This is a genomic window from Microcoleus sp. SVA1B4, assembly GCF_036700545.1.
Classification (GTDB): Bacteria; Cyanobacteriota; Cyanobacteriia; order Cyanobacteriales; family Microcoleaceae; genus Microcoleus.
Genome location: NZ_JAUBPB010000014.1, coordinates 1 through 57,671, shown reverse-complemented (window position 1 = coordinate 57,671; position 57,671 = coordinate 1). Strand labels below are relative to the sequence as shown.

The 57,671-nt window shown below is 46.4% G+C and carries 32 protein-coding genes and 1 CRISPR repeat array (1 of these 33 running past the window's edge); of the genes, 13 read left to right on the top strand and 19 right to left on the bottom strand.

Annotated elements, in window-relative coordinates:
- The 3 genes from QT987_RS09450 to QT987_RS09440 all read right to left on the bottom strand — a co-directional run.
- On the bottom strand, positions 1–711 hold the 5' portion of the coding sequence (locus tag QT987_RS09450) for a response regulator (protein ID WP_333239252.1). 681 nt of this gene lie to the left of the window's left edge; the window shows 711 of its 1,392 coding nt (coding positions 1–711); it begins with the start codon at positions 709–711; the stop codon falls past the left edge of the window.
- The gene (locus tag QT987_RS09445; protein ID WP_333239250.1) at positions 708–3,533 is read right to left on the bottom strand and encodes an ATP-binding protein; all 2,826 of its coding nucleotides are present in this window, start codon (positions 3,531–3,533) and stop codon (positions 708–710) included. The genes QT987_RS09450 and QT987_RS09445 overlap by 4 nt, the downstream gene beginning before the upstream one ends.
- Before the next feature lie 927 nt (positions 3,534–4,460).
- Entirely contained in the window at positions 4,461–5,912 is a 1,452-nt protein-coding gene (locus QT987_RS09440; protein WP_333239248.1) for a hypothetical protein, read from the bottom strand.
- Between the two features lie 613 nt (positions 5,913–6,525).
- On the opposite strand from QT987_RS09440, the gene QT987_RS09435 reads away from it, so the two are divergent.
- Together QT987_RS09435 and QT987_RS09430 are read left to right on the top strand one after the other, a co-directional pair.
- Entirely contained in the window at positions 6,526–8,025 is a 1,500-nt protein-coding gene (locus QT987_RS09435) for a GUN4 domain-containing protein (RefSeq protein WP_333239246.1), read from the top strand.
- A 321-nt stretch (positions 8,026–8,346) separates the two neighbouring features.
- The gene (locus QT987_RS09430; RefSeq protein ID WP_333239244.1) at positions 8,347–8,610 is read left to right on the top strand and encodes a hypothetical protein; all 264 of its coding nucleotides are present in this window, start codon (positions 8,347–8,349) and stop codon (positions 8,608–8,610) included.
- Positions 8,611–8,738: 128 nt separating this feature from the next.
- Here the strand turns inward: QT987_RS09430 and QT987_RS09425 are convergent, their stop codons facing one another.
- A complete protein-coding gene (locus QT987_RS09425) occupies positions 8,739–9,266 on the bottom strand; it encodes a P-loop NTPase family protein (RefSeq protein ID WP_333239242.1) in 528 nt (175 codons plus the stop codon).
- Between the two features lie 496 nt (positions 9,267–9,762).
- On the opposite strand from QT987_RS09425, the gene QT987_RS09420 reads away from it, so the two are divergent.
- The gene (locus QT987_RS09420) at positions 9,763–10,329 is read left to right on the top strand and encodes a nucleoside monophosphate kinase (RefSeq protein ID WP_333239240.1); all 567 of its coding nucleotides are present in this window, start codon (positions 9,763–9,765) and stop codon (positions 10,327–10,329) included.
- Positions 10,330–10,459: 130 nt separating this feature from the next.
- Complete coding sequence (gene rph, locus QT987_RS09415; RefSeq protein ID WP_333239238.1) at positions 10,460–11,179, top strand: ribonuclease PH; 720 nt, start codon at positions 10,460–10,462, stop codon at positions 11,177–11,179.
- A gap of 269 nt (positions 11,180–11,448) precedes the next feature.
- Here the strand turns inward: rph and QT987_RS09410 are convergent, their stop codons facing one another.
- Positions 11,449–13,854, bottom strand: a complete 2,406-nt coding sequence (locus tag QT987_RS09410; RefSeq protein ID WP_333239236.1) for a tetratricopeptide repeat protein — start codon at positions 13,852–13,854, stop codon at positions 11,449–11,451.
- Positions 13,855–14,096: 242 nt separating this feature from the next.
- Here QT987_RS09410 and QT987_RS09405 point away from each other — a divergent pair, with 242 nt between their 5' ends.
- The 6 genes from QT987_RS09405 to QT987_RS09380 all read left to right on the top strand — a co-directional run bounded on the left by QT987_RS09405 (position 14,097) and on the right by QT987_RS09380 (position 17,326).
- Positions 14,097–14,549 carry a hypothetical protein gene (locus QT987_RS09405; RefSeq protein WP_333239234.1) on the top strand — a complete coding sequence of 151 codons (453 nt, stop codon included), beginning with the start codon at positions 14,097–14,099 and terminating at the stop codon, positions 14,547–14,549.
- A 244-nt stretch (positions 14,550–14,793) separates the two neighbouring features.
- The gene (locus tag QT987_RS09400) at positions 14,794–15,882 is read left to right on the top strand and encodes a peptidoglycan DD-metalloendopeptidase family protein (protein WP_333239232.1); all 1,089 of its coding nucleotides are present in this window, start codon (positions 14,794–14,796) and stop codon (positions 15,880–15,882) included.
- A gap of 170 nt (positions 15,883–16,052) precedes the next feature.
- Positions 16,053–16,277 (top strand): CopG family transcriptional regulator, encoded by a 225-nt coding sequence (locus QT987_RS09395; protein ID WP_333239230.1) that lies wholly within the window; start codon positions 16,053–16,055, stop codon positions 16,275–16,277.
- Positions 16,264–16,602, top strand: coding sequence for a type II toxin-antitoxin system PemK/MazF family toxin (locus QT987_RS09390; RefSeq protein ID WP_333239228.1), 339 nt, complete (start codon positions 16,264–16,266; stop codon positions 16,600–16,602). The genes QT987_RS09395 and QT987_RS09390 overlap by 14 nt, the downstream gene beginning before the upstream one ends.
- A gap of 134 nt (positions 16,603–16,736) precedes the next feature.
- The gene (locus QT987_RS09385; RefSeq protein ID WP_333239226.1) at positions 16,737–16,982 is read left to right on the top strand and encodes a hypothetical protein; all 246 of its coding nucleotides are present in this window, start codon (positions 16,737–16,739) and stop codon (positions 16,980–16,982) included.
- Positions 16,979–17,326 (top strand): type II toxin-antitoxin system PemK/MazF family toxin, encoded by a 348-nt coding sequence (locus QT987_RS09380; RefSeq protein ID WP_333179692.1) that lies wholly within the window; start codon positions 16,979–16,981, stop codon positions 17,324–17,326. The genes QT987_RS09385 and QT987_RS09380 overlap by 4 nt, the downstream gene beginning before the upstream one ends.
- A 348-nt stretch (positions 17,327–17,674) precedes the next feature.
- Here the strand turns inward: QT987_RS09380 and QT987_RS09375 are convergent, their stop codons facing one another.
- Complete coding sequence (locus QT987_RS09375) at positions 17,675–22,633, bottom strand: CHAT domain-containing protein (RefSeq protein ID WP_333239224.1); 4,959 nt, start codon at positions 22,631–22,633, stop codon at positions 17,675–17,677.
- Between the two features lie 81 nt (positions 22,634–22,714).
- Here QT987_RS09375 and rnhA point away from each other — a divergent pair, with 81 nt between their 5' ends.
- Positions 22,715–23,620, top strand: coding sequence for a ribonuclease HI (gene rnhA, locus QT987_RS09370; protein ID WP_333057851.1), 906 nt, complete (start codon positions 22,715–22,717; stop codon positions 23,618–23,620).
- Positions 23,621–23,853: 233 nt separating this feature from the next.
- Here the strand turns inward: rnhA and QT987_RS09365 are convergent, their stop codons facing one another.
- A complete protein-coding gene (locus QT987_RS09365; RefSeq protein ID WP_333212627.1) occupies positions 23,854–24,387 on the bottom strand; it encodes a dual specificity protein phosphatase family protein in 534 nt (177 codons plus the stop codon).
- Between the two features lie 57 nt (positions 24,388–24,444).
- On the opposite strand from QT987_RS09365, the gene QT987_RS09360 reads away from it, so the two are divergent.
- Positions 24,445–25,083 carry a pentapeptide repeat-containing protein gene (locus QT987_RS09360; RefSeq protein WP_333239222.1) on the top strand — a complete coding sequence of 213 codons (639 nt, stop codon included), beginning with the start codon at positions 24,445–24,447 and terminating at the stop codon, positions 25,081–25,083.
- Positions 25,084–25,180: 97 nt separating this feature from the next.
- On the opposite strand, the gene QT987_RS09355 is transcribed toward QT987_RS09360, so the two are convergent.
- Complete coding sequence (locus QT987_RS09355; RefSeq protein ID WP_333239220.1) at positions 25,181–26,245, bottom strand: TIGR03032 family protein; 1,065 nt, start codon at positions 26,243–26,245, stop codon at positions 25,181–25,183.
- 284 nt (positions 26,246–26,529) lie between these two features.
- Here QT987_RS09355 and QT987_RS09350 point away from each other — a divergent pair, with 284 nt between their 5' ends.
- Positions 26,530–30,813 carry an FG-GAP-like repeat-containing protein gene (locus QT987_RS09350; protein WP_333239217.1) on the top strand — a complete coding sequence of 1,428 codons (4,284 nt, stop codon included), beginning with the start codon at positions 26,530–26,532 and terminating at the stop codon, positions 30,811–30,813.
- Between the two features lie 88 nt (positions 30,814–30,901).
- Here QT987_RS09350 and cruG read toward each other — a convergent pair whose 3' ends face one another.
- The 11 genes from cruG to QT987_RS09295 form a co-directional block, all read right to left on the bottom strand.
- A complete protein-coding gene (gene cruG / locus QT987_RS09345; RefSeq protein WP_333239216.1) occupies positions 30,902–32,104 on the bottom strand; it encodes a 2'-O-glycosyltransferase CruG in 1,203 nt (400 codons plus the stop codon).
- A 232-nt stretch (positions 32,105–32,336) separates the two neighbouring features.
- The gene (gene cruF / locus QT987_RS09340) at positions 32,337–33,278 is read right to left on the bottom strand and encodes a gamma-carotene 1'-hydroxylase CruF (RefSeq protein WP_333239214.1); all 942 of its coding nucleotides are present in this window, start codon (positions 33,276–33,278) and stop codon (positions 32,337–32,339) included.
- A 238-nt stretch (positions 33,279–33,516) separates the two neighbouring features.
- Positions 33,517–36,132, bottom strand: a complete 2,616-nt coding sequence (locus QT987_RS09335) for a CHAT domain-containing protein (protein WP_333239212.1) — start codon at positions 36,130–36,132, stop codon at positions 33,517–33,519.
- A 119-nt stretch (positions 36,133–36,251) separates the two neighbouring features.
- The gene (locus QT987_RS09330) at positions 36,252–39,149 is read right to left on the bottom strand and encodes a two-partner secretion domain-containing protein (protein ID WP_333239210.1); all 2,898 of its coding nucleotides are present in this window, start codon (positions 39,147–39,149) and stop codon (positions 36,252–36,254) included.
- Positions 39,150–39,214: 65 nt separating this feature from the next.
- Positions 39,215–42,106, bottom strand: coding sequence for a two-partner secretion domain-containing protein (locus QT987_RS09325; RefSeq protein WP_333239208.1), 2,892 nt, complete (start codon positions 42,104–42,106; stop codon positions 39,215–39,217).
- Between the two features lie 65 nt (positions 42,107–42,171).
- Positions 42,172–45,123: an S-layer family protein gene (locus QT987_RS09320; RefSeq protein WP_333239206.1), complete on the bottom strand. Its 2,952-nt coding sequence runs from the start codon at positions 45,121–45,123 to the stop codon at positions 42,172–42,174.
- A gap of 106 nt (positions 45,124–45,229) precedes the next feature.
- The gene (locus tag QT987_RS09315) at positions 45,230–45,847 is read right to left on the bottom strand and encodes a Uma2 family endonuclease (RefSeq protein WP_333239204.1); all 618 of its coding nucleotides are present in this window, start codon (positions 45,845–45,847) and stop codon (positions 45,230–45,232) included.
- Positions 45,848–46,091: 244 nt separating this feature from the next.
- Positions 46,092–48,257 carry a ShlB/FhaC/HecB family hemolysin secretion/activation protein gene (locus QT987_RS09310; RefSeq protein ID WP_333239202.1) on the bottom strand — a complete coding sequence of 722 codons (2,166 nt, stop codon included), beginning with the start codon at positions 48,255–48,257 and terminating at the stop codon, positions 46,092–46,094.
- Between the two features lie 603 nt (positions 48,258–48,860).
- Complete coding sequence (locus tag QT987_RS09305; protein ID WP_333239199.1) at positions 48,861–49,868, bottom strand: protochlorophyllide reductase; 1,008 nt, start codon at positions 49,866–49,868, stop codon at positions 48,861–48,863.
- Between the two features lie 259 nt (positions 49,869–50,127).
- Positions 50,128–51,246 (bottom strand): alkene reductase, encoded by a 1,119-nt coding sequence (locus tag QT987_RS09300; protein WP_333239197.1) that lies wholly within the window; start codon positions 51,244–51,246, stop codon positions 50,128–50,130.
- Positions 51,247–51,361: 115 nt separating this feature from the next.
- Positions 51,362–51,523 carry a transposase gene (locus QT987_RS09295; protein WP_333239195.1) on the bottom strand — a complete coding sequence of 54 codons (162 nt, stop codon included), beginning with the start codon at positions 51,521–51,523 and terminating at the stop codon, positions 51,362–51,364.
- A 124-nt stretch (positions 51,524–51,647) separates the two neighbouring features.
- Positions 51,648–57,549: a CRISPR direct-repeat array (repeat unit 37 nt; unit sequence GTTTCAATCCCTGGTAGGGGTTTAGGTTGATTGCAAT).
- Between the last annotated feature and the right edge of the window lie 122 nt (positions 57,550–57,671).

The following is a 57,671-nucleotide window of genomic DNA, read 5'->3' as shown; positions in this document are numbered from 1 at the left end:
CTGGCAAAGCCGAGTCATCTCGATCAAATCGGCAATATATTCCTTGGCAATAGGGATATTATTGGAGATAAAACTAACTGGATTGTTAATTTCGTGAGCTACCCCAGCTACAAGTTGACCAAGACAAGCCATCTTTTCACTTTGAACGATTTGCACCTGAGCTTTTTTAAGATTATCCAAAGCTTGAGAAAGTTCAGCCGTTCGTTCTTCCACCCGTTTTTCTAACTCCTGTGCGAGCTGATGTAACGCTGCTTCTGCTGCGAGCCTGTCTTCAATTTCCCGTTTGAGAAGCAGATTTTGGTCGGCGAGAGTTTTAGTCAAAGAACGCAGTTTTAAATGGAGGTTGACGCGAGCTAACACCTCCTTTTGTTCAAAGGGCTTAGTAATGTAATCCACCGCCCCTAGATTAAAGCCTTTGATCTTATCTCCTATGTCAGAAAGAGCCGTCATAAAAATTACCGAAATTTCGTTCGTCAACGGACTTTCCTTCAGGCGATGGCAGGTTTCAAACCCGTCAATTCCTGGCATCATTACATCTAACAGAATCAAATCCGGCTGAGTATATTCAGCCTGTTCGATGGCAGTTTCGCCATCAGTTGCTACCAATATCTCCCATCCAAAACCCGCTAAAGCTTCAGAAAGCACGTCCAGATTGCTAGGATTATCATCGACGATTAAGATGCTACTTGTTTCAATATTTGCTGCCTTCATTCTGTTTCTATCCTGTGGGATGTAATAAACTCTTTTATTTTTTTCACCTGATAGCCTTGGGCTAACTGGCGCAGCTCAACAGCAAAGGACACAAATTTCTGATCTAACTTCTCTAGGTGCTCACTGCGCTTCACAATTCCTTTCACGTTGCCTCTCATCGCCAGTTCAAATAAAAGTTCAATTTCTTCGGGCGGGGGAGCGACTACAGAGGGCGATTCAGAAAGTGATTGACCATCTGATGAAAAAGGAATAGTGCTGATTTTTTCATTCTTTAGTTCCTCATATATCCATTCAAGTTTTAAATACTTTTGCAACATCTCAAATAGCTCTTCTGCCTGCACAGGCTTACCGAGAAAATCGTTGGCTCCCCCCTCCAAGCTTTTATGTTGGTCGGTAGCAAATACACTGGCAGATGAAGCAATGATTGCCACATCTTTATAGTGTGACAAATTTCGGATACGGCGCATCATCTCAAAGCCATCTAACACTGGCATCACCAAGTCAGTGATAATCAGATCAAACTTAAACTCTTCTACTTTTTCTAAACCTTCTTGACCGTTTTTAGCTTCGGTTACTTCAAAGCCGAGGGGTTCCAGCAGGTTGACAATCACCGAGAGGTTTTCCCATTTGTCATCCACAACCAAAACTTTCTGTTTTCTACCTTGGTAGCCAACCAGCTTTCTTTGCTTGGCAATCGTGACTGTATTTGCCCAGTCGGCCGCTTCCCGTAAATCCAAATCTAGCCAAAAAACACTGCCGACTCCTGACTGGCTTTTTACTTGGATTGTACTACCCATCATTTCGACAATTTTCTGGCTAATTGTTAAACCGAGTCCGGTTCCTTCTGCCTGACGCTTGCTGTCTCCTACCTGTTCAAAAGGCAAAAATATTTTTTCTAATTGTTCTGGTGTCATACCAACGCCAGTATCTTCTATTTGAAACCGAATTTTGTGAATTGGTGAGGCTGGCTTTTGGTCATGGCTTTGTACCTTTTCACCTGTCCCCTTTTCCAGATGTTCTATCTTAAAAGTCACTCGTCCCGAGTCGGTAAACTTAATTGCATTGCTCAGCAAGTTAATTAGTACCTGTCGCAAGCGTTTCTCGTCAGCGTAGATGCCAGCAGGAATTTCCGAACTGGGTTGATAAACAAAAGCAATTCCTTTTTGTTCGGCTCGGATGCGGCAGATTTCCGCGACTCCCTGCAAAAAGGAAGGAAAATGGAAATCTTTCGCGTACAGTTCCAATTTCTGGGCTTCAATTTTAGCGAGGTCTAAGATGTCATTGATCAGGGTTAACAGGTGGGAACCACACTGGTGAATAATACTGATGCCTTGGATATCTTTCGGAGCCATCGTTTTTGAGCGTTCTAGGATTTGAGCGTATCCTAAAATTCCATTGAGTGGCGTTCTCAATTCGTGACTCATATTCGCTAAAAATTCACTTTTAGCTTGGTTGGCAGTATCAGCGATTTGTTTGGCTTCCGTGAGTTCGGCGGTGCGTTCTTCTACTCGGATTTCTAGCTCGGAATTGGTTTTGGCTAGCGCCTCAAAGGATTCGCGCAACTGTTGTGCCATAAGGTTGAAAGACTGACCCAGGACTTCTAGTTCTTCTATGCCTTTTACCTGCACATTTTTCTCTAAGTCGCCACTGGCGATCGCCCTAGAAGCTTCGCTCAAACGGAGAATCGGGCTGGTAATCCAGCGTGCGGTTAAGATTCCCAGAACGGTAGCCAGCGCCAAGGCTCCCAAACACAACAAAATGGTAGTCTGGGTATTGGCGTTAATTTGATCCATGAAATCGCTTTCAGGAACGACGACGACGATCAGCCAGTCCAATCCTCGGCTATCCTGAAAGGGCATAACTTGGAGGAATTCCCGCTGGCCGGCGATCGTAAAATCCAATTGCTGAGAGCTATTAATTTTAGTTAGGTCGCCAAAGTGTTCTTTTAAATGCGCTGTTGTCAGCCGAATTAAATCATCTGTGCTGTCTAAAGCATTCAGGCGATCGAGTTTGCCATTGTTGGTGATAAAGGCTTCTTTGAGAGTTGAACTGCCTACTAGGAGTCCCGAACGTTCCATAATGAATGTCTGTCCCGATCGACCCATTTTTAAGCTTTGCAGAAAGTCGCTGAGGAAAGAGATCAATAAATTAGCAACGAATACTCCACGCAGTTCGCCACTTTCGTCATACACTGGATGTCCGGCAGGGAGGGAGAGCGTTTTCTGACCTGTAAGCGGAAAAATTTCGCTCCATGTGGGCCGGCTATAGCGTACACTGTCTTTATACCAAGAACGGTTGAGTATATTGTTGCTAGGAGAAATGTTTAAGAGCTTTGTTTGATTGCCGTTGCTATCCGATTCGTAAATATGAAATTCAGTACGACTATCCTTATGTACTCTTTTAAAAAAAATTTTGCCATTCTCTTGGCGTTCAATGGCAATGAACTCTCCCGTTTTAGTAGCAAAACCCATCTGCGGCAGAGAAGGAAAGGCTTGAATTTGCTCCCACAAATAGCGCTCCATACTCTCCAATTCGTCTGGATTTAAGTATCCTAGGCGAAGGGCATTGGCATTCAGTTGATTGACGCGAGGAGCTGTGTCTAGGTAAGTGTTGAGCTGCTGCTGGATACGGGCCGTAATTTCACTCCGCAACTGACTAGCAACTTCGTTGACTGCTTTTTGCCCGTTGCGTAAGGATAGCCAGCCTGTGAGCCCGACGGCAGCAAATATTTGCAGAACGAATGGGAATACTAAAATCAGGCGCAGGGACACCTTTTTTTTATAACGGTTTGACAGGAAAGTGGTTGCAGAGGTCTGTGACATTTATTGGTGTTACTCCTGGGGTAACGAGTTGGCTGAAAAATCTCAGTGGATTGAGTGAAATGAGGCTGAGGAAATATATCTTGAAAAGCCATCTATAATAGTTAGTGAAAAGTTTGAGACAGTAACTTGCTTAAACAAGAAGGGCTACTTACGTATTTTTTATGCCAGGGGTATAATAATATCTGACTAAAGATACTGATGCGCCTTATTTTTCTAGCATTGGTAAATTATTTGAGCCTTTAGGAAACCAGTTAGCAATCATATCTAATAGATTACTTGGTTTAGAGCTATGTGTAGCAGTTTTTAACTTTACTTTACAGAGAGCCTCTAAAAAGTAGAATCTCATCAAACTTACATATAAATTGATATAATGTACGTCTAAAAAAACTGACCACAAATTTCTTGATGGTACCCGCCACGTGATTTATCCGTGGAATCAATCCAAAATCGCAAATCGAAAATCCTCAAGCCCCCGCATTTATCTCGCGCAAGTCAATCTAAAATCTAAAATCTAAAATCTAAAATCGATTGACAATCAAGCATCCAGGATACAAGCCCCCCGATTCATCCGTCCAGAAATAAAAAACCTGTATCCGATGAAACTTGCCCCCGAATTTATCCGTGGGGTCAATGCTTCAATCGAAAATCGAAAATCGAAAATCGAAAATCGAAAATCGAAAATCGAAAATCGATTGACCTTTCTCGCTAAAAACATGAAACGCCAGGCCGCTGAGAACCCTAACGGCGGTTTAACTCACTACCGCGCTGAAGATTTGATGCACAACCCTGTGAATGACTCTCGTAGACAAGGGCATCGCACATGAAACTTTAAAATTCCAGCAAGTTTCATTGGCAGGAGTTAAAGCAGGGTAATTGCTAATTGCTAATTGGGGAAGAAAAAAATAAGTAAAGCGGTGGAGACTTGCCCTAACGCGGGGCTATCCGTTGCAGTTCTTTGGCTTGTTCTAAAATTTTCTCGAAGTCTTCTTCGCTCAACCGCTGAATGTAGTTGATTTTGAACTCTTCTAGAAAGTCGCACAGCAGCAGTTGTATTTCTTGCCAGGTTTGCTGCTGTTGCAGTTCGGTTCCTAAAGCTTGCCCGAAATGTTGGACTAGCTGGCTTGAGAGTTTCATGCCTATGGGGTCTTCGGTGGCGATTTTGAAGGCTTCGTAGGCATCTTGGGGGCCGAGGGTGGCTAATTTTGAGAGTTCTGCAACTAATTGCTGTGCTAGCTGTTCGGGCAGGTTTCCCAGGCCGGGTACTTGCTTCCATCCTTGATAGAGGGGGGATTGTTTGAGGAAGCTTTCAATATTGTACCGGAGGAGGGCTTCTAGGTCGGGCTGGAGTTGGGGGAGGACTTTGTAGACGGTTATTTGGACGAGATGGGTGGCGATCGCTTCTATTTCATTGATATTGTTGATGTCGAGATAGCGCTGTTTTGGGGATTTAAAGAGTTGACGAGCGAGTTCGCCTGTGGTGATTGATTGTTGCATCTGGTTGATGAGTTGAATTACTACAACTTCGGTCAATTCTTGAGCGAAGTTGGCGACGAAACCTCGGCTGATTTGGGTGCGTATGGGTTGGAGATCCGGCATTTTGGCTTGGTGGATGCGAATTGTGACGGGTAATACTCGCAACAGGCGCCAGAATGGGAGCAGCAGGAAGATGTCGTACCATCGCCAGAGCATGGCCGATCGCCAAGTGACGCTGCGGTGGCGGCGGCTGATCGAGTAGGTACGGGCTAGAAATTCGATCGCGAATATGGCAATGAATGGCAGGTCAATTAGCCAGAAGTTATCGGTGAATTCGCCGTTGTCTCCGATCGCGCGGTAATAGTTGGTGGCGATTAATGGCTTGATTTTGGAGTCAAACCACTGGATTTCTTTTTGCCAGTCTTGTTTGTTTAAATAGTCAGGGCTCCAAAATCTTTGGAATGATTGTTTAGCGGAGTCTTCTGGATTCGGGACGCGATCGCGCATCCGGTCTTTTATTTTTTCTAGGGTGCCACTTTTTGATGCTACTCGAAAGGGATCTTCATCGATCATTTTCGCGCTCAGATTGTTTATTTCCTGCAATTTTGCTGCTACTTGGGGAGAGGGCAATCCTGTTTGCACTACTTGAATTTTTAATTCTTCTAAGGTTTCCAGATATTGCTGGGTGTCTCGGTGCGGTTTAATTCCTTTAAATGGGTCGTATACTTGAGTTAGAACTGGGAGTTGCCGGAAGTAGAAATCTCGTCCGGGGACGTAAGTTATGTCAAATAATACTAGGCTTAAATTTCCTAGGGCGACCAGTGCCATGAACCGCTCGAACCAAGGTACTTTTGGTGATTTTTTGCGGGAGTTTGGAGTTGGAGAGGGCAGTAGTTTTGGTGTCACTAGCGGTTCCTAATTAAGTAGACCGATCGAAATAGATGTAACTGGTAATAGCTGAAAAAAGGAAACAGGGAAAACTGGCTAAGTGTCCGATCGAGCTCGGATGGCGATCGCGGAAGCTAGTCTTTATTTTAACGTGCGTTTGTTGGGGATTTTTGGATTGTTAATTATGCCTGGTTAAGTTAAATATTTTACGGGTAAAATATTAAGGTCGATCGAACTTGACGGAAGCTGTGGCTCCCGTTAGTGTGCTTCTCTCTGGCAATAAAATTATATCTCAGGCGGAATCCTTAGTTTTTTTGGCGTTGCAGTGCTCACGGGGCTGGCAATAAATGACTATTTCTGTTTGATATACGGGCTATTTGACCGCTAAATCAAATGTATTGCACGCAGCGGAGTCTAAGGTTAGATGTGGACTTCGAGTTTGAGGTCAAACCCTCAAGAGAGTTATACTTGCTCAGGGGCGGCAGTCTGGTGAGAGCGCCCCCTCTGATGGCGAGGGTGGCTGCCGCCTCCGTAAGGTTCGAGGTTTCGCCTCTACAAAAACCAGCTCGCGATCGGACTCTTGAATAATATAAAACCCTTCCTACTAATTTTGTTCGCATTTTTTTAATATATGACATACTGCCTTAATCTCGATTGCCCAAGAGACAAGCGTCAGAACCCACCAGGCACAAAGTATTGTCTTAATTGTGGTTCAAAGCTGCTGCTAAAAGACCTTTATGCAGCAACTGAACCGCTACGCGATGGGGGATTTGGCAGGACTTTCCGAGCTGTTAATCATGGAAAATTTGAGGAATTGTGCGTGATTAAACAGTTGTCACCCCCTCAAGAGTTTCAGCGGAAGCCCGGTCATTTTAAAAAATATGTTCGACTGTTTGAACAAGAGGCAAGGCGGTTATACGAACTGAAGCACCCGCAAATTCCTCAGTTAATTTCTTATTTTGAGGAAGATGGGCGCTTGTATTTAGTGCAAGAGTTTATTGATGGCAATAATTTAAAGGATGAGTTAGATAAGTACGGTGCTTATAGCGAAATTAAAACTTGCGAACTGCTGTTAGATTTGTTACCTTTATTGAAGTTTCTTCACGACCGCAATGTGATTCACCGCGATATTAAGCCGGAGAATGTGATCCGCCGATCTCGCGATCGTAAGTTAGTGCTGATAGATTTTGGGGTTTCCAAACAGGTAGTAGCTGCTGCTCCCACCAAAACAGGAACGAAGTTGGGAACTCCCGGCTACGCGGCTCTAGAACAGCGTCACGGTAGGGCTGTTCCTGCTAGCGACCTTTATAGTTTGGGGGTGACTTGCATTCGCTTGCTGACTTCTGTTATGCCTTATCTGGATATCTACGGGGACATTCACGATGACCTTTACGATCCCCTTGAAGGCCGGTGGCTTTGGAGAGAGGCTTTGCCAAAAGGAACACAAATTAGCGAGGATTTAGGTCAGGTTTTGGATAAGTTAATTCAGGAATATGTTAAAGATCGCTACAAATCTGCTGTGGAAGTTTTGGATGCTTTAAAACCTCCTGTTGTTGTTGTCCCCGTGCTGGAAAAGTCGCAGCAGGCAACTGTTGTTAGTCCTTCGGTTCCTACTCAACCTGTGACTGATACTCAGCTAGTTTCTGTGAATTTAGAGTCGGAAAAAGGTATTGATTATTCTCACTTGGCAAGGCTGCTGGCTGCTAAAAATTGGCGTGGTGCTGATGAGGAAACTTCTGCGAAAATGCTGGAGGTGATGCAGCAAAATTCACGGGGTTATTTGAGTGAGGAAGATATTAGGAAGTTTCCAGCTAAGGATTTGCAGACTATCGATCAACTTTGGGTGCGGCACAGTCACCGCAGATTTGGTTTTTCTGTGCAAAAGGGTTTGTGGCTCAAGTTGGGGGGAAAGCCTGGTGTTTATGATGCTACAGTTTGGGAGAAGTTTGGCGATCGCGTGGGCTGGCGGGTTAACAGTCAGTGGGTATACTATTCGGAGCTGAATTTTACTTCTAAAGCAAAGCCTGGACATTTGCCGGGGGGGACTGTTTTTGGGTGGGAAGGCGGGGTTTTGTGCGGTGTTTTGGGTTTGGGTGGGATCTGGTTTCTGCTGTCGCGGCGGGATTTGTAAAGGGAAGGTAGAAGGTAGAAGGCAGAATTTATTAGTCAGGCTGCACCCCAAGCGTAGTCCAAGTGTTATAGCAATCCTTGCAGGAGTCGTAATTTTTTTACCCCACCCCAACCCTCCCCGATGCCTTGGGGAGGGAGTAAGAAATTCACAAATGATGCGAGGATTGCTATAGTCATGAAATAGTTTTGAGTTGCGAATTAAAGAGTTAACAAGTTTTGAGTTTAATTATCTGTTATGTAGAAAATAGCCCTAAAAAAAGCGAAAAATAAGATATAATCACAAACCCTTTTTTTTGTGCTATGTTCTTAGAGAAGGGCAAGTTTGCAAAGTCAAAAGCCAGTCCTCGGCCCTGCAAAAGCAGGGGGACTGGCTTTGGCTCCAATTTACCAAGGAGATTTATTTAGTATGTTGCAAGAAAAACGTCTCAAGCCGTGGACTATAGTTCGCTCGCTTCCAAATGTGGAAAAGGTTGTTGTGGGTGAGTTTCGCAGTTGGTCTGATGCAGACGGTCACTTGAAAATTCTCAAACGGATGGTTCCGGCGGATCGATTGAGTGTTGTGTTCGATCCGGTAGTTCAAGCGTAACGTCGCTGGTAAATTGATCAGCGTGCGATCGCTCTTTGATCTAAGCGATCGCCTCTTTTTTTAGATACTATTTTTTGACATAAAAAATGCGATCGCTAAACAGGCGATCGCAAATTGAATCATTGTCCTTAACTGCGGCGAATTTCCGTAATTTGGTCGGCAACATCCAAAATTCTTTGGGGCATCGATGGCCCGGTAAAAATCATATCCAAATGATGGGGCTTGTTGTCAATCAATGCCACCACTTCGGCTTCGGGAATCAAGCCCAAATTAACCGCTAAACTCAATTCATCGAGAATAACTAAGGAATAACGACCTTCACGCACCGCATTTTGAACATACTGCCACAATTGTTCGATCGATCGCGTCTCCAGCTCATCTAAATCGGCCTTCTCAATGCAGCGTGACAAATCGCAGCGCACCCAATCTAAATTTTGCCCCAGCCGCACCGGATGCTGGTGCCCTTGATTAATTCCCCCTTTGAGGAACTGCACCGCTAGCACGGGAGCTCCCTGTCCTGCAATTCTGAGGGCCTGAGCCATGACACTGGTAAAAAAGCAGCGGTGCGGGCCTGTAAAGACTTGCACCAGCCCTTGAACTGTGTAGGGCAAGCTGTGGGTTAAATTGAGTTTAGGGGTTTGTAACTGAGCAACCATAGGGCAATATTTAATCAGCAACTAAGTCTTGAGTGCAGCTCCGACCTTGGCGTGGCTGAAGCCTGCTTGACAATATATAGTGTACTGGGCCGAGTGCACATCGGATCGAACACTAGATATATAAGTTCTCAAAAGCTAGCGGCAGTGGCATTCGCAGTCATTTGTTCGATTTTTGAACTAAATTAGCACTTAGGCAGAAACGGGGTTTTTTACCAAAATACGGCGTGGAGCTTGACATTTATACAGTTATAGGGTGAAAAACCACGGTGATGAGAGCATTTTTTGTAGGTTGGGTTGAGGAACGAAACCCAACAATCAAGCGTGGCGTTGGGTTTCGTTCCTCAACCCAACCTACGGAAGTTATTTAATCCACGATCCTTAGATAGTTAGAGGGTGAAAAACCAAGGTTATGAGAGTCTGGCTTCGTCCAGGGCTTTTAAGAAAAGGTACACACATCGCGTAAAATTTGAATGTCGCGGCACTAGGAGCAGGGACTGTGAGAGTGGTGATTCTGGGAGGGCCAGGAGCGGGAAAGGGAACTCAGGCTGAACTACTGTGCAGCAATTTGAGCCTTCCTTTGCTGGCTGTGGGGGACATTCTACGGGAGGCGATCGCAGAAGACACAGATTTAGGCAAGCTGGCGGTGTCTTATGTCGAAAAAGGGGAATTAGTTCCCGACGCAACTATGATTGAATTCTTTCGCCGCCGACTGCTGCTGTGGGATGTCTTTAATGGCTGGGTGTTGGAGGGCTATCCGCGAACGGCTTTTCAAGCTGAGGAGTTGGATTTTTTATTAGAGGATTTGGCTCAGCAGCTAGATTGGGCCGTTTGGCTGAAAGTGCCGATCGAGGTTTTGCTGAGCAGGTCGATCGAGCGCGATCGATCGGATGACCATCCTGAAATTTTGCAGCGCCGGCTCGATTTATACCACGAGCAAACTATCCCGATTTTAGATTATTACGAGCATCGCAACAAGCTGTTAACTGTCGATGGCGACCAATCCCCAGAACAAGTCCAGCAGGAGCTTCTCAAATTGATCGAGGCTAAGGGCCAATCGGCATAAGATTTTAGATTTTAGATTTTAGATTTTAGATTGCATAACTGCATATTTATCGAATCAAAAAAACCGGAAGATTAATACCCAATTTTAAATTTTTAATGCCCAATTACCCATTACCAATCACCTAAATATTATGTCTTTCCAACGTCCAGATGGCAGACAACCAAATCAAATTCGTCCGATTAGTTTCGATCGACAGTTTACCAAATTTGCTAGCGGTTCCGTACTGGCGAAAAGTGGCGATACTCAGGTACTTTGCAGCGTTACAATCAAGCCGGGAGTGCCTAGATTTCTGGAGAATACCGGACAAGGTTGGCTAACAGCGGAATACCGAATGTTGCCGGGATCTACACCGCAGCGGCAAGAGCGGGAATTTATGAAATTATCGGGACGGACTCAAGAGATTCAGCGGTTGATTGGGCGCAGTTTGCGATCGTGCTTGGATATGCAACTGTTGGGAGAACGCACCATACTTGTCGATGCGGATGTTTTGCAAGCGGACGCTGGGACTCGCACGACTTCAATTACTGGCGGGTTTGTGGCTGTGGCTGATGCTTTGAATAAGTTGGTGCAAAAAGGTGATTTAGTGCGATCGCCCATTATTCGTCAAGTGGCGGCGGTGTCTGTGGGGCTTTTGGAAGGGGAGCCGTTTTTAGATTTGAATTATCTTGAAGATGTGGCGGCTGAAATTGATTGTAATGTGGTAATGAATGGAGATTTGAATATCATCGAAATTCAGGGAACTGCGGAAGATGGAAGTTTTAGTCGGAGTCAGTTAAATCAAATTTTGGATGTGGCAGAAACTGGGATTCAAGAATTGTTGGAGGCTCAGCGGCAGGCTTTGGTGGAGTAGTCCGGCAGTCCGGCAGGGGTTGAAACCCCTGCCTCAAAGCTAAAGTCCTCTTAAGAGGACTGAGAAGAAGAATTTTTCAACTCATTAGTCCTCTTCAGAGGACTTTAGCTATTAGCCAGGGAATTCATTCCCTGGCGGACTGGCGGGCGGGCGGGAGGACTGGCGGACTGACGATTTAAGTTGACACAAATGGACACGGTGCGGTGTCCCTACGGGGATCGATATGGGGTGTACTTCATAAACCTGCAATTTGCTGTATATATCCAAAACTAAACTTCGTCGCTCTTACCTATTGCCTTTCGCACTTTCTCAACTTGGTTAGGTGCTTCCATTTCATTGAAGAGTCGAATCGCTTCTTGAAACGCAGTCTGACTCTTCTCGGCATCACCCATCTTTTGGTAAGTTAAGGCAAGTTGATAATTAGCCTCAGCTAGATCGCATTTTGCGCCGATTTTGTCTAGCAATTCGATCGATTCTGAATGATGCGAAAGCGCTGTTGTAAAATCGGATTGTTCTCGATAAAGCTCTGCCATACCACTTAAAGCTTTAGCCTTAACCTGAGTGTAGTGACTTTTTTCTGCAAATGCGATCGCTTGGCGGAACATTTCAAAAGATTTTTCAGTTTTTCCTAAATTTTTATAGGTTAGACCCAGAAACAATAAACTGTAACCCGTAGACCAAGCACTTAAAAGCTTTAATTTAAATAGTTCACTATCTTCAACTTTTTTAGCAAATTCAAATGCTTTATTTTGAACTCTTAATGATGAATAACAAAACGCTAAACAAAACCATGATTCTACCGCAAATCTATGATATAATTTATTTTTAGCAAGTAAATTTGCCAATTCAAAATTGCTGATTGCATTTTCTATTTCTCCGATGTCCAGTTTACAGAGTCCTATATTAACATAACTAACTATATTAAAATTTTTTAAATTAAAATCAATGGCGATATTGTTGGATATTTTGTGGTATTGAATGGCTTTATCAATAGAGCCAGTTAGCCAGTAGAGATCGCCTAATATATTATAGAGGCTGCTCAATGAATAGCTGGGTTGAATATAGTTTATTATTTTAAGAGTTGCAGAAATCATTTGTTTTAACAATCCCAAACGATAAAATGAAACACCTAATGCTTCACCTTTTTCCCATTGATTATCTCTTGGTTTGATCAGAATCTCAGCAGCTAATTCAAAATTTTCAATTCCTATATAGTGATAATAAGCTTCAACAGCTCTTAATGCCTGTTGTACTGTCTCTACTATTTCAACGCTTTCAGTCCAAAACTCTGCTGCTTTGCGATTCGCCTCTTCCCAATCTTCACTTGCTCTCAGTCGGGCGATCGCCTCAGCCCGAATCATCGGATGCAGCCAATATTCTCCCTTATTAAACTCTACCAAAGAGCGATTTTCGCAGCGATTCAACACCCGTCGCTTCTGTCCTTCTGGCACATCCCAAAGTAAGCATAATAGTCCCTCAGTGCGGACAGTCGGCACATCCTGATAGCGATAGCATCCCAAACGGCAGAGGAGTTTATAGGCTGCGGGGTCGAGTTCTTGGAGACGGTTAAACTGACTGGTAACTAAATTGTTTAAATCTGTCTTAACCAACGGATCGGCGCTATTTTCCCGCCAATAAGCCACCATATTTCCATCAAAGTCTTCTCGAATTGCACCGCGCAAAATACCCATTGCTTTTGCATTACCTCCATAGGTGTTGTGCATTGCATTGAGAGTCGGAATATCAATATCAATATCAATATTGCGACTGCCGAAAAACTGTTGCCATGCCGGTTCATCCAATCCGAGTAATTCGTAATGATCGACAGTCACTTCAGGATCGCACAGGCGATCGCGACTGGTAATTAGCGTCACTGACAGTAACGTCGAGTCAGCCAAAATTCGCAGCAATTCTATATAGCGGCGATGGGGTTGAATAAATCTACCTAGTCCATCTAGCGCTGGTTCCAGGTTATCAATCAACACTCCTACTTTGCGCGTTTGAAGTTGCCGTTTGAGCCGGCCAAGCATCACCCCAAATTCCCGCCCCGGTTCTTCATCAAAGTCTCGCTTCAGGCATTCTTCAATCACGTTTTCGACGGGAGTAATATTCTCCGTCTCCTTCGCCATCGGGATTTCTAGCACTAAATCAAACCCTTGGGAATTGAGATATTGCCGCGCCAAGGTTGTTTTACCTATACCGCCGGATGCTTTGATGACGATGATTTTTGCGCCTTGGTTGATATAGGTGTTGAGGGAGGCGATCGCCCCTTCGCGTCCCACAAAATTCTGGTTTGGTATTGAGGGATGTGCGATCGATCCCTCAACCTCTAGAAAATCCGAGTTGGGATTTGACGTATGAATTTTGACCAAAGTATTGTCATATTGCTTCTGAGCAAATTGGTTGCCCCATTCAGCATAGGAACAGCCCAGCAGCAAGCGACACAAGCCATCGACCAGCCAAAGTTCAGAGGTATTTCGTTTTCCTTTCAGTAAATTTAATACAGCTTGGTCTGAGGGGCAGCGGTCAGGATCTATTCGGTTTTGCCAGTGGACGATAAGTTCACCTGTGCGGGCGCGGCTATTTCCGGGTTTTTTATATCTTTTCTCAAACTCGGTCAGTAAGCTTCCTTGCAGGTCTGGACATACATTCACCGAGACATTGGCTAGGCTCATGGAGGAATGGCGCTAATGCGGACTGTACTTTTAGGTGTTTCAGTGATTTTAGCAGCGAAGTTGGCTTAAAGTTGGCTTTTTTATAATTTGGCTTAAAGTTGGCTTTAAAAGTATCTTTTAGTGTCCCTATTAAACTTAACTTCTGAATACACTCTAGTCATGGGTTAGCTCACCCCATGAAATCAAATTTGATACCGAGTTCAAAGAATACAACTTCAAAAACTAATCGAGGTAATTTTTCAATGCCTGAACAATATAAAGGATACGATCGCACAGAACAAATAGAACAGCGAAACGGAGAAGTCGTCGATTCTGACTTTAATCTTGATTCTGTTGTTACCTACGTGCTCAAAAATCATCCAGAGTTGAACGAAGGAATTGATGAGTTAGTGAAGCAGTATCGCTGCTTCATCTACCTCTGTGGTGTATTTAGTAGTACCTTAAATGTGCCATCCCAGGAAATCGACAAGATATGGCACGGTCACATACTGCATACCAAGGACTACGCAGAGTTCTGCAATGCAGTAGCTGGTCAGTTCATCCACCACAATCCTTTTCCCGAGGAAGAGAAGAACGATCCTCAAAGGATTGAGCGTGCTCGACAAAAATTAATTGAGGCTCAGCAAAAGCACTTTGGACGGCTGGTATTTCAGAATGTCTCTGCTATTTGCAGCAGTGGAGGCTGTGGCGACTAGCTAAGTTTTAGTGATAGCTAATCTTCTCCCACAGTAGGAGGGTAGGCAATGCTAGCTCTCCTGCTTAGACAATAAGTGCGATCGCGCTTACCAGATTTTGATTATTTAGAGTTCAGTTATGAATTTATCTAACCCTTGAAGCACACATTAATTGAGTGCGAACCGGGTTATGTGAAACACATAACTTTTAATTCGATTGCCCAATGCAAATACACAACCAAACATTACAACTGGAGTAACTACAATGTCCTTACCAACAACTGATAATGACTGGGACTTGAAAAGTGGCAGTAGGGATTATTTTGACAACAACCCTGCAACACCTACCTGGTCACCAAATCAGGATGCGTCACCTCAATTGAAGGATGTTGCCCGTAACCTCAGCCAAAAGCTGGGGGTTCCTATAAACGGTTTCTTAGGACTTTCAGGAGGCTATATCTATGAACAGTCTCGTGCATACAAAGGCCCCCATGCAGGAATAGATTTCTCCGCAGGTGCGGGAACTTCCATTAAAGCCGTTGTTTCAGGCACCATTGAAAACGTCTCGAACCAAGGAGCTGGTGGTTTCTTCATTGCTGTTCGTGGTAACGACGGCAAGCGTTGGATTTATGGTCATATAACTAACTCACGCGGATTAGCTAATGGGCAAACCATTCAGGCCGATCAAGAGGTTGGCAAAGTTTTCAATCTAAGCGGCCCACACCTTCACCTGGAAGTTCACACCGATTTCAATGCCCCAAAAACCGGCTTCTTCCAAAACAGCGGGAATCCTGCTAGTATTGCTCTCTTGAAGCAGCAAACAATGAGTCCGCTCCAAGCTTTTTCGCAGTTGAATAACGGAGGCGGTAGCAATCCGAAGCCACCAACGCAAGGAGATGACATCATTACTGGTAATTCTGCTAGCAACAACTTAACTGGTCTTGGAGGTAATGACAAGATATACGGACAAGATGGCAACGACACCCTCTACGGTGAAGCAGGTAACGACTACCTGAACGGTGGTGCAGGTAATGACTACCTCGATGGCTATGCCAGCTTCAACAGAGCCGATTTCGACACCTTAGAAGGAGGGACTGGGGCTGATACCTTCGTTCTGGGAAATACCCGTCAGGGGATGTTCTACCAAGGAAACGGCCAAGCTACGATTAGTGACTACAACTTCCGCGATGACTACATCCAGTTGCGCGGTAATGCCAGTCAGTATCGCCTCATCAATCAGGGCAATGACAAGCTCATACAAACTACGGCCGGAGACACGCTGGCTATTGTCAAAAACGTGCCTGACCTGAGCTTTAATGTCACGTCTTCCCGTCGGGATTTTAAGTTTGTTTAACTTGCTTGTGCATCTACAAAAAATAGTATCTTTAGCAAGACTGGAAACTTGTGACAGGGTGTAGCGCTAAATGCTTACACCCTTTTTTCTGATTACTGGATTTGAGACGAAAATTTACTACTTGTGCTATAATTGAATAAAAATCTTTGTAATTACCAATTGCTAAGATAATGCAATCTGAAAAAATATCAATTTCCCTATCACAATCGCTACTACAGTTTATTGAAAGCTACAAAATTGCTAAAGGATGCAACTCGCCCTCCCAAGTAATAGAAGTAGCTTTGGAATTGCTGCGGAATCAAGAACTAGAATCTGCTTACCGACAAGCATCCAGTGAAGTAGACTCCGCCTGGGATCTAACACTTGCCGATGGATTGACAGATGAAACGTGGTGAAATTTACTACGCTAATCTCAGTCCTACGGTTGGTTCTGAGATAGATAAACGCCATCCCGTATTGGTGGTGAGCAATGACGCTAATAACCGTGCAGCCAATACAGTTACAATTCTACCAATTACCTCTAATGTAACCCGTGTCTACCCTTTCGAGGTCTTACTAAATCCAGAGGATAGCGGTTTGCCCAAACCTTCTAAAGTACAAGCACAGCAAGTACGGACAATTTCTAAACAGCGAATCACCAGCGATGTAGTGGGAAGTTTGAGTGAGGAAATCATGCAGTTAGTAAATGCGGCTCTCAAACTGCATTTAGATGTCGATTAACTGTGATATATAGGCGTTTTTTTTCGTGGCACGGGCGTCCCGCCTGTGCGCTCAATCGCGGGCGTCCCGCCTGTGCCAGGCCAAGCTTTTAAGCTATAATAGCTGCGTAACGTCGAGGTAAGTAAAAAAGTAACATGGATCAAACTTCTACAGTTACAATTAGCAATACATCTTATCAAACCCTCGCAGAAATCTCTGCACTCTCAGGAAAACCAATCGAAACAGTTCTCGAACAAGCGATCGAACAATACCGAAGACAACAGTTTTTAGCAGCAGCCAACCAAGCTTATCTTGCCTTACGCGATCGCCCAGAAGCTTGGCAAGAAGAACTTGAAGAACGGGAAGCTTGGGATATCACTTTAGAGGATGGTTTAGAATGACATCCGCCAAACCATCGCGGGGTGATATATGGCTGATTGACTTGAACCCAACACGAGGAAGAGAGCAAGCTGGCAAGCGTCCCTGTCTAGTGACATCTGTAGATTTATTCAATCAGGGTGCTTCGGGATTAGTTGTGGTACTACCAGTCACATCGAAAGATAAAGGAATTCCCTGGCACGTCGAAGTTAACCCCCCAGAAGGAGGACTTAGACAGCGAAGTTTCATTAAATGTGAAGATGTGCGATCGATCAGTATAGAAAGATTTTTTGAACTGTGGGGTACAGTTTCTCCCACAACATTAATGATGGTAGAAGAAAGACTGCGTATTCTTTTGAATTTATAGCTAAAAAAAAATTAGCTTTCATACAGATAAATATCCCTTTCATTCCCCTGACTGAATTTGACTCCTCACCCACTGCCTAAACCCTCGAATCATCGATGTTTCACCCACATCTTTTTGCGTTCCCAAAAATCCCATAATCCCAGATGGCGACAAAAAAGGAAAGTGAGGAGAAACCTCGCGTTCTACATATTCCAATACGGTTCAGATAAGACACTCAGGGAGACAAAACCCTGTGAAAAACAGATACTGCGATTTCTTCGCTATGCGCTCGTAATGACAAAAAAAAATTAACTGAACCGTATTGATTGATATCCAACCAATAACAAATTACTAATCACTAATCACCAATCACCAAGGACTCCCAATCATCACAAAAGCCGACCAATAATAAGGATGCGACAACTTTAAATCCGCAAACCCTTGCAGCGAAGTCGGCAACTCCACCCCCTCACCCCGACTCAAACCCCGCAATCGGCCACCCTCCAAACGCACATCTCCCCGCAACATCGCAATTTGCGCTTGTCGCAGCGCCGCCCCCTTAATTCGCGCCGTCTTCAACTGCTGGTAAAACTCACTCATCAATCCCAAAGTACCTTCATCACTCACGTACCACAAACTTCCCAAAGCCGTTTGCACCCCCGCTTGCAGCGCCAACCCCCCAAAACCCAACTCCGCTTGTGCATCTCCCACCGCAGTCCGACAAGCACTTAAAACTAACATATTCACCTGCGGATCATTCAATCTCAAATCCCGTAATTGATCCATTCGTAGCCGACTATTCCACAACTGAATAAAAGAATTATTCGGTACTCCAGGTCGAAATTCGCCGTGAGTAGCTAAGTGAATAATCCCAAAAGGCCGGCTTTGATGCTGTCGCTTCAAATTCTCCAAAGTGAAACCCTCATTGAGAAAACTAACTCCGGGCCACTCTCTAGAAATAGCGGCTATTTCAGCAGGAACCGCAGGTAAAGGATTCAACTCGGAAAATTCCGAGGCACCCATTGCTAAAACTTGAGAATTTCTGAGATCGACGTAGCGGGTATCTGTTAAATTAATGCTGGGCATGAGGCTGAGATTGTACTTTTCCACCAAAAATTGCTGTCCGTCGTGCAAAGCAGCAAAGGGCATACCTCTCAAACCTCGATCGACAACAAAGGAAATAGTATCAGTTCCGCACTTTTTCAAACTGTCCTCTAAAGGCGCAATCATCCACTTATAAAGCTGTTGGGAAGATGGTAGATAACTCGTAGTAGCCCGCACCCCCGGTTTGGTAATCTCATCCCTGAACTGAGTGACAACTTTCAGCAGTTCTGCCCGGTTCGCAGCCGGCACACTTTTGTGAACCACTTCACCGCAAGAAGTGATCAGCATTAAATTTAATTCTTCGGGCTGCGAGAACAGATAAATTAAGCTGGGTTTCGTGCCGGTTTGTGCGCCCACGGATGCTAACTTTTTTTTGATTTCCTCTGGGGATACCAACTCGTCCCTGATGTTGATGCCTAAATATTCCCCGAATTCTTGGCTGAAAGATTTGTCCAGCAGAGACAAAGCGGCCGATATTTGGCCTGCCTCCAAATTCCTGCCGATGTCGCCGCGAAATGCTGACTGAATAACTGAATCTCTGATATTTGAATTGATGAAATTTCTCAGTTCTCTGGGAGAGTGCATTCTTTCGGGTGGCATCCTGTCTCCCGGTTTTCCTATATCTTGCGATATTCTGTTTTGGTTCTGCCGCTGTTCGCGACTAAATGGTTGGTTGCGATCGGGGAAAAGCGATCGCCCTCTATCGAATGGCGGTATATCCCTTGGTAATGTTGGCGGCGATTTTGGATTATTGAAATCAGAGGGAGTGGGAGGAGTAGGAATAGGAATAGGAATAGGAATAGGAATAGGAATAGGAATAGGAGGAGTAGGAGTAGGAGGAGTAGGAGTAGGAGGAGTAGGAGTAGGAGGAGTAGGAGTAGGAGGAGTAGGAGTAGGAGTAGGAGGCTCTCCCATTGGTTGGTTGGTAGTGACGATCGCACTATTGCCCTGAGTGTAAGAATTGATGAAAGATCGCCCTTGAGTAATCGTACCTGAAGCATTGCTGGCGATCGCCCCAGCAGTACCGTTAGTCGTCGCATCTCCCACCGCAAAAGGTATCGGCGGATTGACATCGCCGCCACCGTGGCGGATCGTAACTGTACCGGGTTGAGTGTCGCCAAGAGTCGAGATGCTAATAGGAGTCCCGTTTTGGTCAAAAGTACCCGTCACTCGAACTAAACCCGGAGTTGCGATCTCAACATTACCGCCCGCAGCATCGATCGATGCAACACTGATATCATTTTGAGCGTTAAGATTTACTCTAGAAGTGCGATCGGAACTAACAACAGGATTAACATTTATTCGTCCAATTGCAATTTCGTTTCCAGCTAAAATTCCGACACTTTCAACAGCACTTATATTACCCGTGCTGACAGTTCCCCTGCTGCTAGTTACATCAACTGCAACTCCCTGCAAATCCCCTGAATTCACATCCAGCGGCGCTGTTAAATTGACATTTCCTGTTGTAGCGTCCGTATTGCCAATATTAATACTTCCCGTATTGCTAGTTACATTAACTCCAACTCCCCGCAAATCTCTGGAATTTACATTGCCAGAACTTGTCAAATTGACATTTCCTGTTGTGGCGTCGATATTGCCAATATTAATACTTCCCGCATTGCTGTTTACATTAACTCCAACTCCCCGCAAATCCCCGGAATTTACATTTAGCAGCGCTGTTAAATTGACCGTATTTTCTGTTGCTGTAGCGTTTTCAATATTAATACTTCCCGAAGTGCTATTTATATTAACTATTCCTCCCAGCAAATCCCCGGAATTTACATTGCCCGAACCTATTATATTAATATTCCCAATAGATGTAGTATTACCGATCGTAATATTTCCCTGAGCGCTATTGACTTCAACTGCTCCACCTTGTAAAATCCCTGCATTTAAATCGCTGGATGCTCTCAAATTAATAGTGCCAGTGCCAGCGTTAATCGAGGCAACATTCATATTAGTTTGTGCATCCAAATTTACTGTAGGAATGAGGGAATTAACGGGATTTGTGGCGACAGGATTAACAGTTATTGCCCCAGCGTTAATTTCCTGTCCCGCTACAATTCTGACATCTCCAGAAGTAGCGATCGCCCCCGTACTGACACTTCCCGTACTGCTGCTAGCATTGACAGTTGCAGCGTTGAGATTGCCTACCGTTAAGTCCCTAAAAGCTGTCAAATTGATATTCTCAGTTGCTGTAATATTGACTGGTGTAGTATTGGGGACTATAATATTCGGATCGCTCAAAACTCCCAATGCCCCGGAGTTACTGGTAATATCAACATTAGAGCCCTGCAAAGTCCCAAAATTCACATTGCCAAAAGCTCTGAGTGCGATCGCCCCGGAAGTCCCAGTATCGATCGACCCTGTTACTATATTGCCTCGAACAGTATTCAGACTAATACTGCCGTTGATATCAGCACGAGAAATGTCACTTGTCAATATAATATTGTCATTAGCTTGAATATTAATTATCGAACTAGACGTTAATCTGCCCCCAACTAGCACTCCTGCTTCCCTGCTTTCGATATTAATTTGACCGCCATTAATATCTCTAGTTGCGATAATTCCCGGCGCTGACAAAATCACCGGCCCGCCAGCCGAAATATTTTCAACAGAAATCAAATTATTCGATAAAATAGACGCAGGAGTAAATATTGCATCGTCACCTAAAGGATTAGGTTGTTCATTATCACCCGGAGTATCCGTAGGAGAATTAGGAACATTAGGAGAATTTGCCAAGTTTTGTACTCCAGCCCGCAGAATTAAGGCCGGACTACTGGTTAAAATAGCAATATCGGGATCGCCACTCAGATTTTCCCTACCCAATGCAATATCGGGGCCGGTAATTGTAATCTCCTCGGCAACAATGCTCCCCCTCGCCTCGACTTTCAGCGAAACTCCGGTATAATCTCCAAAGAAAACATCTCCTTCCGAACTGATAATCGGGTCAAATAAACTGACAAAGTTTCCCGGCATTCCCGACAAATTGCGAATCGAAAAATTGCCACCCGAAACAAAGTGGGCATCCCCCGAAATAACACCGTTGCTAACCCAACTCAAATTGCCGCCGCTTTGGAATTGCGGGGGAAGAGATAAGCCGCCGATCGCATTTTGAGTGAGAATATCAATAGTGCGAGATCCCTGAATGTATAAATTCCCCCCAGCCTGCGCCAAAAAAGGATTCTGGGCGCTGTCCCTGACCCGCACCGCATCCCCACCCAGCAAACTCAAATCCCCCGTAGTTTGCAGCCTAGCGCCCGCTAACGAGAGATTGTCCGCAGCCCATAAATTCGCACTTCCCGCATTCAACTGCGGCAGCCCAGACACATTAGCAGCAATCGCCACATCCCCAGAATTCACCTGCAAACCAGACCCCACAAGCCGCACAGAACCGTCATCAGCAACCGCAACACCCGCCGCCTGATTTTGCCCAGTACCTGTCAGCAACTGCGGCAAAGAAACAGGATTCAAAGTCTGTGGAGAATTACCAAAATTTCCGCCCGTTGCTATTTCCAGACTCAACAAATGCCCCGGTTGACTAATGCGGAGAACCTGATTTCCCGGAATAGCAGCAACAGTAATTTGCCCGCCCGCAGCCGACAACTGCCCGGTACTAACAACCGTACCGCCAAGCAAAGCCAAATTTTGCCCCGGAGTCACCGCTAAATTGCCAGCATTAACAATACTTCCCGGTACACCCGGACTAAAATAAAAAGCATTTGGCGTACCCACCAACGCGCTAAAATTATTTGTACCTGCAGCATTAAACCAATTTGAACCAAAACCGACACCATTCGCAGTAGTTGCAGTAAAAGCCGCCGGCACGTTCAAACTCGCGTTCGGGCCAAACACAATCCCCGCAGGATTAATTAGAAACAGATTAGAATTGCCGCCCGTGACAGTAATTAAACCGTTAATGAGCGAAGCGTCCCCGCCAGCAATTCGAGCTAATATATTTTGAATAGCCGAATTAGTCAGAAAATTAGCAATTTGACCTTGATTCAAGCCAAACTGCCCAAAACTGTGAAAAAGATTCGCGCCGTCTCCCGACAAACTGCCGCCGTTGATATCATAGCGGTTGCCGATCGGGGTGACAACAGTACCCGTACCGTCAGCAGCAGGCACTATGGGCTGTGCTTGCGCGAAAGTATTAAAAATTAACAAAGAAAAGGGACAAATAAATAGCGCAACCTTTTTAATCTTTAAGTTGGCATTTTTCATAGTAGCAAGTAAAACTATCTCAATTGCCTTAATTATCGCACTTGCAAACAACTTACCTCTAAATTACACATTAATTCGCTCATGACAACTCCCAAAATCAAAAGCCTCTACACAGACGGCGCTTGTTCCGGCAACCCAGGCCCAGGTGGCTGGGGTGCAGTAGTTTGTTTCGCCGACGGCAAATGTCACGAACTCGGAGGTGCAGACCCCCAAACCACTAACAACCGCATGGAAATGCAGGCTGCCGTCGCAGCGCTGGAATTTTTTGCAAATTCCGGTCAAACCGAACCTGTCACCGTTTACACCGACAGCGAATACGTTAAAAACGGCATCACTAAATGGATTCAAGGCTGGAAAAATAAAGGCTGGAAAACCTCAACGGGCAAAGATGTTGTCAACCAAGACCTCTGGCACCTGCTAGACAAGCTGAATTCCAGACAAATCAAGTGGGAACACGTCCGCGGCCACTCCGGCGACTTCTACAACGACAGATGCGATGAAATCGCCCGCAGCTTCTCGCACAATCTCACTCCCGAACTGCAACAGCAGAAACCAACGGGAGACGAGGCCGGGGCGGGCACGGGGGCACCGCCCCTACGCTTTGACAACACAATTGTTTCGGAAGAAACGGACGTAACTGGTAACAAAACGATAGAATCCTATGTCATAACTTCTGACCTTCCGATCTCCAACTCTACCATGATGGATTCAACTGCCGATACCCTGGAGAACTTGCCCCGCGAGGTGAGGGTTCAGGACCTCCGCAATCTGATCGAAACGTTGCACATCGCCGACGAGGTTGCGACGAAAGGCTACTTGATTACCAGTTCTGAACTGGCTGATTTGATGGATGTAAATGCCAGCGCTGTCACCAGTCGTGGAGACAACTGGGTTTGGCGAAATTGGGTAGTGTCGCGGGTGCGGCGCGAGGGCAACCAAATTCTCTGGCAATTAGAGAGAATTGACCACGTTAGTACAACTGATTAGTCAGTTGGCAGTTGGCAGTTGGCATTTGGCATTTGGTCAACAGTTAACTGTTAACTGTTAACTGTTAACTGTTAACTGTTAATTAACTAAGGATCGTCAATTAAATAATTTCCCTTTTTTCTTGTGGGATGGGCGTCCCGCCCGCCCAGAAAGGACGGGCGGGACGCCCATCCCACAACAGTCATGAAAAGTGGATTTTATTTAATTCTCATCCCTAACGGTGCAACCGGAGTTCATATAACAGGACGACCATCATCTAAAAGAGCATTAAGTTCTCCGGCAACTTGCCAAGGGTTTCGACCTTTGAACAAAGCAGCAAACACGGCTTCATAGGGATTTCTACCAGTTTTTTTTACTGCTGCGATCGCCTGTTTGTTAGATAATCCCCGCCCGCTAACCAACCAAGCAGCCAAAACCTGTCCTGTACGTCCGATCCCCCCAGAACAGTGAACTACGACCCGTTCGCCTTTGCTATTTGCAGATGCCAAAAATGGTAATATGCGATCGAGCAAAATATCCCTATCTACCAATTCAAAATCGGCAATCGGAGCCCAGCAAACTCGATCGCACCCAAAGATATTCCGATACGTTCCCAGTAAGTCCCCGTAGCGGATGAGTTGGGAATCGGGAAGCAAACAGCAAACTTGCTTGATATTGTGCCCCTGCATAAATTCAATCCACTCAGCAATTTCTGCATCGCGATATCCAGGTCTCGCTGCACCAAATACAATTAATTCAGTCTCCGAAGCCGCCGCAAATTTGTGCATAATGTTTTCAATAATTTTACCTATAATTAAGAAATACCAACAAATCCTGAATCAACAGTGAAAAACAAGAGTTCGATCGCCCTAATGAACTGGCTGCAACCCAAACCAGAAACCGTTTTGCTATGCGACTCAAGTGCAGCAGCTTCTGACATGGCATTTATGCTCAACGGTGAGTGGGATGGGTGCAATAGTTTGGTGCTCCCTAAATCCGACAAGGTAGCAATTGAAGCAGCCGCTAGTTTGCTGGAGACATCGTGGTGCTACCAAAATACTTGCGAACCGGTTTTAATTCGGCTGGAAGTTGACGAATTGCTGCGCCGTTATGGGATTGGAGACAGGTTTTTTATTAATGCTAACTTGCGATGCGCGCAATTGAGCGAATTTTGCTTGGAAAACATTGATTTGAGTTATGCTAAATTAAATTTGGCTAACCTCAGTGGCACTAATTTAAGCAAAGCAAACTTAATGGCGGCACAGATGCAGTCGGCAAATTTGAGTGGCTGTAACTTGAGTAAATCGCAACTTGTGAGGGCGAATTTATTAGGAGCAAATTTATCGGATGCTAATCTCAGAGGTGCCGATCTGAGTTATGCAGATTTAAGCAATGTTTGCTTAACAGGTGCTGACTTAAGAGGTGCAAATTTAGCGAGAACAGACTTAAGAAAAACAAGCTTAGATGGGGCGATTTTTGAGTAATACCAAATCCCGCTTAAATACTTTCTCTCACACCCCGTGGGTAAATCCTGTAAACATTTATCTGCGTTAATCCGCGTATATCCGCCCCCATCTGCGGTTAAAGTTCCAAAGTAATTAACTGAGCAATTTCATCCGTTTGAAAACCCAACGCCATCGGCTTTTGTACTTGAGGAATCACCTGAACATCATAGAGTTCTGTGACAATTCCTTCAAAGCGCAACCAGTGAACGATCGCCCCATTCGTCAAATCAATCACCATCATACCACAGCGAGCCTCAGCATCCTTGGCCAGCAACAGCTCATCCAATTCTAAACCGCTAAAAGTGTTGTCACCTCCCCGAGGTTTCGAGAGTCCGACAATTGCCCAATTTTGCCAAAAAGCTAGTCCTCGCACGTATCCCGGACAAAACGTAATCGCCTCAAATTTCCCTGTATCTAAATCCACATAACCGAATTCTCCTCTCCCCGAATTCAGCAACCACAACTTGTCTTGATACCAGCGGGGTGAGTGCGGCATTGACAATCCCGTAACGATAATATCATTAGATTCAATATCAATAACTATACCGCCGTTTTGTCTGCGATCGCGCCAGCCATCCACCACATCCGACTGACTCGACGCTGTGACATATTTCGCCTCCCCAGCTACCATAGCCAAACCGTTGAGGTGACAGCGGTCTTCGTTGATGTATTGTGAGATAAAACCTGGTTTCCAGACAGGTTTGCAACTGTGGCGATCGCTCAAAGTAGCGATACAATTAAACAAAGTGCTAATAAAAATGATTTGATTATTTTTATCGACTGCGATATCGTGAATGTCGATATCTCCTGTAGTATAGCCGATTCTTGGTATATATAATTTATCGTATCCTTGGTATAATTTCCCGGCTTCTAAGACATTATCTAATTGCCAAAGTTGATATTTTGAACTTAAATAAATGCGTTCCGGCGTGTAGTAAAGCCCCATTGCGCGATCGAATATTCGCCAAAAAGCCGAGATTCTGTTGGTTTCTGGCACAGCACCAATTAACATTAACCTACTGGTTTGATAGGTAGTGCAAGCGAGGCTGATTTGTTGTTGGGTTAACCAAGATGGCAAATCGCGATCGCCAAAAATCTCGTGTTCGGAGACTTTATTGAAATTTGTGCGATCGTTATTCATAGAATCACTGAGCGTAATTGCCTAAAATCAATAATCTCATAAAGCCGTCGCCGCGCCACTGTAAATAGCTGCGGGTTTTGATGATTCGTGTAAAATTACTTAGAAAAACATAAAAATTTGTAAATAAGGGAACTAAAGCATTGACAGTGCGCTCCAATCCTACTAAGTAGTAGTTAAAAATCTAGCCTGCGATCTGCCACCCGGTAGAAATCCCGCATCTCAACTCAAATCAGGTGAGAGAGCCTTTGGTGCTGGCCAAAGCATTTTAGTGGAAGTAAAAAGATATGAAAACTCTCGTTCAAATTAAGTCTCAAAAAAAAGTTTTTCCCAAGGCTTGTGACATTAGCAACCAACAAAGGGAAATAGTCATCCTTGACCCCACAATACCCGACAGCAACCACATAGCCTCTGGTATCAAAAGGGGTACTGCAACCTACATCCTCAAAAGCCAGCCGGATGCCCTAGAGCAAATCACCACACTTTTAGCTCAGCATACAAGCATCGAAGCGCTACACATCATCTCACATGGTACCCCTGGCAGCCTATACCTAGGCACAACAGAACTTAACAGCAGCAACATACACAACTACGCCCAACAGTTGCAACAGTGGCGAAACAGCCTCATTGCCAATGCCAGCATCATCTTATATGGATGTAACGTAGCAGCAGGCGACAGAGGACACCAATTCCTGAATCAACTTTACCAACTCACAGGCGCAAACATCGCCGCTAACCCCACTACCACGGGTAACAGCAAACTAGGCGGCAACTGGGATATCTCTCAACTCATCCCCCCATCCCCGCAAGCGCCCAAACTTGCTCTGACAAAAGCCACCCTCAAAACCTATACCGGCGTACTAGGCTTTCCCACCCATGTCACCTTCGCAACTGGCATTAGCCCCATCTCCCTCAGCATCGGCGACATCAACGGCGACGGTAAACCGGATTTAGCTGTGGCCAACAGAGACAGCAACAACGTCTCGATCCTGCTCAACACCACCGCCCCCGGAGCCACCACCCCCACTTTCACCACCAAAGTTGACATCCCTACTGCCACTACCTCCACCTCCGTCAGCCTCGGGGATTTCAACGGCGACGGCAAACCGGATTTAGCTGTGGCCAACAGAAACAGCAACACTGCCTCGATCCTGCTCAACACCACCGCCACCGGAGCTACCACCCCCACTTTCGCCCCTAAAGTTGACTTCCCTACTGGCACTAACCCCTGGCCCCTCAGCATCGGCGACATCAACGGCGACGACAAACCAGACTTAGCAGTGGCGAACTATATCAGCAACAACGTCTCCATCCTGCTCAACACCACCGCCACCGGAGCCACCACCCCCACTTTCGCCACCAAAGTTGACTTCCCTACTGGCACTAGACCCGAATTCGTCACCATCGGCGACCTCAACGGCGACAACAAACCAGACTTAGCAGTGGCAAACGAGAGGAGCGCTAGCGTCTCCATCTTGCTCAACACCACCGCCACCGGAGCCACCACCCCCACCTTCGCCACCAAAGTTGACCTCCCTACAGGCTCTCAGCCCAGATCCGTCAGCATCGGCGACATCAACGGCGACGGCTTCCCAGACTTAGCAGTGGGAAACTGGGGCAGCAACAACGTCTCCATCCTGCTCAACACCACCGCCACCGGAGCCACCACCCCCACTTTCGCCACCAAAGTTGACTTCAGTAGTGGGGGTGGCCCCAGATCCGTAAGCATCACCGACATCAACGCTGACGGTTTACCAGACTTAGCAGTGGGAAACCAGGGCACCAGATCCTCCATCCTGCTCAACACCACCGCCACCGGAGCCACCACCCCCACTTTCGCCACCCCAGTCACCTTCCCTACTGACACTGACTCCAGATCCGTCAGCATCACCGACATCAACAGCGACGGGAAACCTGACTTAGCTGGGGCGAACCTTGGTAGCAACAACGTATCCATCCTGCTCAACAACACCGCCAAAGTTACTGCTGTCAGCGCTACTACCGCCAACGGCACCTACGGCGTAGGTACGACAATCCCCATCACCGTTACCTTCGATGAAGCTGTCACCGTCACCGCTACTCCCCAACTGCAGCTAGAAACCGGTACAACAGATCGCTTTGCCACTTATGTTAGTGGTAGCGGGAGTACAACCCTCACCTTCAACTATGTAGTGCAAGCAGGAGACACCTCCGATGACTTGCAATACCTCGCCACCAACGCCCTCACCCTCAACGGCGGCACCATTAAAGATAATTTGGATGTAGATGCTCTCTTAACTCTCCCCGCCTTAGCCTCAGCTAACTCCCTAGGCGGTAGTAAAGCCATAGTTATCGATGGTGTTGCACCCACTGTTACTATCAACCAAGCAGCAGAACAAACCGATCCGACACCTTCTGAACCCATCAACTTTACCGTCACTTTTAGCGAACCAGTCACAGGTTTTGATTTCCGTGATATCGACTTAACTGCAAGTACAGCACCGGGAACATTAAGGCCAATCATCACAGGTAGTGGCCCTATTTACACCGTCGCTATTAACGGGATGACAGGTAGCGGTAATGTGATTGCTAGTATCAAAGCTAACGGCGTTACTGATATAGCACGCAATAACAATACTGCCAGTACAAGTACAGACAATATTGTTGTTTATAACAACACATTCCCCACAGTTACATCCATCAACCGCCTTGATCCATCTCCCACTGCGGCAGCTACTGTTAATTACGAAATTAAATTCTCTGAGGATGTTACAGGGGTTGATGTTTCTGACTTTATTTTAGTACCACCTGTTGTAACTGGTGCAACTATTGGCACTGTAACTGCTGTTGATGCTAACACTTACCAACTGCAAGTTAATACAGGTACGGGAAGTGGCGCGATCGAGTTAAAGTTGAAAGATGATGACAGCATCAAAAATAGCTTGGGAGTTGCATTAGGCGGTGCAATTACTGGTAATGGTGATTCAACAGGAGAAGTTTATAGCATTGACAAAACTGGGCCCGGTGCGAGTTTAAATGGTGTGGCTGGCATTACTAACACTGGAGGATCGAGTGAAAGTTTGAGGCTCACTTTCAGCGATAATAATGGTGTCGATGTTTCAAGTTTGGATAGTGCTGATGTTGTGCTAACTTGGTCTGGGGGTGAGATTCCTGGAGAATTTGTCAGTGTCGATACTAATACTAATGGTACGCCTCGGACAGCGACTTATTTGTTTACTCCCCCAGGGGGCAATTGGGAGAATAATGAAACTTACACTATTCAGTTGCAAGCAAATCAGGTTAAAGATAGTTTTGGCAATTTGAATGCTGCCACCAATTTCGGGACTTTAAACGTTAATATTGGCGCGGAAACACCGACACCAAGCCCTGCGGAAACACCGACACCTGCACCCGCACCCGCACCCGCACCCGCACCTGCACCCGCACCTGCACCCGCGCCTGCACCCTCACCTGCACCTGCGCCCGCACCCGCACCCGCACCCGCACCCGCACCTGCACCTGCACCCGCGCCTGCACCCGCACCCGCACCCGCACCCGCACCCGCACCCGCACCAAGCCCTGCGGAAACACCGACACCCGCACCAAGCCCTGCGGAAACACCGACACCCGCACCAACGCCGACACCGACGCCAACACCATCGGTAACGCCAATAACTAATAACATCCCGAATGATGACTGCATCTGTGATGAGATTGCCTATCCTAATTTAAACCAACCGAATAGGGTTGAAAACACCATACTCGGTGTATCGGGAATTCAAATAGGCACTGCCAAAAACGATGAATTACTGGGTAGCAACTTTGGCAATATATTCGATGCTTCTTCTGGGGATGACAACTTATATGGTGGCGACAGCAGCGACATCCTCAACGGCAACACAGGCAATGATTTTATCAGCGGTGGCACAGGGGATGACATCTTATTTGGAGATGAAAATAATGACATTATTCTTGGCAACTTGGGCAATGATTTAATCTTTGGCGGCAAAGGCAATGACTCTATCAATAGCCGCGAAGGTGATGACATCATTTATGCTAATAGAAATGATGACTTCATCGATGGTGGCAAGGATAATGACACTTTATTTGGAGGCAAAGGAAATGACATAGTGCTTGGTAGTCAAGGTGATGACTACCTGTTTGGAAACCAGGGCTCGGATACCATCTGCGGCGGTGAAGGTAATGACTTAATCAGTGGTGACGAAGGAGCAGATATCCTGGGAGGATGTGAAGGAAATGATACTCTTTACGGAGGCGAAGACAACGATACTCTCACTGGTGGGAAAGGCGATGATATTCTGTACGGAAACATGGGGAATGATAGTTTGATTGGCGGTAGCGGCAACGATATCTTTGTCTTAACAACTGGTCAAGGATTTGATATCATCGCTGATTTTACAATCGGCCAAGACTTGATTGGATTAACAGGTGGTTTGACTTTTAGCCAGTTAGCAATCACTCAAAATTCTCAGGGAAGTCTCATCAAAAATGTCTTGACAGGAGAGGAGTTAGGTGTGATGATTGGAGTGAGTGCCAATTCGATTACATCGGCGAATTTCCGGTTGATTTAGGAAATTAAGAAAAGTACGATCGCCCATTCGATCCAAAAGGGCGATCGCACTTCTACCAATTTTAAAAGAACTAGCAAAAATTTAATGATTATTCATACTTTCTGCCGCGCCACTGAGTAGGCTGATTTAAAGCCGAAATTAGAATTCGCAAAAACGCCAGCGGATCGGCTAAAGGTGACAGCCAAAACAGCCATTTACCAGATGCCCCAGTTGTATCGTAAGAAGGTGCGATAGCCAAACACAAAGCCGATCGCACTGCAACCAAAAATACATTCAATCCCAACAGCCAAAAGTGCGGAAATACACCAACCGGCGGCAGCGAACCAAACAGCAAATAGCACAACACAATCGGCACCGGCAAACCTTGAACCGCCAGCAACAGCCACAAATCGCCCCAAATTTGACCGCCCGAAGCAGCATCTTTCAAATCGAGCGATCGACCCCATTCATTCCAAGTCTCGATCGCCCCCTCATACATCCGCACCTTCAACACCTTAGCCCCATCCAAAAAGCCCACCTTAAAGCCCTTAGCAGCCGCATAGCGAGCCAGAGTCACATCATCGCAAAACGAACCCCTCGCGACCTCATAGCCCCCCAATGCCACCAAAACCTCGCGCTTACAGAGAAAACACTGACCGTTCGCCATCACCCGTTCCGGCACATCCCCGCCAGTCCCCGTCGGCCCGAACCGATAAACCAAAGTCATTAACAAAGCCGGTTGCAGCCACAACTCCCCCGGATACTTGAGGATAAACTGCGGCGACAGCGAAATCAAATCGTAATTTCCAGCTTTCGCTGTTTTGAGTAAACTCGCAATCAAACCCGGATGGGGCACAGTATCCGCATCTATCCCCAAAATCCACTCGCACTTCTCGGAACTTGCCAAAAAACCCGCATTCAGCGCCCAGGGACGCCCTACCCAACCCGCCGGCAGCGGATCGTCGTTAATCAAGCGAAACCGGGGGTCTTTTTGTGCTGCAGCTTTGACTAAATCTCCGGTTCCATCTACCGAATAGCTGTCAACCACGATCGCTTCTCGGAGTTCGTAACTTTGGCTGGTTAATCCTTCCAAACAAGGCGAAATTCGATCGGCTTCGTTCAAAGTCGGTACTACCGCAGTACAACTACCCAACAAATCCAGCGTCGGCGAATCCGGTTCCAGGGGCGGGATGCGCGATGGGCCTTTAATCAAACGCGACATCAGAAGGGCGGCGGCGGGCAATTGTAGCAGCAGGAGTGCGACAGGGATGATACTTGTCAGCGATTGGGGGAACAGGTGAGGGGCGATCATGGGATTTTAGATTTTAGATTTTAGATTTTAGATTTTCAATTGAAGAATTGGGAATTACGGTTGGTGTCAATTTAAAAATTTAATAAAATTTTGACCTCAAACATATTACAGGAATTGGGAATGAAAAAATCGCCATTGAAAAACCCGGTTTCTTGTAGAAACCGGGTTTTTAAACTAGCTCAAAATTTAGTGTAAATTTTTGCTAAATCAGCCGGGGTTGCTCGCTAGTAACTTACTTACGCAAAACGCCCACGGGCTCAGGTGGAATTTGGGCCGTGATAACAGATGTATCCAAAGACGGCATTGTTTCGGTTACGTCACCTGTTGCGGGTTTAGCGATCCAGCATAACGCGATCGCCGGAACTACACCCAGAAGCACCGCTAGCGATGTCGGGAACCAGAACCGAGAATCCAAGGAAACTACAGTGATAATTGCTCCGAAAGCAAAGTTTACCAAATAAACAATTAAGGGCAAACCCAATTCCGATCGCTCTAATTTAATCGGTGTTTTTTTCCACAAGAAAGCTGCTACAGACATAAATAGCGCCCCCGTACCCATCCAACCAGCCAAATTGCGGTAAGGCATTCCAAAGAAAGCCCCAAGTTCCTCAAACTCCCAAAAAGGCACAGCAGTTTGACTCATCGCCGGATCTAGTACAAAATCCCAAGCTGTTAGCAGCAAAGCACCAAGGGCGATCGCCCCTATTTGGCGCACCCAGTTGAGTTCACCTTTACCGCCACCTACTCCAGCGCGAGCAATTATGTATGAAACCAGTCCCAAATAAAACCACGAGAGGGGGATTGTAAACGGAACCAGCCCTGCAATTTTGTAACCCAAACCGCTCAAATAATGGTAGTGGCCGAAGGGAAAACCCGTACTCGTTCCCAACAACTCGCTACTCAAGGACAAAAACACAGAAGGCACTAAAAAGGCCAGAGTTGCACCCCAACCCAACGTCCGCAAGGAATAGAGAGCAACTGCTGCTGCACCAAAGATGATATAAACTACTCCACCCCCAGCCATCCCCCACTGGAATAGCGTTTGCCCTGCTGGTGGCAAATTCATCACCAATTCGGGACGGGGTAAAATCAGCAGCAAGCCTGCCAATCCAAAAGCCATTGACAAGACGTGGGCAATTAAGCAAAAGCGCTCAGCAATCAAAAGTTGCTTCATGGGACTCCTCGAAAAAATATTAGATGCAAAAAGCACTCTTAACAGTTTACAAACTTTAACAAAAAACCAACTGCATTTGAGTCAGTTGTCAATTGTCAGTTGTCTGTTGTCAGTTGACAGTTGACTGTTGACTGTTGTCCACCGCCCGCCGATGCCCAATGCCCTGAGCAATCTAAAATCTAAAATCTAAAATCTAAAATTGTCAGATGCCCGATGCCCCATGCCCCATGCCCGATAATTACTGCCAATTGCCCACCAGCACGAAAGGCGCCCAGAAATAGGGGTTTTGATACTGTGGGTTTTTCAGCAGAGTTAATTGAGCGTTGCGGAGGGCTTCAGCTTTGCTGGTTTTAGAAGCAGCCAGTTGCTTGTAAAACTCAGTCATAAAGATAGCTGTAGATTCGTCGTTGACTTGCCAAAGGGTGGCGGCGGTGCTGCGGGCACCCGATCGAATTGCCGCCCCGGCCAAACCCAAAGCCGCCCGGTTATCGCCCGAAGCAGTTTCGCAAGCACTCAAAACCAAAAGTTCGATCGGCTGTTGTCTCTCCCCTGTGCGGGCTCGCAGCAGTCGATCGAACTCCTTAACATTCACTTTCTGATCCCAAGTCACAATAAAAGTATCCGCTGCATTCGAGCTAAATTGACCGTGAGTTGCCAAATGGACGATCGGGTAAGACACCGCTTTAATTCGATCGTGCAACCGCCCGCTGACAAAATCTTCATTCAGCAGCGAACTCGCCGGCATCTCGGCTGCAATTTGCTGAACTTCCTCCTTCACCCCCGGCAAAGCCGAGAAGCCTTGACGCGGTTCCGAGAGGCCAGCGGTGAGCACTTTTAACTTGACTTTGTTCAGCGGTTTCGGTGCCAGCAATTGCAATCCCGGCGCCAAAGCAATATTGTATTTTTCTACCAAAAACTTTTCACCGTCGTGCAGCACAGCCATCGGCAGATTTCGCAAGTAACCGTCGAGCACAAATACCAGGGTTTTAATCCCGGCGGCGGTCAAATCCGCCTCTGCGGGGCGGATTAACCAGTCATAAACCTGTTCGACGGGTTGCCTCCTGTTGCGGGGGAAAGCAGCAGGCCTGATGAGATTTTTGGCTTGTCTGAAGGCAGTTTCCAACTCAGCTTGAGACTTCACAGTAGTGTAGCGGCGCAGGGGTTTGCCGGGAATTGACAAAATTACCTCCAAACGATCGCTCAAAATAATCGGATAAATCACCGCTGCAGTCGGATCAATTTCCTCGATCGACTTTGGTTTAGCATCAGCGCAAGCATCCCGAAAAAAGTTGTCCAATTCCGCCAACTGCAAAGATTCCACAGTTTGGCGCGCCAGTTTCAATTTAGCTTGACTGGGAGATTCCTCTTGCAAAAGCAGCCCGACTAATTCCCGATAAACCGGTTCGGCACTTTCCCGAAACGAAAATTGCACTTCGGGATTGACTGTCACCAAATCGCCCCGCAAAGAAGATAGTACATTCACAGCTTGAGTATATTGAACGATCGCCCCTTCTGTATTTCCCTGAGCTTTCCGAATCCGTCCGAGTTGCCAAAACAATTGGTAAGCAATATCGGGAGATTGAAAAGCCGGTGCTAAAGTCAAAGCCTCTGTTGTGAGATTTTCTGCTTTCTGATACTGCTGTTGGATTTCCGATAGTTTGCCTTTTGCTGCCAGAATATAAGCTTGTATCCGTTTATCGCCCAAACTGTTTGCTTTTTCGACAGAGCGATCGAGCATTGTGTCAATATCGCTTAAACTCACAGTTTTCGCAGGCGACTGAGCTAATTTCATCAAGCTTTGAGCTAGATTAATTTGAGCGTAAAGTCCGGCGCGATTCGAGCCAAATTGATCGGTTTGAGATTCGAGAGAACGCCACAAAGCCTCTGCTTCCGACCAATCTTGGCGATCGACTAACAAACTCAATTGATTTAACTTTGCCTGAATTTGTAGGGGCGATCGATCCGGCATCGCCTGGATCGATCGACCATAATACTCTAGGGCAAAGCGTTCCCAATCCGCCCGCTGTTCTGGTGTCAAACCCGGTTTATTGCTTTTAGCCCGTACCGTATTGCCCAGATTAAGATAAATTGCAGCCTCCTCTGGCCGGCTACCTAATTTTTGGGCTGCTTCGAGTCCCGCCGAAAGCACATCCTGCGATCGTTCCAGTTGTCCCAAAACCCGCAGTACCCGCCCTAAAGCATGAGTTGCCCGGACTTGTTCGAGAGAAACAGGCTGATTTTTCAAAGTTTCCAAACCCGCTGCCGAAATTTCGCAAGTTTGGTTTTCCAGCTTGAAAGAAGCTAACAGCATTTTGCAAGCCCTGGGATAAAGTCCGAGAGTTTCCCAAGCCCGACTTTGATTAATTTGAACTTGAAAAAGTTGGTTCTTTCTATCAATTTGCTCGAAAATTTTAGCAGCTTGCGTCCAAATCTCGATCGCATCTTGAGTCTGCCCCCGTTCGAGTTGCAACTGTCCTTGAATGTTGAGAGTTTCAGCTAAAATCCGCTGCTGTTCGGGAGTTTTGGCTTGTGTTCGCACAGCAGACAAACTCGAATTTACAGCTTTTTCTGCTTCTTCCCAAAGCCCCAACTGCCCATAGGTTGCAGCTAAATTGCTCAAAGCTGTGGCGCGATCGAGATTTTCGCCTTTTGCCTCAAACTGCGCCGCCGCTTGCTGCAACAAAGGTACAGCTTCCGAAAAACGTTCCTCTTGGTACAGAGTTCGAGCTTGTCGAACAAGCTGCACCGCTGGTGGTGGATTAACCTGAGCCATTCCAGGAGGAATCGCAACGGATAGCAGACAGGAAATCACAAATAACAGAATTACTTGTCGGAGCGATCGGGTAAACTTCATAGTTAGAAAATAAAATTACAAGCGCAGACACACCTACTAATTAACCCAAATACATCTTATTTTTGATCTGCGTTAATCCGCGTTAATCCGCCTACATCTGCGGTAAAAAAAACCTAATTTCAACGCGGCACACAAACAGAACTAGGTCGAGGATTGCGAGAGTCAGCAGCATTACCCGGATTATATCCAACAAGCATAACTTCTCCTTGAGCATTCACCACCCAACCTTGCGCCGGCACAACTTCGCGATCGGGGATTTCTCCTTCTTCCTTCTTCTTCCCTCGATCGGTTACATCGGTTAAACCCTCTACATTCGTTGCCGAACTTCCTGCCTCTTCCACCCAATTAAACTGGCTAGAATTGCTGCTGAGGGCATCATTGGGACTGGGTGGCACTCCTCCTTTCCCAGTGACGGTAAATGCGCTCTCGGCCTCTTGCGTGCAGGGATTTGCCGCAATTAACGCAGCCGAATCGACCACATTTTGCGGCAGTTCCACTAAACCTTGAGCCGGATTCACTCCAGAAGCACTAAATGTTACAGTACCTTGCAAAGCCGGGCCGCTACTTTGGGAAATCGCCGCAATATCGCTGGTAGGATTTAGAGAAGTAGGACTTACTTGCAACGCTGCAAATTGAGCATCTGTTAATCCCAAAGTCGCTCGAACCTGTTCGCGAGTGACTGATGTAAACCCGAAAACATTGGGGACATTAATATTAACCCGCCCACCTTGGGCCGATCGCGCATTAGCCGTAATATCGCTATTTTCGTTGGGAAGAGTAACCAGAATATCGCTTTTAATGTTGATATTGCCGCCGTCGGCAGCGCCCGCATCGGTGGTGATGCGGCTCCCCCGGCGCAATTGGATGTCGCGCGATCGCAAGTTAATATTAGCCCCGATACCCGATACAGTCGTGCCGTCAATACTGCCTTTGTTGTTGAGGGCGATCGAATCTGCGACAACATTGATGTTGCCAGCCGGCCCGGTTCCATAACTCTGGACGCTAGCTGCAGCGCCGTCTCGGACACTCAACCTGCCCGCCGCAATGCTCAAGCTTCCCGCCGCACCAGATGGAGGTTGCAGCCCCAACAAAGTCTGGTACAGCAAATCTCCCGAAGCTGTGCCGATCGTGCTGGGAAAGATCCCGTCTCTGGTAGTTCCGGCTATTTCCATCGATTCCGAAGCCACCACAGTCACATTTCCCCCTTGTCCCGCACCGAGAGTTGAGGCTCCGATAGCTCCTCCGTCTTGGACAATCAACCGTCTGGCATTCAACGTCACATCACCGCCTTTGCCGCCCCCAGCCGTTCCCGCAGCGATTAGACTTCGGGAAGGAATTTCGCCCGGTGCGGTGCCGATCACTTCCACCGAGTCTGAAGCGTTGACGGTGATGTTTCCGCCGGGCCCCCCCGCAGGAATCACCTGCTCTGCAGTTCTCACCCCGCTCGAAGAAGTGATGCTAGCCCCTGCTTCTACGCGCAGGGAGCGAGTATTAATTTCAATGTTTCCTGCCCTTCCCGTGCCGCCAATACTGTTAGCGGCTAGAGCCGTACTCAGGGGGCTATCCGATCGCTCTCTCGCTACTATTACCGAGTCAGAAGCTCTCACGCTCAGATTTCCGCTGTTCCCGGCACCAAAAGTCGAGGGCGAGATAATGGCTCCGTCGCTGACACTCAGTTGACCGGTTTCGATGGCTATACTGCCTGCATTTCCGCTGTTAAAAGTTGTGGTGAACAGCCCGGAGGCGTTGATTTCTACCGATTCAGAGGCTCTAATTGTCACACCCCCGCCGTCTCCCGTACCGACTGTAGGGTTGAGTATTACCGCTCCGTCTCGGATAGTTAATCGTTTGGTGTCGATCGCGATATCCCCGGCTCTGCCGGCACCGAGGGTTCCGGTAATGATGCTGCTTTCGCGGGAGGCGACATCTGGCGGCTCTTGTGCTGCACCAGGATCGAGAATCCGTCGCCGAAAGTTCTCAAATCCTATTCCCTTGAGTTCTACATCCTCGGCGGTTCGGACATTGATCGGGCCTCCGGCTCCGCTTCCGGTAGTGCTGGAGCCGACAAAGGCTTGGTCTAAAAGGCTAAAGCGCACTGCTTCGATATTGATGCCCCGGCCGTCAATGCTTCCCAAGGTATCGGATACTAGGCTCGATCGATCGCGCAAAATCACATTTCCTCCCCGGAGTGCGATCGCTCCTCCTCCTGGCCCACTGGCTGTCACCGCCGATAAACCTGATAATTCAATGTTGCCAAAATTGGCAACATTTGTATAATCTAAACCTAATCCTATGGGCGTGATGTTGAAGCTTACAAAACCCGGACTTGCCACACTTCCTAATTGAATGTTGCCACTAAAAGCGCTGGCAAAACCATTGTTAAAGATTAAATCTCCTCCTACCAGTGCTAAGGTTTGACCGGGAGGAACTGCTAAACCTACGGGGATTGTTGTGCCTTCAATAACTTGGCTGACACTGGAAGAGTTAACAATTGTGCCAGGATTTTCTCTAAAGCTTAAACCCACAGGAATATTAATCGCTAACAATGGCACTGCATTAGAATTAGCTGCACTAAATTCAAAGCCATTATCAAAGAGAACGCCGCTACCAGTAGAACCGATAAATGAGCCGCGCAAATCTAACCGAGCATTGGGGCCAAAGACAATCCCTTTGGGGTTAATTAAGAATAAATTGCCGTTTCCCAAAACTCCCAGAGTTCCTAAAATATTAGAAGGGTTGCCACCAGTAACGCGGGTGAAGATATTCGCAATCCCGTTAGGATTGGCAAAATATGCTCCCCGCCCCTCACGGATGTTAAATTCGCGCAAGCTGTGAAATAGGTTAACGCCACGAGTTGCACCGCCTTCTATTCTGTCCGATGGTAAGTTATTAATCGTGTCGGGAACTGTGCGCGAACTTTCCGCGCCCAAGCTGCTATCGGGGATGATTTGGGCGACGGCGGGGATAGGAAACAGCAGTAAAAATGCAAAAAATAGGGCGGAAGATTGGCGGGGCATCTTTTAATTCCTGTTAATTTACTCTTAGGAAAATACCGACGGGTTAGCTAAAAACTGAAGAGTACCTATTGAGGTACGCAAACACCCGTCGGTTTCGGACTGCGAAGAGATGCACCATTACTTGAATTATACGCTACCAGCGTTACTTTTCCTTGCTCGTCTATTACCCAACCTTGAGCGGGAATAATTTCTGTTGGTCGAATTTCGAGGGATGCTCTTGGGCTTTCTACTTGCTGACTTCCACCTACCGCTGGTTCCACCCAAGGCAACGGCGATAGAGGGCTGCTGAGGACATCATTAGGACTGAGTGGCACTCCTCCTTTCCCGGTAGCTGTAAACTCGCTCTCGGCTCCTTGGATGCAGGGATTTGCCGCAATTAAAGCAGCCGGATTCACCACATTTTGTGGCAGTTCCACTAAACCTTGAGCCGGATTCACTCCAGAAGAACTAAATGTTACAGTACCTTGCAAAGCCGGGCCGCTACTTTGGGAAATCGCCGCAATATCACTGGTAGGAATTAAAGATGTAGGACTTACTTGCAACGCTGCAAATTGAGCATCAGTCAGTCCTAAACTACTCCTAGCTTGGTCGCGGTTAAGGCTTGTAAAGCCAAAGATATTTGGTACATTGACCGTAACTTGTCCCCCCCTCGCTGTGCGAGCATTAGCAGTAATATCACTATTCTCTCGCGGTAAAGCTACCAAAATATCGGTATTAATTCTGATATTGCCACCGTCAGAAATACCTGCATCCGTTGTAATTCTGCTACCGCGCCGCAACTGTACATCTTGCGCCCTGATATTAATATTTCCACCCCCGCCAGAGTCAGTTGTACCGTCAATACTAGCTTTATTATCCAAGGCAATTGAGTTAGCTATAACATTAATATTTCCAGCCCTTCCCGTTCCCAAAGCCTGAACATTCACCGTTGCCCCATCTCTGATAATCAATTGATTAACATTCAAATTTAACGAACCGGCATTCGCCGTAGCATTAGGATTGACAAAGATAGATGTACTGCCAGCCGAAGCTTCAATTCTACTCCTGAAGCGACCGTTATTCCCAAGTCCTTGTACTTCTAAGCGTTCGGCATCAATTGTAATATTTCCCGCATCTGCTGCACCCAAAGAAGCAGCCGTAATTATTCCCCCATCCCGCAAAGTCAGTTTTGGTGTGGAGAGGTGGATATCTCCACCTGGAGCAGAGCTAAAAGTTTGAGTGGAAAAACCACTAGGTGCAAAGCCCGCAGTGCCCAAAACTCCAGAAACGCCAATCGCTTCTATTGACTCAGAAGCTCTCACAGTTAAATTTCCTCCTGGGCCTCCACTCGTAGAGCGCACGGATTCGCCAATATTCGCACCCGTGGATAAAGCAATTCCGGCTCCATTAGAAACAGTCAATCGTTTAGTTTCAATCGTAATATCTCCGGCTTTCCCATTCCCATTGGCAGTGGTAGTGCCAATTATAGTTTGCGTTGTAGTTCCAGGGATTCCTCCCGACAATTCTACAGATTCATTCGTTTTAATGACGATATTCCCTGATGCTCTATTACTACGGCTGAGGCTGAGGAGATAGCTACCATCGCGCATGATTAACCGCTGTGCTTCAAGATTGATGTTTCCGCCTTGACCGGTACTTACCTTTGTTGTTTCGTTGTTTAACAAGGAACTGACAAACTCCACCGTGTTGGCGCGGATATTCAGATTTCCGCCATTTCCTGCACCCAGGGTGGCGGTACCGCCAACCACTCCATCGCGCAGCAGTAGCCGTCCAGTGTGAATGTTAATGTCTCCGGCGGCTCCCCTGCCAACGGTACCAGAGTTCATAACAATTTGCGGGTCAAAAGGGTTGACTGTTCCTGAAGTCAAATATTGGTTGTAAAGCTTCTGATAGCCCTGAATTCCCAGCCCACTCATTTGTAATGAGTCAGTAGCGTGGAGGTTGATATCACTCCCCTTGCCATCTCCCACTGTCGGGGTGAAAATTTGTGACCCTCTATCTACTCCCAAATTTTGAGCATTGATGTCAATGCCTCTACCATCAATATTTCCCAGTGTTAGGCTATAAATTCCCGAACTACTGACGGTGACATTCCCACCTCGGATGTCAATTTTTCCACCTCCTAATCCACTGGTATTTATCAATGCACCGTTCATTTCTATATTGCCGAAGTTCTGAATATTTCCGTAGTTTAAATTCAGACCTAAAGCTGTTGGCTCAAATTGCACTAAACCTGGACTTTTCACACTTCCCAGTAATATTTGTCCGGTATAAGCTGTTAAAATTCCACCTGGGATTTGAATGTCTCCGCCAATTAATGCTAAAGTTTGGCCGGGGTCTACTGCTAAACCAAGTTTGTTAGAAACAGGAATTTCTACGGGCAAGGGCGGTAAGGTTGGTGTGGGGCCGATTGCTTGGGAAGAGTTAACAATTGTGCCGGGATTTTCTCTAAATCTTAAACCCACAGGAATATTAATCGCTAACAATGGCACTGCATTAGAATTAGCTGCACTAAATTCAAACCCATTATCAAAGAGAACGCCGCTACCAGTAGATCCAATAAATGAGCCGCGCAAATCTAACCGAGCATTGGGGCCAAAGACAATTCCTTTGGGGTTAATTAAAAACAAGTTACTGTTTCCCAAAACTCCCAGAGTTCCTAAAATATTAGAAGGGTTGCCACCAGTAACGCGGGTGAAGATGTTGGCAATCCCGTTAGGACTGGCAAAATATGCTCCCCGCCCTTCACGGATGTTAAATTCTTGGAAACTATGAAATAAATTTACTCCGCGAGTTGCACCGCCTTCTATTCTGTCCGATGGTAAGTTATTAATCGTGTCGGGAACTGTGCGCGAACTTTCTGTTCCCAAGCTATTATCGGGGACAAATTGAGCGACGGCGGGGAAAGGAAACAGCAGTAAAAATACAAAAAATAGGGCGGAAGATTGGCGCTGCATCTTTGAAGTGTGGTTAATTTAATATTATAAAAATAGCGAGGGATTAGCTAAAACGTGAAGATTACTTATTGAGGTACGCAAACACCCGTCGGTTTCGGACTGCGAAGAGATGCAACACCACCAGCATTATAGGCTACCAGCGTCACTTGTCCTCGATCGTCCATTACCCAACCTTGAGCGGGCATAATTTCTCTTGGCCGAATTTCTATGGATGTTCTTTGGCTTTCTACTTGCTGACTTTCACCTACCGCTGGTTCCACCCACGGAAACGGCGAGGGAGCGCTGCTGAGAACTTCATTAGGACTCGGTGGCACTCCCCCCCGACCAGTCACAGTAAACTCGTTGTCGGCCCCTTGGATGCAGGGATTTGCCGCAATTAACGCAGCCGGATTGACCACATTTTGCTGCAGTTCCACTAAACCTTGAACAGGATTAACTCCAACAGAACTAAATGTTACGGCTCCTTGCAACGCCGGGCCACCACTTTGGGAAATCGCGGCGATGTCGCTGCTATTAAGCAGAGATGTAGGACTTACTTGCAACGCTGCAAATTCGGCGTCACTGATCCCCAATCTGTTTCTGACTTGTTCGCGACTCGCTGCTGTAAAGCCGAAAACATTGGGGACATTGATATTGACGCGGCCGCCGCCTGCTGTGCGGGCGTTGGCTGTGATGTCGCTGTTTTCTTGCGGGAGGGCGACAAGAATGTTGCTGTTGATGTTGATATTGCCGCCGTCAGAAGTGCCTGCATCGGTGGTAATTTGGCTGTTGTGGCGCAATTGGATGTCTCGCGCTTGCAGGTTAATATTTGCTCCAGTACCGGATACAGTCGTACCGTCAATACTCGCTTTGTTATCAAGAGCGATCGAATTTGCGACAATATTGATATTACCAGCGCGTCCGGTTCCCGTAGCCTGCACCGTGACTGTAGCTCCATCTCTGACAATTAGTCGATCGGCATTCAGATTCAACGAACCGGCATTTGCTGTAGCATTAGGATTAGTACCAAATATCTTGCCCACGGAAGCATCAATTGTACTGACAAACAAACCATTATTTCCGCTGCCGCTGACTGAAATGCGATCGGCATTAACAGTAATATTCCCCACATCTCCAGAGCCCAAAGAACTCGTAGAAACTATCCCCCCATCCCGCACAGTCAGGCTGGGCGTATCAATCCGAATATCCCCGCCCCGACTCGAACTCAAAGTTCCAGAAGTCAGCGCGCTAGCATTCTGAATTCCGCTGGTCAAAACTTGAGAAATACCAGAAATTTCTACTGATTCACTAGCCCTAACAGTTAAATTTCCCGCAGGCCCGCCCTCCTGAGAAAACAAAAACCTGCCAATTAAAACACCCGTTCCTAAAGTAAAAGCAGAACCATCAGAGAGAGTCAACCGCTTCGTATCAACGTTAATATTCCCCGCCCTTCCGTTAGAACCGATACTCAGCGTGCTGATTCCAGTTGACACAACAGTTCTCGGGCCGGTGTTAGACAATTCTACTGATTCAGCAGCTTTAATGTTGATATTCCCCGACGGGCCACTGCTGTAGCTTGTGGTACCTAGAAGAGAACCGTCGCGCATAATTAATCGATTGACATCAACACTAATACTTCCTCCCGCACCGGTACTTTCTTTAGCCGTCCCGTTGTTAATTCCAGAACCTACCATCTCAAAAGTATTGGCGCGAATGATTAAATTGCCGCCCCTTCCACCGCCAAAAGTGATACCGCTACCTACTACGCCATTGTTGAAGAGCAGGCGGCCAGTGTCGATCGTAATATTCCCCCCCGAACCAGCACCAGCACTAGCATTAAACAGCACAAATAGGGGGTCAAAGGGGTCTGCGGTTCCCGATACCAGATACTTAATTACAACTTGTTGATAGCCATCAACTCCCAGCCCGCTCATTTCTACAGAATCAGCAGCGCGCAAGTTGATATTACCTCCTGCACCATTTCCTAGAGTCAGGGTAGAAAATTGCGTTCCGTTTTGCACTCGCAAATTTTGGGCGCTGATATCGATACCTCTACCATCAATATTTCCTAGTGTCAGCGCATAAATTCGTGCACCGCTGAGGGCGACATTTCCACCTTTTAACTCTACTCTGCCACCACCGATTCCGCTAGTGTTGATCAGTGATCCATCGGATATTTGAATATTGCCGAAGTTCTGAATATTGTCATAATTTAAAGTTAAATTTCCCTTTTCCTCCGCTGTCATTGCAAAATTAACTAAACCGGGACTCGTTGCGCTACCGAGTAAAATTTGTCCGCCGCTGGCGGTTAAATTGCCGCCTTGAAGTTGGATATCGCCGCCAATGAGTGCTAAAGTTTGACCTGGTTCTACTGCTAAACCAACTCGATCGCTAATCGGGATGGGCACAGCAGAGGCTGGCAGGTTTACCTTTCCTAAAGCCGTCGATTGGTTGACAATTGCACCGGGATTGTCTCTAAATCTTAAACCAACGGGAATATTAACGGTTAACAGCGGGGATGTTTGCGGGTTTGTGCTGCTGAATTCAAAGCCGTTATTAAACACAATACTGTCAGCCGTTAAACCGATAAACGAACCGCGCAAATCTAACCGCGCATTCGGCCCGAATATAATTCCTTTTGGGTTAATTAAAAATAAGTTGCCGTTGCCTAAAACTCCCAGAGTTCCTAAAATATTTGAAGAGTTTGGGCCCGTAACGCGGGTGAAGATGTTGGTAATTCCGCTGGGATTTTCAAAATAAGCTCCCCGCCCTTCACGGATGTTAAATTCGCGCAAGCTGTGAAATAGGTTAACGCCGCGAGTTGCACCGCCAGTGATTCTATCTGAGGGTATGTTATTGATAGTATCGGGAACTGTGCGCGAACTTTCCGGGCCCAGGGTATTATCGGGAATGATTTGGGCAAAGGTTTTCGAGGGAAATAGCAATAAGAAAACAAACAGTAGGGAATAACTTACGGGCGGCCAAAATGCCCAACCCCTACTCCCCACAATAAAATCTACTCTTTGTGGAACAGGCATCTTGCCTGTTCTTGAGAATGGTGAAAATAGTAAAGAGTAATGGACGGGAGGCATAAAAACACTCTTTCCAGGATAAAATTTATCGAGGTAATCTCATCTCGTTTCTCTAAATGTTTTGAATTTGGCTGCTGAGTACAAGTTGCTCGACTGTGATTTCTAGTTCGGGAAAAGTTTTAGAGATAATGCGCTCATTACCTGTAAAACTTTGAACTAAATAACTGCCATTTTCCAACGAGTAAACGAAAACTGTGGGAATTTTGGGATTTCCTAGATAAGCCCTAGAAGCGATCGCTAAATAGTCCACAATCCAATACTCACAAATGCCGAGCCTTTGATACTCGTCTAGCTTATCAACATAGTCGTCTTCCCAGTTAGTTGAGGTAACTTCTACTGCTAATTGGATAGGTTCGGTAAGGGCTCCGTAGCCACGTACATTGCTATTCCATACGGATGCCTTAACCACGCCAACATCAGGATTTCTGCCTTGTTCTTCTCCTGAAGCTGTGACAGTTCTGCAAACTATATCTTTGTCAACGATATAGTCAAGTCCCAAGCGCCTGATTTCATCGTTAAAGCCAAATACTAGAAATCGTGCCACATTTTTATGAGCTCTGGTTGCTTCCACTTTGACAATCTCTCCCTTTACAAGTTCGTAGATGCCCGATCCGTCTGGGTAATTTTGCAGGAAGTCTGCAAATGTTAGTTTAGTTTTTGTCTGAACCATAAGACAAGCCCTCTTTGGTTAACTAGATTTTAGATTTTAGATTTTAGATTGAAGGAGAGCAGGGAATTATATCAAATCCGGTAGCATCGCAATTATTTATCTCTCTGTTCTCTGACTCTGTGTTCTCTGTGTCCTCTGCGGTTTAATCATTCCAATGAAACCGGAATTGATATTAGCTAACCTATATTTAGTCCTCGGTTAAGGACTGTCGCGATTAGACGACTTTAATCGCCGACAGAATTAGCTAGAAAGCAAAGTAATTAATCCGAAAGTATAGGCCTTTTTCCTGCAAAGTTCGATCGCCCGATCGAGCATTTATCAAAGGAATACCATAGTCTAAACGCACATTCAACCGATCGCCCATCTGCCAAACTAAGCCCAAACCCGCACCCAGAAGTTTATCCGACTCAGGATTCGGCTTTTCTTCCGACTGGTTCCACCCTAGCCCAAAATCGATAAACGGAGCCACTTGCAACAAACCTTGGACTTCCGGGACACGCCAAACCGGGATTCGCACTTCAGCAGACGCGATCGCACCGCTATCAGTTAACAGCAAATCTTGGCGGTATCCGCGCACGCTTTGAACGCCACCGATCCCGATTTGTTCGAGGGAAAGCAGGGGGCGATCGGCTAATTGAATGTCTGAACGCACTATCAGCAAGGTTTCTGGCGCTAACAGCCGCACGTATTGGGCTTGTCCGCGCCACGCCAGAAAACTGCTGTCAGGGCCGCTATCGTTCGCAGTAGCGCCGAACAGATTAGTGCCGAGGGAAAACTGCGATCGCGCCGCGAACACTTGGCTGGAACTCCGCTGCACGTATTCTTGAAAAAACCGCACAGCCGAAACCCGCGTTTCGCCGCGCTCATTTGCTCCCGCCGAAAGCGCAAATCGTTCCCCAGACAGGAATGTGTCGCTTTCTTGCCGCGAAAAACTTAGTCCCAAAGCCAAAGTGCGATCGGGCTTTTCGACAATCGGCTGGCGGTAAGTTAATTCGTAAGTCCGCGATTTCCCCTCAATTTCAGCAGCATCAAACGGTTCCTCGATGATATTGGTGCTAGCAGCACTCGCAGCCAACCCAATCGTGCCGTTGCGCGCGTTGACGGGGACTGTGTAGCTGCCGTTGAATTCATTGCTGCCGTCGGTGTTAGCATAAGATACCTCTAATCCGTCGCCCAAACCGAGCAAATTTGCTTGATTGATGCGAACACCGCGCCGAAAACTGCCGACGCTGGGCGATCGATTGTTGTCTGCGAACACTTCAGCGCTAAAGCTGTCTGCTTCTTTGACGCGCACTTCTAATCGGCTGTTTTCCGGGCGGCTTCCGGCTTGCAATTCGGCGGAAATATTGCCAATTAATGGGTCGAGTTGCAGCATTTGCAAGGCTTCCAGCAGGCGAGATCGGTTGAGGGGGCGTCTGGTAGCGCGCTCAAGGCGCGATCGCACGTAATTTGAATTTAAGCGCCTGTTTCCAGTAATCACAATTTCATCTAATCCGCCTTCTACAATCCGCATTTTCACCACACCTCCTTCTCTCGGAAAGGTTTGGTTGGCGGGAATTACAGCGCCGGAATTGATGTATCCGGCGGCTACATATTTTTGAGTAACGGCTGCTTCGGCTGCGATCAGTTCGGCAAAGGTGATTTCGCGGCCCGCAAACTGTTGCGTAACTTCTGCGAGTTCGCGATCGCTAAAAGCTGTGTTGCCCTCAAATTCAAAGCGATCGACCCTAATTGTACCCATAATCCCCGGTCTATCATCGCCGGGAACAGGTGTTAGCGGGGTTGGTTGGAGGGGAGATGGCGGGGGAGGTTCCGGTGCTGTTGGTGCAGGTAATTCCGGCTCTCTGGGCAGAATTGGGTTGGGCAGTTGGCTTAGTTGCAAAGGTCGATCGATACCCAAATCAATTTTTTGTCGGTCAATATTTTCTTCTAGCTTTTGATCTGAGTTAAAAAGCTCGGTTTCTGGAGTTTTTGTGCTGAATGTGCGATCCTCTCCGAGGGCTTCGCTAACGGGCTGAGATGTTGCACCATTGTCAATCAGCCTTGTACCGGCGGGCACGATGCCCACCCCACAATCAAACTCACTCGTTGTGGAACAGGCATCTTGCCTGTTCTTGAGAATGGTGTAAGATGTCACATCGACTGAATTTGCCGAGGATGGCGGTAAGTCGGGAGTTTCCGCCGCCACCGAGTGTTCTGATTCAGCGGGTAAATGCGTCTTCTCGTCAGCCGTGGCTAAGTCTTCGCGACTGTCAAGATTAGTGTCGCCTGCGCTGCTAACTGCTGCCAAATCCTCAACATTTGAGGTCAAAATTTCAACTGTGCTAGCGGATGTTTTTGCTGGTTTTGCCAACAAAACTAACCCAAAAATTCCAGCGAGTAAAAATAGTTTTTGTGAGGGACCAGCCATAGGATATAATTATTATCTCGCTTAAGTGGGGGAAAATATTTTCAGGAAGTCAGCACCCTCAAGTAAAAATCAATCTTAACAGCAAAAAAGGAAACAGCCGTCCCAGACCACAGTTTCGGCGACGGCTACAAACCAAAAGGTCGATCGACGGCTGTTCATTTCCCAAGACTTACGCTTCAATCGGGTGATTATCCGAAAAAATATCCTGTAAGTCGATCGTAAACGGTAAAAAAAACCAAATTTTTTTGGTTGCAAAACCTACGCTTTCATGGTAATGCAGCGACCAGAAGAGTCCTGGACGCCAGGGTAAACCAGAAACGCGCTACAACTGAGATATTGCACCATTCTCAATAATCTTTTTATGAACAGGCAAGATGCCTGTTCCACAATAAAATTCATCTTTTGTGGAATAGGCATCTTGCCTGTTCTTAAGAATAGTGCAAGATGTGAGTTACAACCCGCAGAGCCACTAAAAAACCCGGTTTCTTTGATTTTGGTGCATCATCCCAAATCCGACTTTATTATTGAGTCAGCGTCTACCCACATCCTGTGCGTAGACGCCGTTTCAACCGCCCTGTGATCAAGGGGGTTTCTAACTATGAATTATGCAGAGTGGCCCGCACCAGCCGCAGCACCCATTTGAGCCCCGTCAGTCAATCCCACCAACTTAGCACTCAACTCCCACATCCGCTCGCCTTTTTCATCATCGCGGGCCTGGGGAGAAACCTTCTGTACAAAAGACTTACCATCTTTTTTCTGGCGGTTCCCCCAACTCCAATAAGCCCCAGATTGCTTGTATTCTGGATCAGCAACCACCATCGCCAGCCTTTCGCCCGCCAACTCCTGCGACACGTAACCGCCGGTGATATTCTTCTGAAACAGCGGGAACAGCTTCTGAAACAAAGGATAGTGGTTGCGGAACAGCGGCGTATCCGCAACGCATCCCGGATACAGCGAAGTGAAAGTAATCCCCGTGGATTCATGAAAACGGCGGTGCAATTCCCGCATCGTCAGCACGTTGCAAACTTTGCTATCTTTGTAAGCCTTGACCGGTTCAAACTTCTTGCCATCAACCATCGAAATCGGGTCTTTGAAACCCGCTTCAAAACCCTCAAACTTGCCTAAATCCGGGCGCGGCGGAATCTTCCCGCCCAACTCGTCTGGATTGTGAGTCACGGTTCCCAAAATCACGATTCTGGCATCGGAATAATAGGAAGGCTTCATATTTTCCATCATCAGGTTGCACAGCAGGAAATGACCCAGGTGATTGGTAGTCATCGTCAACTCGTAACCCTCCGGGCTCCGCAGCGGTTCCTTAATCAAAGGCATATAAATGGCCGCGTTGCACACCAAAGCGTCCAGAGGCCTGCCGCTTGCCTTAAATGCCCGAGCAAATCGGCGCACGCTTTCCAAATCGCCCAAGTCAATCTCCATGATGGAGAAACTGCCTTCAGGTATGCCCAACTCGCGGGCGGCGTCTCCGGCTTTCCGCACGTCCCGACAGGCCATGACTACGTGCCATCCCTTGTCTGCGAGAGCTTTCGCGCCGTACAAACCGACGCCGGAGGAAGCGCCGGTGATGATAACCGTTGATTTGTGATTTTGTGCCATCTTGTTAAAAGCGCTTCCGCTATTGATTATTTTCAGGCACTCAAACGCTGAGCTAGCAGCTTGGATGTTTTAAAGTACCCTATGGTTATTAGGATATGGGGAAACGTTCTCGATCTCAACCGGCGATGACAATTAAATATCGTTTCTACTCCCACTCCTACTTGTGTGAATTAACTATAAATCCCGTTGGGGCGAGTTCACCATTATCTATGATGCACATACTGGGTATTTATTGATAAACCCGCCCCAACCAACTCAACTAAGAAATAGCGGCCGATTCCTGATATCTAGGGAAATCGATATAACCTTCAGGCCCAAAAGAATACCAGACGCCCATTTCAGCCGGCGGATTGAGCGGCCAACCATTAGTAAAACGCTCTACCAAGTCAGGATTGCTGATAAAATCTCGACCAAAAGCTATTAAATCCGCAACTTGGCTGCTCAGAGCCGTTTCAGCTTGTTCTTGAGTATATCCGCAGTTGCCGACGAGCGGCCCTGCAAACACATCGCGAAACTCTCCTATCATCATCGGCGTTCCCAATTCATGAAAACCAAAAGCCAAACCGTCCACCAAGTGAAGGTAAGCTAAATTATAGGCATTTAACTGCCCTGCGAAATACAGAAAATCTTCTCGATAAGTGGGAGAACCCATATCATTGAAATTACCGTTGGGAGAAAGTCTAACTCCGACTCGGTTTGCCGGAAATACTGTGATAATCGCCTCTACAATTTCCTTAAGAAAACGGTAACGGTTTTCAACTGTGCCGCCATAGGAATCAGTGCGATGATTGGTTTTGGTTTGCAGGAATGTGTCAATGAGATAGCCGTTTGCCGCGTGAATTTCTACACCGTCAAAACCTGCCTTTTTTGCTCGTTCAGCCGCTTTGCGATAATCTTCTACAACCAGGGAGATTTCATGGGTTTCTAGAGCACGGGGAGTTTCGTAGGGTTGTTTGCCTAGAGGAGTATGAATGCCTTCTCCGTTTATTTTGATGGCAGAGGCTGCAACTGGCAATTGATTGTTTTGATGAAAACTGCTGTGGGAAGCCCGCCCGGTGTGCCAAAGCTGCATGAAAATCGGTGTTTGGTGGGCATGAACCGCAGTCACAATTTGTTTCCAAGCTTCGCCTTGCTCGTCTGAATAAATACCGGGCGTATTGAGCCAACCATTACCTTGAGTAGAAACTACTGTGGCTTCTGTAATGATTAAACCAGCGGAGGCTCGCTGAGTGTAATACTCTGTCATCAAGGCGTTGGGCATCCGCGCTTCACCGGCTCTGGATCTCGTTAGGGGTGCCATGACTACCCGGTTTTTTAAGGGTAAATCTCCGATTTTGAAGGGGCTCAGTAGGAGTGGAGAAGTTGTTTGATTGGTCATGATTTTGGTATTTTCTCAACTGAATAATCTGGGAAATCACATATAGCAACTGCCCGTGTTAGGATGCAAGGCGCAAGACATCCAAGGGTGGCCAAAATGTAAGCAATCAAACTCATCAAGATGTTTGCGAATTTGATTTTTTAGCCAAGACTCTTCTTTGTTCAATTTTGTTAAACTCTGGAGAGTATGGGCGTAAATATAATAGTCTACACCGTGCTGTTTGAATCAATTCCTGAATCCGACCACTTTTATCAAATGTGAGATTATCTATGACCACTGCCTGTGCTGTGACAAGTGTTGGAAGTAAACTTGTTTCCGGCGAAGAAGGAGTCAGGAGTCAGGAGTCAGGAGATGAATACCCTCTTTCTTCCTGTCTCCTCCTCTGGTGAATACTTCCGAAAGTTTCAATCTCTGATAGGGTTTTAGGTTGATTCCGGCGAAGCTGCTGGAGTAAAGTTTGTGTGGGCTTCAGTGATGGTTTCAATCCCTGATAGGGTTTTAGGTTGTTTCCGGCCATCAACGCTGAAGGGTTGGCAAGGCGGGCTAGCAGTGTTTCAATCCCTGATAGGGTTTTAGGTTGTTTTCGGCAAGAAACTTAAGAATCAATTGCTTTGTAAGCTGGTTTCAATCCCTGATAGGGTTTTAGGTTGTTTTCGGCACGCGATCGACAAATCACGGGTACTCGCACAAACCGTTTCAATCCCTGATAGGGTTTTAGGTTGTTTTCGGCAAAGGTATGACGCTGTTCAGAGAGAAATCAAAGGCGTTTCAATCCCTGATAGGGTTTTAGGTTGTTTTCGGCGCAACTCTCGCCAAGCATTATCTCGACTGGATGATGTTTCAATCCCTGATAGGGTTTTAGGTTGTTTTCGGCGAACCAAAGCTTTTAATTGTTCGCCTTGACCTTCTGTTTCAATCCCTGATAGGGTTTTAGGTTGTTTTCGGCCTATAATTTAAAGATTAGCCGCAAGGGTGCTGCAGTTTCAATCCCTGATAGGGTTTTAGGTTGTTTTCGGCATGATACTCAACGACGCCCAAAAAGAGTGGATGCGTTTCAATCCCTGATAGGGTTTTAGGTTGTTTTCGGCTTCCGAAGATGTGCCGCTGGTAATCAAGAATTTTGTTTCAATCCCTGGTAGGGGTTTAGGTTGATTGCAATGGAAAAAAAGGTGACGAGGGGCTACGGATTGACACCGTTTCAATCCCTGGTAGGGGTTTAGGTTGATTGCAATTTGCCCTGTATACCTTTCAGCCATTTGTATCACGTTTCAATCCCTGGTAGGGGTTTAGGTTGATTGCAATGGGTGTAGCTATTGCGATTTTGATGGGGTGTATATTTGTATCACGTTTCAATCCCTGGTAGGGGTTTAGGTTGATTGCAATTCTGCCAAACAAACTGATAGTTAATGAGTTTCTGCGTTTCAATCCCTGGTAGGGGTTTAGGTTGATTGCAATTCAAAATTGTCCTCAGTTTCTAGTGCATAAATCCCGTGTTTCAATCCCTGGTAGGGGTTTAGGTTGATTGCAATACACGATCGACTCGATATATTCGTCAGTCTCAGGCGTTTCAATCCCTGGTAGGGGTTTAGGTTGATTGCAATTCTATAGAGTTGATCCAAAAAATGCGTTCTGAACTGGTTTCAATCCCTGGTAGGGGTTTAGGTTGATTGCAATTGCGCCGTGATTCTGTCCCCTGCTTGCGGGAGCGTGGGTTTCAATCCCTGGTAGGGGTTTAGGTTGATTGCAATAATAGTTCAGCCCCTCGCCGCTGGCGCTCGTGTCGTGTTTCAATCCCTGGTAGGGGTTTAGGTTGATTGCAATCTGTACTTTGATATGTAAAAAATTCGTAAAGTCTGTTTCAATCCCTGGTAGGGGTTTAGGTTGATTGCAATCCAGATGGCTACCCAACGGTTGATAATTCCTGCGACTGTGTTTCAATCCCTGGTAGGGGTTTAGGTTGATTGCAATATCTTGAGTCCCCTTAACAAGGGGTAAAGTGTCTGTTTCAATCCCTGGTAGGGGTTTAGGTTGATTGCAATCTGAGCTTCGTAAGTTAGTGGATAAAGTGTCCGGTTTCAATCCCTGGTAGGGGTTTAGGTTGATTGCAATTTGGCTTTGGCACAATCCGGCCGCGTATTTCATGTTTCAATCCCTGGTAGGGGTTTAGGTTGATTGCAATATTTGATTTTTGAATTACCCCACAACAATCGCCCATAGTTTCAATCCCTGGTAGGGGTTTAGGTTGATTGCAATGCATCCTTACTGACCTACCCTGCTGACTGGATTTTAGGTTTCAATCCCTGGTAGGGGTTTAGGTTGATTGCAATAAGCTGAAAAGTTTGACCCCTAATTGTGAATTGCGGTTTCAATCCCTGGTAGGGGTTTAGGTTGATTGCAATTTGTTACGTCCTGTTTTAATCGCATCATGTTTAGTTTCAATCCCTGGTAGGGGTTTAGGTTGATTGCAATAGGTACTAAACTACGTTCTAAGGCAAACACGTCTTAAGTTTCAATCCCTGGTAGGGGTTTAGGTTGATTGCAATGTGATTCTGATTGATATACTACTGACAGTTCTACGTTTCAATCCCTGGTAGGGGTTTAGGTTGATTGCAATTCGCGGCAATGCCAGACCGACGGGCGGATTGCTACGTTTCAATCCCTGGTAGGGGTTTAGGTTGATTGCAATATCGTGCGAAGCCAGCCAGTAACTGGAAAGGTTCGTTTCAATCCCTGGTAGGGGTTTAGGTTGATTGCAATTTTGGGAACTGCCAAGGCGCTATTTAATCCAGAGTTTCAATCCCTGGTAGGGGTTTAGGTTGATTGCAATCTGGGAATATCTCGGTCCACAAATTGACACCGTGGTTTCAATCCCTGGTAGGGGTTTAGGTTGATTGCAATCCAAGTGTTATCATTTAGTTATTTTATGGCATACGTTTCAATCCCTGGTAGGGGTTTAGGTTGATTGCAATTCTTAAATGGAGAAATGGATCTCGATTCTTACCTAGTTTCAATCCCTGGTAGGGGTTTAGGTTGATTGCAATCAGGGTATGCAGTGCAATCTTGTCACAAGTGTGACTTTCGTTTCAATCCCTGGTAGGGGTTTAGGTTGATTGCAATTTAGATTTTAGCTAGTTCACTCATGAGATTTTTGCCGTTTCAATCCCTGGTAGGGGTTTAGGTTGATTGCAATGTAACTCCTAGTTGCACAAGCACAGTCAAGGAAAGTTTCAATCCCTGGTAGGGGTTTAGGTTGATTGCAATGAATTCACTGTTGCTCCTTCTTCTCCTGATTGTAAGGTTTCAATCCCTGGTAGGGGTTTAGGTTGATTGCAATCTGAGTCCACAAGTTTTTGAAGCGCCCCCTCCGTGTTTCAATCCCTGGTAGGGGTTTAGGTTGATTGCAATTCTGCCTCTATTTGTTCTCTGAAAGCTTTCAGTGTTGTTTCAATCCCTGGTAGGGGTTTAGGTTGATTGCAATCCGATATCCTTTCGAGAGTGAAAGCGTATGCAAGTTAGTTTCAATCCCTGGTAGGGGTTTAGGTTGATTGCAATATTAATTGCCCCCATCAATCTGTACAATACTCTCGTTTCAATCCCTGGTAGGGGTTTAGGTTGATTGCAATGTATCGGGAACGGTAGCGCCAATTACCGGGAGCTTCAAAACTCAAAGTTTCAATCCCTGGTAGGGGTTTAGGTTGATTGCAATAAGTTCTGTTATTGACTCACCGGATTGTATTAGGTTTCAATCCCTGGTAGGGGTTTAGGTTGATTGCAATAACTATCCAAGCTGGTTTGTATTTCTTGATCCAGTTTCAATCCCTGGTAGGGGTTTAGGTTGATTGCAATTTTGCAGCAGTGTGAAAAGTGGGGGAGCTATCACTTTGTTTCAATCCCTGGTAGGGGTTTAGGTTGATTGCAATTTGATGATGAATCCAGAATTCTCAACCGCTGCGTTTCAATCCCTGGTAGGGGTTTAGGTTGATTGCAATGTTGGAGCAAGCATGGAGAGCGTGGCAATTGCTCCTTTGTTTCAATCCCTGGTAGGGGTTTAGGTTGATTGCAATTTCAAGCAATCAATGCGGCGGTTTCCGTTTCCAAGTTTCAATCCCTGGTAGGGGTTTAGGTTGATTGCAATTGGTTGTGGGGTCGGTGTCGCGAAAAAGTAGATCGTAGTTTCAATCCCTGGTAGGGGTTTAGGTTGATTGCAATCACACTCGTCAACGCCCACAACGCCCACAAACCAGCAAGTTTCAATCCCTGGTAGGGGTTTAGGTTGATTGCAATGTGGCTTCCTAACTTCCCTGAGATGTAGCACTCAGGTTTCAATCCCTGGTAGGGGTTTAGGTTGATTGCAATTATACTCATCGCCATCAAAGGCGAAAGCACCAGGGGTTTCAATCCCTGGTAGGGGTTTAGGTTGATTGCAATATTGTCATCGAACACTTAGAGCCGTAATCTGTGTGTTTCAATCCCTGGTAGGGGTTTAGGTTGATTGCAATCATTGTCGCAGTCAGCATTCCCGCGCAGAGCGTTGTTTCAATCCCTGGTAGGGGTTTAGGTTGATTGCAATGCCAATTTCCGACAGGCGATCGGCTTCTCGCTTCAAAGTTTCAATCCCTGGTAGGGGTTTAGGTTGATTGCAATTCAACAGTGAAAAGTCGCACGTAGTAAAGTTTTCGTTTCAATCCCTGGTAGGGGTTTAGGTTGATTGCAATTTGAAAACAACACCCCGTTAAGCTCGAAAGCACAACGTTTCAATCCCTGGTAGGGGTTTAGGTTGATTGCAATATCCCTAAAGCCGGGTGACACAATCGTAATTTACTCGTTTCAATCCCTGGTAGGGGTTTAGGTTGATTGCAATTTCATAGTTGTGGCGGTGTAGTGAGTGCTTGTATTTGTTTCAATCCCTGGTAGGGGTTTAGGTTGATTGCAATCACTTCGGGTTTTGCTAGTGTGCCAGTTACGACGTTTCAATCCCTGGTAGGGGTTTAGGTTGATTGCAATAAAGGGCGGCTGCGGATTGATGAGGCGGCATTCCATGTTTCAATCCCTGGTAGGGGTTTAGGTTGATTGCAATAAGAGTCGCAGCAAACCTGAAGCACCTTCAGTGCGGACGTTTCAATCCCTGGTAGGGGTTTAGGTTGATTGCAATGTTTGAAACTTATATTTGAGTTAGGGGCAGACCTTAGTTTCAATCCCTGGTAGGGGTTTAGGTTGATTGCAATTAGATAGGTTGCTATTAGGAAATAAGCTACGATGTTTCAATCCCTGGTAGGGGTTTAGGTTGATTGCAATAATTTCAATTTTGCGCTGGCGGGTAGCGTCCAAAGTTTCAATCCCTGGTAGGGGTTTAGGTTGATTGCAATGAAGTGCGCGGCGCCAACTGGAACCAACCAGAGGTTTCAATCCCTGGTAGGGGTTTAGGTTGATTGCAATCCACGGCTCCTCTGGTCTAGACGACTGACTATGAATGTTTCAATCCCTGGTAGGGGTTTAGGTTGATTGCAATGCGGTTTTTCTGTGGGAGCCTAGCCTAAACTATGAGTTTCAATCCCTGGTAGGGGTTTAGGTTGATTGCAATCCAAGCTTGGGATGCCAGCACAGAGTATATTCAAGTTTCAATCCCTGGTAGGGGTTTAGGTTGATTGCAATTACCCTTTGCGTGTAAATCCTTAACCCCTCGGAGGTTTCAATCCCTGGTAGGGGTTTAGGTTGATTGCAATTGTCCAAGGCCCGCACAACTTCCACTGGCAAGTCCGTTTCAATCCCTGGTAGGGGTTTAGGTTGATTGCAATCATTAGGGATACCTTTCTGTTTAATAAACGCTGCGTTTCAATCCCTGGTAGGGGTTTAGGTTGATTGCAATACGCCCAAATGTTTGTGTTGCATCAACATCATTGTTTCAATCCCTGGTAGGGGTTTAGGTTGATTGCAATGAAACCAACTACCAAAACAGCGCATCCGATCGCGTTTCAATCCCTGGTAGGGGTTTAGGTTGATTGCAATCTAGGCGGCACTCGGACGATCGACATTACAGCATCTTCAGTTTCAATCCCTGGTAGGGGTTTAGGTTGATTGCAATATAATCAATACTATTGATTGTGATGATATGTTTTAGTTTCAATCCCTGGTAGGGGTTTAGGTTGATTGCAATGAGTTGGCAGCACAGCAAGGCTTAAGCGATTGGGAGATGATGGTTTCAATCCCTGGTAGGGGTTTAGGTTGATTGCAATTTTTGTGCGCGGGTCGCGCCGGCATAATTTTCTGTTTCAATCCCTGGTAGGGGTTTAGGTTGATTGCAATGCTGTATCTGTGTTTGCTATTGATTTAATTAGAGAGGTTTCAATCCAGGGTAAACGCATCTAAATTAATTTGACAAACACCTAAATTTGTGCATTACTAAATAACTAAAAAAAACTTTTAAA

Excerpts from the sequence above, each read along its gene's own strand:
- QT987_RS09445 (WP_333239250.1), bottom strand. The coding sequence starts at position 3,533 with ATGTCACAGACCTCTGCAACCACTTTCCTGTCAAACCGTTATAAAAAA.
- QT987_RS09435 (WP_333239246.1), top strand. The coding sequence starts at position 6,526 with ATGACATACTGCCTTAATCTCGATTGCCCAAGAGACAAGCGTCAGAAC.
- QT987_RS09425 (WP_333239242.1), bottom strand. The coding sequence starts at position 9,266 with ATGGTTGCTCAGTTACAAACCCCTAAACTCAATTTAACCCACAGCTTG.
- rph (WP_333239238.1), top strand. The coding sequence starts at position 10,460 with ATGTCTTTCCAACGTCCAGATGGCAGACAACCAAATCAAATTCGTCCG.
- QT987_RS09410 (WP_333239236.1), bottom strand. The coding sequence starts at position 13,854 with ATGAGCCTAGCCAATGTCTCGGTGAATGTATGTCCAGACCTGCAAGGA.
- QT987_RS09405 (WP_333239234.1), top strand. The coding sequence starts at position 14,097 with ATGCCTGAACAATATAAAGGATACGATCGCACAGAACAAATAGAACAG.
- QT987_RS09400 (WP_333239232.1), top strand. The coding sequence starts at position 14,794 with ATGTCCTTACCAACAACTGATAATGACTGGGACTTGAAAAGTGGCAGT.
- QT987_RS09395 (WP_333239230.1), top strand. The coding sequence starts at position 16,053 with ATGCAATCTGAAAAAATATCAATTTCCCTATCACAATCGCTACTACAG.
- QT987_RS09390 (WP_333239228.1), top strand. The coding sequence starts at position 16,264 with ATGAAACGTGGTGAAATTTACTACGCTAATCTCAGTCCTACGGTTGGT.
- QT987_RS09385 (WP_333239226.1), top strand. The coding sequence starts at position 16,737 with ATGGATCAAACTTCTACAGTTACAATTAGCAATACATCTTATCAAACC.
- QT987_RS09380 (WP_333179692.1), top strand. The coding sequence starts at position 16,979 with ATGACATCCGCCAAACCATCGCGGGGTGATATATGGCTGATTGACTTG.
- QT987_RS09375 (WP_333239224.1), bottom strand. The coding sequence starts at position 22,633 with ATGAAAAATGCCAACTTAAAGATTAAAAAGGTTGCGCTATTTATTTGT.
- rnhA (WP_333057851.1), top strand. The coding sequence starts at position 22,715 with ATGACAACTCCCAAAATCAAAAGCCTCTACACAGACGGCGCTTGTTCC.
- QT987_RS09365 (WP_333212627.1), bottom strand. The coding sequence starts at position 24,387 with ATGCACAAATTTGCGGCGGCTTCGGAGACTGAATTAATTGTATTTGGT.
- QT987_RS09355 (WP_333239220.1), bottom strand. The coding sequence starts at position 26,245 with ATGAATAACGATCGCACAAATTTCAATAAAGTCTCCGAACACGAGATT.
- QT987_RS09350 (WP_333239217.1), top strand. The coding sequence starts at position 26,530 with ATGAAAACTCTCGTTCAAATTAAGTCTCAAAAAAAAGTTTTTCCCAAG.
- cruG (WP_333239216.1), bottom strand. The coding sequence starts at position 32,104 with ATGATCGCCCCTCACCTGTTCCCCCAATCGCTGACAAGTATCATCCCT.
- cruF (WP_333239214.1), bottom strand. The coding sequence starts at position 33,278 with ATGAAGCAACTTTTGATTGCTGAGCGCTTTTGCTTAATTGCCCACGTC.
- QT987_RS09335 (WP_333239212.1), bottom strand. The coding sequence starts at position 36,132 with ATGAAGTTTACCCGATCGCTCCGACAAGTAATTCTGTTATTTGTGATT.
- QT987_RS09330 (WP_333239210.1), bottom strand. The coding sequence starts at position 39,149 with ATGCCCCGCCAATCTTCCGCCCTATTTTTTGCATTTTTACTGCTGTTT.
- QT987_RS09325 (WP_333239208.1), bottom strand. The coding sequence starts at position 42,106 with ATGCAGCGCCAATCTTCCGCCCTATTTTTTGTATTTTTACTGCTGTTT.
- QT987_RS09320 (WP_333239206.1), bottom strand. The coding sequence starts at position 45,123 with ATGCCTGTTCCACAAAGAGTAGATTTTATTGTGGGGAGTAGGGGTTGG.
- QT987_RS09315 (WP_333239204.1), bottom strand. The coding sequence starts at position 45,847 with ATGGTTCAGACAAAAACTAAACTAACATTTGCAGACTTCCTGCAAAAT.
- QT987_RS09310 (WP_333239202.1), bottom strand. The coding sequence starts at position 48,257 with ATGGCTGGTCCCTCACAAAAACTATTTTTACTCGCTGGAATTTTTGGG.
- QT987_RS09305 (WP_333239199.1), bottom strand. The coding sequence starts at position 49,868 with ATGGCACAAAATCACAAATCAACGGTTATCATCACCGGCGCTTCCTCC.
- QT987_RS09300 (WP_333239197.1), bottom strand. The coding sequence starts at position 51,246 with ATGACCAATCAAACAACTTCTCCACTCCTACTGAGCCCCTTCAAAATC.